The 57671-nt window shown below is 51.4% G+C and carries 12 protein-coding genes (1 of these 12 running past the window's edge); 3 read left to right on the top strand and 9 right to left on the bottom strand.

Features of this window, described 5'->3' with window-relative positions; all coding sequences use genetic code 11:
* The 3 genes from LG003_RS11185 to LG003_RS11175 form a co-directional block, all read left to right on the top strand.
* Positions 1-11232: the 3' portion of a non-ribosomal peptide synthetase gene (locus tag LG003_RS11185; RefSeq protein ID WP_262980736.1), read on the top strand. 5139 nt of this gene lie to the left of the window's left edge; the window shows 11232 of its 16371 coding nt (coding positions 5140-16371); its start codon lies off the left edge, out of view; its stop codon occupies positions 11230-11232.
* 1206 nt (positions 11233-12438) lie between these two features.
* Complete coding sequence (locus LG003_RS11180) at positions 12439-48837, top strand: non-ribosomal peptide synthase/polyketide synthase (protein ID WP_262980735.1); 36399 nt, start codon at positions 12439-12441, stop codon at positions 48835-48837.
* Positions 48838-48969: 132 nt separating this feature from the next.
* A complete protein-coding gene (locus LG003_RS11175; protein ID WP_240000799.1) occupies positions 48970-49050 on the top strand; it encodes a type I toxin-antitoxin system SymE family toxin in 81 nt (26 codons plus the stop codon).
* 144 nt (positions 49051-49194) lie between these two features.
* On the opposite strand, the gene LG003_RS11170 is transcribed toward LG003_RS11175, so the two are convergent.
* From LG003_RS11170 to LG003_RS11130, 9 genes are all read right to left on the bottom strand, one after another.
* Positions 49195-49371, bottom strand: coding sequence for a hypothetical protein (locus tag LG003_RS11170; protein WP_262980734.1), 177 nt, complete (start codon positions 49369-49371; stop codon positions 49195-49197).
* 163 nt (positions 49372-49534) lie between these two features.
* The gene (locus tag LG003_RS11165; protein WP_262980733.1) at positions 49535-49900 is read right to left on the bottom strand and encodes a hypothetical protein; all 366 of its coding nucleotides are present in this window, start codon (positions 49898-49900) and stop codon (positions 49535-49537) included.
* A gap of 139 nt (positions 49901-50039) precedes the next feature.
* Positions 50040-50642 (bottom strand): hypothetical protein, encoded by a 603-nt coding sequence (locus tag LG003_RS11160; RefSeq protein WP_262980732.1) that lies wholly within the window; start codon positions 50640-50642, stop codon positions 50040-50042.
* A 22-nt stretch (positions 50643-50664) separates the two neighbouring features.
* Entirely contained in the window at positions 50665-51303 is a 639-nt protein-coding gene (locus LG003_RS11155) for a hypothetical protein (RefSeq protein ID WP_112878119.1), read from the bottom strand.
* Positions 51293-52114, bottom strand: coding sequence for an HNH/endonuclease VII fold putative polymorphic toxin (locus LG003_RS11150; protein ID WP_262980731.1), 822 nt, complete (start codon positions 52112-52114; stop codon positions 51293-51295). Before LG003_RS11150 ends, LG003_RS11155 begins: the two co-directional genes overlap by 11 nt.
* 212 nt (positions 52115-52326) lie before the next feature.
* Entirely contained in the window at positions 52327-52779 is a 453-nt protein-coding gene (locus LG003_RS11145; RefSeq protein ID WP_262980730.1) for a hypothetical protein, read from the bottom strand.
* Positions 52776-53585 (bottom strand): hypothetical protein, encoded by an 810-nt coding sequence (locus tag LG003_RS11140; RefSeq protein WP_262980729.1) that lies wholly within the window; start codon positions 53583-53585, stop codon positions 52776-52778. Before LG003_RS11140 ends, LG003_RS11145 begins: the two co-directional genes overlap by 4 nt.
* Positions 53586-53820: 235 nt before the next feature.
* Positions 53821-54048, bottom strand: coding sequence for a hypothetical protein (locus LG003_RS11135; RefSeq protein ID WP_112878120.1), 228 nt, complete (start codon positions 54046-54048; stop codon positions 53821-53823).
* Positions 54045-57671, bottom strand: a 3627-nt coding sequence (locus LG003_RS11130; RefSeq protein WP_262980728.1) for a hemagglutinin repeat-containing protein, incomplete at its 5' end; no start/stop codon positions are given. The genes LG003_RS11130 and LG003_RS11135, both read right to left, overlap by 4 nt.

The raw sequence follows: 57671 nt of genomic DNA, 5'->3' as shown, positions 1-57671 counted from the left end.
AATCGCCCTGACCAGACTGCGGAACGTTTCCTGACAGATCCATTTAGTGATCAACCGGATGCGCGTATGTACCGGACCGGGGATTTAGCCCGTTATCTGCCGGACGGTAATCTGGAATTTCTGGGCCGCAATGACCAACAGGTTAAAATCCGCGGCTTCCGCATTGAGCCGGGAGAAATTGAGACGCGTCTGGTGGAGCATTCGGCGGTGCGTGAGGCGGCTGTGTTGGCGCTGGGTGATGGGTCGGACAAACGGCTGGTGGCCTATGTGGCGGCGGAAGCCCATGAGGGGCTGGCGATTACTCTGCGTGATCACCTGAGTGCCATTTTACCTGATTATATGGTGCCGTCAGCTTTTGTGCGTCTGGATGCTTTCCCGTTAACCCCGAACGGTAAGCTGGATCGTCGGGCGTTACCGGCACCGGACGAAGAGGCGTTTGCCCGCCAAGTTTATGTTGCGCCACAAGGCGAAACGGAAATGGCGCTGGCGACGATTTGGCGTGAATTACTGGGGATTGAGCAGGTCAGTCGGTATGACAGCTTTTTTGCGTTGGGCGGCCACTCGTTGCTGGCTGTGCGGATGGTTGAACACCTGCGTCACTTGGGGTTGACGCTGGCAGTGCGTGACCTGTTCCAGTCGCCAGTGTTGTTTGAATTGGCGCAAACATTGGGGCAGCACCCGGTTATGGTGGTGCCATCGAATGTGATTACGTCAGCGACGACGAAAATCACCCCGGAAATGTTGCCGCTAATTGATCTGACTCAGGCTGAGATTGACCGTATCGTCGGGCAGGTGCCGGGTGGGATGACTAATATTCAGGATATCTATGCCCTGTCACCGTTGCAGGACGGTATTTTGTTCCACCATTTATTGGCAAACGAAGGTGATCCGTATCTGGTGGTCAGTCAAATGGCTTTTGCTGACCGGTCTCTGCTAGATCGTTATTTGGCGGCAGTGCAACAGGTGATTGATCGCCACGATATTCTGCGCACTGCCTTTATCTGGCAAGGGTTGTCAGTGCCGGCACAGGTAGTCTGGCGTCAAACGTCCTTATTAGTGACTGAATTGATGCTGGGCCCGGTTGATGGGTCGGTTAGCGATCAACTGGCTCGACGTTTTGATCCCCGTCATTATCGTCTCGATTTGGGTCAGGCACCGCTGTTACGTTTTGTGGTGGCGCAGGAGACCGATGGCCGCTGGTTCTTACTGGAATTGCAACATCACCTGATTGGTGACCATACCACAATGAAAGTGATGAACCGTGAAGTGCGGGCGTACCTTGCCGGGCAAGGGAATAGCCTGCCTGACCCGGCTCCTTTCCGCAATTTGGTGGCTCAAGCCCGGCTAGGGGTGAGTCAGGAAGCGCATATCCGCTTCTTTACTGACATGTTGGCGGAGGTGGATGAGCCTACGCTGCCGTTCGGGCTGGCGGATGTGCATCGTGATGGCTCTCAGGAGATAGCATCCCACCGGCTGCTGACGGCCAGCTTGAATGACCGCCTGCGTAGCCAAGCCCGACGTTTGGGGGTCAGTCTGGCGGCGTTGTGTCATTTGGCTTGGGCACAGGTGCTGTCGTGTACCAGTGGTCAGGAGAAAGTGGTGTTTGGCACCGTGCTGTTTGGGCGCATGACTGCGGGAGAAGGGGCTGACAATGGTATGGGGCTGTTTATCAATACTCTGCCGTTACGGCTGGATATGGATGATACGCCGGTACGCGATAGTGTACAGGCCGTACATACCCGGCTGGCGGGATTGTTGGAACATGAGCATGCTTCACTGGCGTTGGCTCAGAGATGCAGCAGGGTTGCCAGCGGTACGCCGCTTTTTAGTGCCTTAATGAACTACCGACATAATGATCAGCTTGATCCTTTGGATGAAACGATAGAGGGGATTGAATTCCTAGGCGAACAGGAGAGCACTAACTATCCCTTTGGAATGTCGGTGGAGGACGATGGCGCCACGCTGGGGCTGATCGCTCATGTGGTGCAACCGTTTGATCCAGAAAGCTTGTGCAGTTATATGCAGCAGGCGCTGGAGAGTTTGGTAGAGGCCCTTGAGCAGGCTCCAGAGGTACCGGTACGAACACTGAACATCCTGCCTGAAACGGAACGCACGTTGTTACTGGAAACTTGGAACGCCACGGAGACCCCGTATCCTGACGCGTTATGTATTCATCAGTTGTTTGAACAACAGGTGGAGAAAACCCCTGATGCGACGGCGTTGGTGTATCAAGAGCAGACGCTGAGTTATGCCGAATTAAATACCTGCGCCAACCGGTTGGCCCATCAACTGATTGCATGTGGCGTAACACCGGAACAACAGGTGGCGATTTGCGTGGCACGCTCACCGACGATGGTGGTGGCATTGTTGGCGGTACTGAAAGCGGGTGGGGCCTATGTGCCGCTGGACCCAACTTACCCGGGGGAGCGTCTGACGTATATCCTGAATGATACTGCCCCATCAGTGGTATTGGCGGATGCGACCGGACAGGCCGCACTGGGTGACGAAGCGCTGGCTGGGCTGACGGTAATTGACCCGAATATCCAGCCTGACCAACCGGACAGCAATCCATTAGTGACTGCATTAACGCCACAGCATCTGGCTTATGTGATTTACACCTCTGGTTCAACCGGGCAGCCGAAAGGGGTGATGGTAGAACATCAGGCGGTGTATCAACGTTATCTGGGTGTTAATGAACTCTATGCCGTCACCGAGCAAGACCGGGTGTTGCAATTTGCCGCTTTTGCGTTTGATGTTTCAGTGGAAGAGTGCTTCTCGTCATTATGCAACGGAGCCACGCTGGTAATTCGTGATGATAGCTGGCTGGCTTCAATGGCGGAATTTATTGCCTTAGCCCGGCAAAACCGTATCACGGTGATGTTTCTGCCGACTTTGTTCTGGTCTGAACTGGCGGCCAGAGATAACGGATTGCCGTTGCCGGATGGTCTCAGGCTCATCATTATTGGCAGTGAGGCGGTCAAAAAGAGCGCCATTCAGGATTGGTTTAAGCAGGAAACCTACCAACTCCGGCTATTGAACGCTTATGGCCCGACGGAAAATACCGTGACGGCGACCTGTAAAGAAATATTATCCCCGGCAGATGATCGTTCTATCGGTCGGCCGATTAGGAATACTCGTGTCTACTTACTGGATAGAAACAGGCAACCTGTGCCATTGGGCTGCGTTGGAGAAATATATATTGGTGGCGTGGGGGTGGCACGGGGTTATCTGAACCGGCTGGCATTGAGCGAGGAACGTTTTATACCGGATCCCTTTAATCCGATGTCCGATGCGCGGATGTATCGCACCGGAGATTTGGCCCGCTACCTGCCGGACGGTGAATTGGAATTCCTGGGGCGTAACGACCAACAGGTTAAAATTCGCGGCTTCCGGGTTGAGCTAGGGGAAATTGAAGCCCGGCTGGTGGAACACCCGGCGGTGCAAGAGGCGGCGGTGCTGGTGCTGGATGACGGGCAAGACAAACGGCTGGTCGCCTATGTGGCGGCGGAAGCGAATGAGGGTTTGGCTGCCCGTTTGCGTGAACACCTGAGTGCAGTTTTACCTGACTATATGATACCGGCGGCCTTTGTACGTCTGGATAGCTTCCCGCAGACGCCGAATGGCAAGTTAGATCGCCGAGCATTGCCGGCACCGGGGGAAGCGGCGTTTGCCCGTCAGGTTTATGAAGCCCCGCAAGGGAAGATAGAAACGATGCTAGCGGCTGTCTGGTGTGAATTGTTGGGTGTTGAGCAGATTAGTCGATATGACAGCTTCTTTGCGTTGGGCGGCCATTCACTGCTCGCCGTGCGCATGATTGAACGATTGCGGCGTATCGGTCTGGGGATATCGGTACAAACGCTATTTCAACATCCAACACTCTGTGTTCTGGCGCAGTCTCTGGTTCAGCATGATGAAATCCAGGTGCCTGACAACGGTATTACACCGGATACGACGGTACTGACACCGGCGATGTTGCCGCTGATCGATTTAACTCAGGCTGACATTGACTGCATCGTCGGACAGGTACCGGGCGGGATGGCGAATATTCAGGATATCTATGCGCTGTCACCGTTGCAGGATGGCATTTTGTTCCACCATCTGCTGGAGAATGAAGGTGATACCTATCTGTTAATTAGCCAGATGGTTTTTGCTGACCGGGCGCTGTTGGATCGTTATTTGATGGCGATTCAACGGATAATTGATCGGCACGATATTCTGCGTACCGCCTTTATTTGGCAAGGATTGTCAGTGCCGACGCAGGTGGTCTGGCGTCAGGCCCCATTGTCAGTGACGGAACTGACAATGAACCCGGCTGACGGCTCAGTCAGTGACCAGTTAACCCGGTGTTTTGATCCCGCTCACTATCGTCTTGACCTGAGTCAAGCCCCATTATTGCGTTTTGTTATCGCGCAGGAAACGGATAGTCGTTGGTTGTTACTGGAATTACATCATCACTTGATCGGTGACCATGAAACGATGGAAGTGATGCACCGCGAAGTTCAGGCGTATCTGACGGGTGAGGAGGAGAGTTTACCGGTGCCGGTTCCTTTCCGCAATTTGGTGGCGCAGGCCCGGTTGGGTGTCAGTCAGGAAGAGCATACCCGCTTCTTTACCGAGATGCTGGCGGAGGTGGATGAACCTACGTTGCCGTTTGGATTGACGGAGGTACATCGTGACGGTTCGCAGGTGACGGAATTCCACCGGATGTTGGTTCCTGAGCTAAATGACCGTCTGCGCAGTCAAGCCCGACGTTTGGGGGTCAGTCTGGCGGCGCTGTGTCATCTGGCTTGGGCACAGGTGTTGTCTTGTACCAGCGGTCAGCAGAGTGTCGTGTTTGGTACGGTGCTGTTTGGGCGTATGCAGGCGGGGGACGGTGCTGACAATGGCATGGGATTGTTTATCAATACCTTGCCGTTGCGGCTGGATATCGATGAGACTCCGGTACGGGACAGCGTGCAGGCCGCCCATACCCGACTCGCCGGATTATTGGCGCATGAGCATGCTTCATTGGCACTGGCTCAGCGTTGCAGTAGGGTTGCCAGCGGTACGCCACTCTTTAGTGCGCTGTTGAATTATCGGCATAATGCTTTGCCGGCAACGTCAGATGAACTGATCAGTGGTATTGAATTTCTTGGTGGACAGGAGCGAACCAACTACCCATTTGTGCTGTCGGTGGAGGATTTTGGTGAATCTCTGGGGCTGACGGCTCAGGTAGTACAACCGTTTGATCCGGAAAGCCTATGCGGTTATATGCAACAGGCGCTGGAGAGTCTGGTAGAAGCTTTGGAGCAAGCGCCGGAGACACCGATACGGGGGTTGAACATCTTGCCTGAAACGGAACGCAGGTTGTTGCTGGAAACTTGGAACGCCACGGAAACCGCCTATCCTGATGCGTTATGTATTCATCAATTGTTTGAGCAGCAAGTGGAGAAAACCCCAGAGGCGACGGCGCTGATAGCGGGCGATAAAACCCTAAGCTATACGGAACTGAATACCTGTGCTAACCGATTGGCTTATCAGTTAATCGAACAGGGGATTCGTCCGGATGACCATATTGCGCTCCTGTTAGAACGTTCGATAGAACTGGTGGTGGCCCAATTGGCTATTCTCAAAGCCGGCGCTGTTTACGTGCCGGTTGATCCCAGTATGCCGGATGAGCGGAAACATTGGCTGATAAGTGATTGTTCCGCCCGGTTGCTGCTCACTGATACACGGGCTGATATTCCGGCTAACTTGACTATTCCGCTGTTGCGTCTCTCTGATAAGAAAAGTACGAACAGAGAGCAAGATCATGTCAACCCTGATTTGCCGCGTTCCAGCGCCGAATTAGCGTATATTATGTACACCTCCGGCTCTACCGGCACACCCAAAGGGGTTTTGGTACAGCATCGTGCTATGGTCCGGCTGGTCATCAATAATGGCTATGCTAACATCGGACCGGAGGATCGGGTTGCCTTTACAGCTAATCCAGCTTTCGATGCCAGCACGTTTGAAGTTTGGGCACCGTTGCTTAATGGTGGTGCTTTAGTGGTTATCGACCGCGCCACCTTATTGACACCGCAGGAGTTAGTGCTGACTTTACAGGAGCACCGCATCACAGTTCTGTGGCTGACTATCGGGTTGTTTAACCGGCTGGCGGCAGAGTTATCTCCCATTCTTCCGCAAATTAAAATTCTGATTTTCGGGGGAGATATACCCGATTTACAGGTGATTGCTCAGGTTCTGGATAATCGTCCACCACAACAACTCTTGCAAGCCTATGGTCCGAGTGAAGGCACCACCTTTACCACCATGTATCCTATCGAGGTGTTACCGCAAGGAGCGAGCCGGATACCTATAGGTCGGCCAATAGCGAATACGCGTGTTTATCTGCTGGATGCTTACGGTCAGCCGGTACCGCCAGGTGTGATCGGTGAGATTTATGTCGGTGGTGATGGGGTCGCCCAAGGTTATCTCAATCGTCCTGAGTTAACCGCCGAACGTTTTCTTGTCGATCCGTTCAGTGATAACCCGGATGCCCGCATGTACCGAACTGGGGATTTGGCTCGCTATTTGCCGGACGGTAATCTGGAGTTCATGGGCCGTAATGACCAGCAGGTTAAAATCCGGGGCTTCCGAATTGAACCGGGGGAAATTGAGGCGCGTTTAGTAGAGCACCCGGCGGTGCGTGAAGCGGCTGTGTTGGTGTTAGGTGATGGACCCGACAAACGGCTGGTGGCTTATGTGGTGGCACTCGCGGATGACGGGCTGGTGAATAGCTTGCGTACTCACCTGAGTAAAATTCTGCCTGATTATATGGTGCCGTCAGCCTTTGTGCGTCTGGATGCGTTTCCGTTGACGCCGAACGGTAAGCTGGATCGTCGGGCGTTACCGGCACCGGACAGTAAAGCCGTTGCCCGTCAGGTTTACGTAGCGCCACAAGGCGAAACGGAAATGACGCTAGCGGCGATTTGGCGTGAATTACTGGGGATTGAACAGGTTAGTCGATATGACAGCTTCTTTGCGTTGGGCGGCCATTCACTGCTCGCTGTACGCATGATTGAACGCTTGCGTCATTTGGGGTTGACATTGGCGGCGCGTGATCTGTTCCAGTCGCCGGTGCTGTCAGATTTGGCCCAAACGTTGGGACAGCATCAGGCCATAATCGTGCCGGCTAACGTCATCACCCCGGCAACCGCGGCGTTGACACCGGAAATGTTGCCACTGATTGATCTAACTCAGTCAGAGATTGACCGTATCGTCGGGCAAATGCCGGGCGGAGTTGCCAATATTCAGGATATCTATGCCTTATCGCCGTTGCAGGACGGTATTTTGTTCCATCACTTATTGGCAAACAAAGGGGACCCCTATTTATTAACCGGTCAGATGGTCTTTACTGAGCGGACTTTGCTGGACCGTTATCTGGCGGCGGTGCAACAGGTGGTAAATAGACACGATATCTTGCGTACCGCTTTTATCTGGCAAGGGCTTTCAGTGCCTGCCCAAGTGGTTTGGCGTCAGGCATCCTTGTCGGTGACTGAGTTGACATTGAACCCAGGCGATGGACCGGTTAGCGGGCAATTGGCTGAGCATTTTGATCCCCGTCACCATCGTCTGGACCTGAGCGAAGCACCGTTATTGCGCTTTGTGGTAGCACAGGAGACTGATGGCCGTTGGATTGTACTGCAATTGCTGCATCATCTGATTGGCGACCATACCACGCTGGACGTGATGAACCGTGAAGTACAAGCTTATCTGGACGGACTGGAGGAGAGCCTGCCAACACCGACGCCTTTCCGCAATTTGGTAGCGCAGGCCCGGCTGGGGGTGAGTCAGGAAGCGCATATCCGCTTCTTTACCGAAATGCTGGCGGAGGTGGATGAACCTACATTGCCGTTCGGATTGACGGAGGTGCATCGTGATGGCTCCCAAGTGACGGAATCGCAGCAGATGTTGGCACCTGAGCTGAATGACCGTTTACGCAGTCAAGCCCGGCGTTTGGGGGTAAGTTTGGCGGCTTTATGTCATTTGGCTTGGGCGCAGGTGTTGTCGCGTACCAGCGGACAGGAACAGGTGGTGTTCGGTACCGTAATATTTGGACGCATGGCGGTGGGGAAAGGGGTTGACAGCGGCATGGGGCTGTTTATCAATACATTACCATTGCGGTTGGACATGGATGATACGCCGGTGCGTGATAGTGTTCGGGCGGCGCATAATCGGTTGGCGGGATTGTTGGAACATGAGCATGCCTCACTGGCGCTGGCCCAGCGTTGCAGTGGTGTGCAGGATGGCATTCCACTGTTTAGCGCCCTGTTGAACTACCGACATAATGAGCAACCAGATCCTTTGGATGAAACGATGGACGGCGTTGAATTCCTTGGTGCGCAGGAATTTACCAACTATCCGTTTGCCTTGTCGGTGGAAGATTTTGGTGATGCGCTAGGGCTGACTGCTCAAGTGATCCAGCCGTTTGAGCCTGAACGGGTATGTGGCTATATGCAACAGGCACTGGAAAGCTTGGTGGAGGCATTGGAACAGACCCCGGAAACGCCGGTACGGACATTGAACATCCTACCTGAAATTGAAAGTACGTTGATGCTGAGAACTTGGAATGCGACGGAAACCTCGTATCTTGAACTGTTATGTATTCATCAATTGTTTGAACAACAGGTGGAGCAAACCCCGGACGCGACCGCGTTAGTGTATGAGGAGCAAACTTTCAGCTATGCCGAATTAAATGCCCGCGCTAACCGGCTAGCCCATCAGCTAATTGCGCTAGGTGTAGAACCGGACCAGCGGGTGGCGATTTGCGTGGCACGTTCACCGGCGATGGTGGTGGGATTATTGGCGGTGCTGAAAGCTGGCGCGGCTTATGTGCCGTTAGATCCGGATTATCCAGGTGAACGTCTATCGCATATTTTGGCTGATGTCTCACCGGTTATTTTACTGGCCGATGCCGTCGGGCGTACAGTGTTGGGCGAAAACGTGCTTACCGGGCTGACAGTACTTGATCCGAATACATTGCCTGACCTGCCAGACAGCAATCCACAGATACCTGAATTGACCTCACGACATCTGGCGTATGTGATTTACACCTCCGGCTCTACTGGCACACCAAAGGGCGTGATGGTTGAACATAGGCAACTGGTCAGTCAAATTACTTCGCTGAACATGAAGTGGTCGCTCAACGTATCTGACCGTATATTACAATTTTGCAACCCCTCTTTTGACGTTTGTGCATCAGAAATATTTTGCGCAATAACACAGGGGGCACAATTAGTCTTAAGGACAAATCAGTGGCTCTTGAGTGCGCAGGCGTTCTGGCGTCTGTGCGAGTCTTATAAAATTACCTACATGGCGATACCGGCCCAATTCTGGCGGATAATATCAAATGTTAATAAAGGCGATATCTATCAGGGCCTAAGGATTATTTGCATTGGTGGGGAAGCGATACCTGATCATGAGTTACAACGTTGGCTATCGACTCACGGTGAATACCCTGTTCTGGCGAATTGTTATGGTCCTACAGAAGCCACGATTACTACAACGACATCCTGCCTAAACGAGGGGGTAGGGCAAGCCAATATCATTGGCCGTCCGCTGCCGAATACACGGGTTTACCTGCTCGACGTTCAGGGGCAGCCAGTACCGTTAGGCGTTGTGGGGGAATTGTATATTGGGGGCGCTGGTGTCGCACGGGGTTATTTCAACCGTGCTGAACTGACTGCGGAATACTTCCTGACTGATCCGTTTAGCGATAATCCAAATGCACGGATGTATCGAACCGGAGATTTGGTTCGCTACTTGCCGGATGGCAATCTGGAATTCCTGGGACGTCATGATCAACAGGTGAAAATTCGAGGATTCCGGGTTGAACCGGGTGAAATTGAGGCCCGGTTGGTGGAACATCCTGCGGTAAGTCAATCTGTGGTGCTGGCGTTGGGTGAAGGGCAGGACAAACGCTTAATTGCTTATGTGGTGGCTCAAGTGGATGAGAGGTTGGCGAATAGCCTGCGTACCCACTTGAGTGCCATTTTGCCTGACTATATGGTGCCGTCAGCCTTTGTGCGTCTTGACGCTTTTCCATTGACACCGAACGGTAAATTAGATCGTCGTGCGCTACCGGAGCCGGACAATGAAGCGTTTGCTCGTCAGGCTTATGAAGCGCCACAAGGCGAAACGGAGACCGTATTAGCGGCGATTTGGTGTGAATTGCTAGGGATTGATCAGGTTAGCCGGTATGACAATTTCTTCGCGTTGGGTGGTCACTCGTTGCTTGCTATGCGAATGATGAATCTTGCCGCCGGTCGGGGTTTGATTTTTACACTGAATGTCTTGTTCCAATTTCCGGTGTTGTCCGAATTGGCATCGAAAATTACCTCGGATTTGCTGTCTCAGCCGCAAAACAGTGCTATATCGGTGCGGCCTGATGGAGCAGGATTGCCACTATTCTTTGTTCCCAGTGGCATGGGTGATTATTCCTATGTCTTCGGATTGGCTCAACATATCCCGTTGGGCTATCCGATTTATGCGCTGCCTTGGCCATCCATCAGTGAAGAACCGATGGTAACGATGGAAGAGCAGGCAGCCAGAATGATCGCCTTGATGAAAGCCGTTCAACCGGCGGACCCATACCGGATAAGTGGCTACTCTTCTGGTGGGATATTGGCTTATGCCATTGCTCAGCGGCTTTTGAGTGCTGGTGAGCGAGTCAGTTTCTTGGGGTTGATTGATACACCTGCACCTCATTATTTTGGCAAAGAGGCCATGCAGTCCAAACATCATTTCTTCACTGAACTGGCCCGGCAGGCAGGGGAGGCGTACAAAGAAGAGGTTGCGGCGCTATACCAGCGAATTGATGAGTTGAATTTGGTTCAGTTTATTGCTGCGGCGCAAGAGTTGACGTTATATCCCGCAAACCTGCGTGCTGATGTGATTGCAAAATGTTGGGAACAGATCGAACGTTACACACAAATCGTTGCCGATTATGAGCCGTCAGCATTAGCAATAACGCTGCATCAGTTCTATGCGGTAGAACCTTCTCCTGCTGTTTTTTTTGCGGCGGATGAAAAACCAGAGTCCGTGAACATAGAACCGTCGTTAGGTTGGGAGCGAGTAATGCCTGATACTTCACTTCAGTTGATTGCTACTCCGGGTAACCATTTTAGTTTATTGGCGGATGATAAAAATAAAACCGCCTTAGCTCGGATTTTGAACAGGGTGCTGGCAATCAGCTATGACGAGGAGGCGTAATACTGATATATTAAGGAAGTACTCAATTATTTAGTTCTGGTGTGATAATCCGGTATGTATTTATTATACCGGATTTTTTATGCATTAAAATAGAATAAGAGAAGTTATCATTCCCATATAAGTTATTTTTTAGGTTTCTTTGTTATTATTGTTGCTATTTTATATTGTGTGATCTCAAACGGATTTTATTGTTGATTTTATTTTGTTTTGTTGATTGCCTTGGTATCAAAATTATATCTTTAATTGTGGCGTTATTGTTGGGAATATTTATTGTAATAGATAATTATGAGAAGATAATTGAAGGTGTGAGTGGTAATGTGTTTTTTGATGGTGATATAGGCTGATTTAATTGTCCTTAATTTCATCAGCTCGCTTTGGGATATATTAGGTTTATTTTAAATACCCGTGATAATTAAAAGCCTACTTATTAGGAGTAATTGCTTTTAGCTGTTCTTATAAATGAACAGCCAGCATGGAAAGCGTGGAGAATCCGGTGTATACGCGTAGTATTTGAAGGGTGATTCTCTTCATTCTTTATGGCAAAAAATAGCAAATAAAATAATCTATACCCTATGGATTTCAAGATGCATCGCGACGGCAAGGGAGCGAATCCCCAGGAGAATAGCTAACTATGTGACTGGGGTGAGTGAGTGCAGCCAACAAAGAGGCAACTTGAAAGATGACGGGTATATATGATAGGCAATAAATGTATATGTTGTGAGAGGTATATAATTGAATAATATTAAATTTTATCCTATATTTCCCCGCGTGCTGGTAAATGTTACTGGGCGTCAGAAAAATAACGTCACAAAGCGATCTAATTGCAATACATCTCGTTACAATCAATATTTTATTATATCTATCATATTGTTTTATTGTTGTGAAATAATATGTAGTGAAATTAATTGTAATTTGTAATGTTTCTTTATGGTATTGAATATAATAATGTCCTTATAGGAACAAGAATAAAATTTTTTATTTGTGTAATTAAGATGGGTTATTTGTTTGGTTATTAGTGGAATTTGTATCAAAAAATGACCGATTGGATGTTATTAATTGAGTGATGGCACAGTGTCTGAATATCTTGCATTGATATCGGATGTGTCCGTTTTTATTTCTTGGGGGCAAGAAGTAAGAAAGAAATATTGGTGATGGCTGTCAGGTATGACAGTTTTCAAATTTCTAACAGATTCGTTGAGGTAATAGATGAAAGGTAACATTGCTACAGCGGGAAATGTTCTTAAAGATGAAGCTCTCTCTCAGATGTCATGTGAAAATATAATTCATAATACGTATGATACATCGATTCCATCACGAATATGTGTTGTGGTAGGGGGAACGACCCTTGCAGTGTTCTGCGCCGAGAAAATTCTGGCGGCAGGGCATACCATACAAGCAGTGCTACCTACTGATACGGTTCTACAAACGTGGGCTGCCCGGCAAGGGATTGCTTGTGTGAACTCGGTTGATGCATTACAAGAACAAATCACGTCACAGCCTGTCGATTGGCTTTTCTCAATCGTCAACCCAATCATCCTGCCGGGGTCGCTCATTGAACAAATTCGTGGCAGTGCTTTTAATTATCATAATAGTCCTCTGCCACGCTATGCGGGCAGTCATGCAACCTCCTGGGCGTTGTTAGCTCGGGAGACTCATTACGCTATTTCTTGGCACTGCATTGAAGGTGGTGTAGATACTGGCGATATTGCTGTGCAATGGCCGGTATCGATTGAAGAACAGGATAACGCTTTCTCGTTGAATCTGAAGTGTTATCAGGCGGCTCAGAAAGGATTTGTTGAACTACTGAAAAATCTGGGGCGCGACGCACTGGTGACTTATCCTCAAGATCTCTCGCAACGGAGTTTTTATGCTCAGTCGCGTCGCCCCGATGGGGGGGGATATTTGTGTTGGGAGCAGTCGGCAGAAGTCCTGTCAGCTTTAGTGCGAGCATTGGATTTTGGGGAAAATTATTTAAATCCATTGGGTTGCCCGAAACTGTTACTGAGGCATGGCCCGGTACAAATTTCTTGGCTTGAGCGGTTGAACACAGGCTCTGAGGGGATACCCGGTACGTTGATTAGTGTGGAGGAGGATGCCTGGCAGGTGACGACTGGCAGTGAGGATGTGCGGATCGGGGGATTCGCTACCCTTGAAGGTGATTTGCTGTCTGCCAGAGAGCTTGCCGATATATCGGAACTTAGGCCGGGCAAACAGCTTCCTTTACTCTCCTCACAACAAGCGCAGAATGTAAAAGATACCCTGCAAACACTCGCACCCAGTGAACCATTTTGGTATAAGCGTCTTGCCTCGCTGCAACCACTCCAGTTGCCTTTTGAAATGATTGGGAAACAGGCAGAACCCCGATGGGGAATGAGTCCCTGGCAGCCTCCATTGCTAAAAAACGCTGGAGAAGATCCATTACAGGCGTTGTTGCAGGTATTCGTTATCTATCTTGCGCGTTTGACTCAGCAGACTGAACTGCAAATCGGTTGGTGTGTGGATGAGGCAAACGATAAACCAGATATATTGGCTGGGTTGTCATCGGTGGTGCCGATGGTTGTTGAGGTGGCGTTTGATAAGCCGTGGTCTGTGGTAGCTGACTGGATTGATAACGAGCTTGTCCGATTGGCGCGGCACCGCACATTTAGTCGTGATCTTCTTTCCCGTTCTCCTTCACTGCGGTCTATCCCGGAATTAAGAACAAGCCGACCATGGCAGATCGCCGTTTCTGTAATACAGGATGACAAATCGTGTGATCAGACGGTCTCTGGCGAATTGCTGACGTTCCAAATGAATGCGCAGGGCGGTTTTCGCTGGATCTATGATGAAAATCGCTTGAGTCCGGAAGTTATTCTGCGGATGAGTGAGCATTTGCAGGTACTGGCATCATCAAAAAGGATGAGTGATGAAATCCCCATTGGGCAGCTTAATTTGTTACCTGAGGCTGAACGCAAGTTGTTATTGGAAACTTGGAACGCCACGGAAACCGTCTATCCTGAGGCGTTATGTATCCATCAGTTGTTTGAACAACAAGTAGAGAAAAAACCGGAGGCAACGGCACTGATAGCTGGAGATAGAATCTTCAGTTATATGGAACTGAATACCCGCGCCAATCGGTTAGCTCGTCAACTCATCGCACAAGGGGTGTGCCCCGGTGATCATGTTGCGTTTCTGCTTGCGCGCTCTATGGAGCTGGTGGTAGCCCAATTGGCGATTCTCAAAGCCGGTGCCGTTTATGTGCCGATTGATCTCAGTGTGCCGGATGAGCGGAAAAACTGGCTGATAAATGATTGTTCCGCCAGATTATTGCTCACTGATACACAGGTGGATATTCCGGCTAACTTGGCTGTGCCGCTGTTTTGTCTCTCGGATGAGACAGACACGAGCTGTGAAGAAGATCGCATCAATCCTGACTTACCGCGTTCCAGCACTGAGTTAGCGTATATCATGTACACCTCCGGTTCTACCGGGACACCTAAAGGGGTTTTGGTGCCGCATCGTGCGGTAGTCCGGCTGGTTATCAATAATGGTTATGCTGAAATTGGACCGGATGATCGAGTGGCTTTTGCCGCTAATCCGGCTTTTGATGCCAGCACGTTTGAAGTCTGGGCGCCGTTGCTTAATGGTGGCGCATTAGTGGTTGTTGATCATGCCACTTTGCTGACGCCGCAGGCGTTTGTACAGGCTTTACAGATTCAGCGAATGACGGTTCTGTGGTTGAGTGTCGGGTTGTTTAACCGGCTGGCAGCGGAACTGTCTCCGGTTTTGCCGCAGATAAAGCTTTTGATTGTCGGCGGAGATGCCCTTGATCCCCATGTTGTCGGTCAGGTACTGCGCACCAGCCCGCCACAACAGCTATTAAATGGCTATGGGCCAAGTGAAGGCACCACCTTTACGGCAACATATCGAATCAATGCAGTCGCACCGGGAGCGACCAATATCCCGATCGGCCGACCGGTAGCCAACACGCGGGTTTATCTGTTGGATACTTGTGGTCAGCCGGTGCCGTTAGGGGGAGTCGGGGAGATTTATGTGGGTGGAGATGGGGTGGCCTGTGGTTATCTTAATCGGCCTGAATTGACCGCCGAGCGTTTCCTTACCGATCCGTTCAGTGATAACCCGGATGCTCACCTGTACCGCACCGGGGATTTGGCCCGCTATCTGCCGGACGGCAATCTGGAATTCTTGGGCCGAAACGATCAGCAGGTTAAAATCCGCGGCTTCCGCGTTGAACTCGGGGAAATTGAAGCCCGGTTAGCAGAGCACTCAACGGTGCGTGAAGCGGCGGTGTTGGCTCGGGGGGACGGGCAGGATAAACGGCTGGTGGCCTATGTGGTGGCGGAAGCCCATGACGGGCTGGCGAACAGTCTGCGTGCTCATCTGCAAGCTATTTTGCCTGACTATATGGTGCCGTCAGCCTTTGTGCGGCTGGATGCGTTTCCGCTAACGCCGAACGGTAAATTGGATCGTCGTGCACTACCGGCACCTGACAGTGAAGCCTTTGCCCGTCAGACTTACGAAGCGCCTCAGGGAGAAACAGAAATTGCGCTGGCGGCGATTTGGCGTGAATTACTGGGAATTGAGCAGATAAGCCGGTATGACAGCTTTTTTGCTCTGGGTGGTCATTCGCTACTCGCGATACGGGTGGTTGAACGCCTGCGTCACTTGGGATTGACACTGACGGCGCGTGATCTGTTCCAATCGCCGGTGCTGTCAGATCTGGCTCAAACGTTGGGACAGCATCAGGCTGTGATCGTACCGCCTAACGTTATTACGCCAGCAACTACGGCGCTGACGCCGGCGATGTTGCCGCTGATTGATTTGACTCAGGCTGACATTGACCGCATCGTCGGGCAGGTGCCGGGCGGGATCGCTAATATTCAGGATATCTATGCTCTGTCGCCGTTGCAGGACGGTATTTTGTTCCACCACTTACTGGCAAACGAAGGTGATCCGTATCTGTTGACGGGGCAAATGGCTTTTGCTGATCGGGTTCTGTTGGATCGTTATCTGGCGGTGGTGCAACGGGTGGTTGATCGCCACGATATCTTACGTACTGCTTTTATCTGGCAAGGATTGTCAGTACCGGCGCAGGTAGTCTGGCGTCAGGCCACTTTATCGGTGACTGAACTGACATTAAACCTGGTTGATGGTCCGGTCAGTGAGCAGTTAATCCGGCAGTTTGATCCGCGTCATCATCGTCTCGACCTGAACGAAGCGCCGTTATTGCGTTTTGTGGTGGCGCAGGAAACCGATGGCCGTTGGATACTGCTGCAATTGCTGCATCACCTGATTGGCGACCATGAAACGATGGAAGTGATGCACCGCGAAGTCCAGACGTATCTAATGGGTCAGGAGGAGAGCCTGCCTGTTCCGGTACCTTTCCGCAATCTGGTGGCTCAGGCCCGACTGGGGGTAAGTCAGGAAGAACATACCCGTTTCTTTACCGAAATGCTGGCGGAGGTGGATGAACCGACGCTGCCATTCGGGTTGACAGAGGTGCACCGCGACGGCTCACAGGTGACGGAATCCCACCGGATGTTGGCGCCTGAGTTGAATGATCGTCTGCGCGGTCAGGCTCGGCGTTTAGGGGTCAGTCTGGCGGCATTGTGTCATTTGGCTTGGGCACAGGTGTTGTCGCGTACCAGTGGTCAGGAACAAGTGGTGTTCGGCACCGTGCTGTTTGGGCGTATGCAGGCAGCGGATGGCGCCGACAACGGCATGGGGTTGTTTATTAATACCTTGCCATTGCGGTTGGATATCGATGAAACCCCGGTACGGGAAAGTGTACAGGCTGCCCAGGCCCGATTGGCTGGATTATTAGCGCATGAGCATGCGTCACTGGCGCTGGCTCAGCGGTGCAGTGGGGTTGCCAGCGGTACGCCGCTTTTTAGTGCCTTGCTGAACTATCGGCATAATGCCTTATCGGCAGCATCAGATGAACTGATTGGCGGTATTGAATTCCTTGGCATACAGGAGCGAACTAACTACCCGTTAGTGCTGTCAGTGGAGGATTTTGGCGATGCTCTGGGACTGACCGCTCAGGTAGTGCAACCGTTTGAGTCAGAACGGATATGCGGCTATATGCAACGGACGCTAGAAAGTCTGGTGGAGGCTCTTGAGCAAGCCCCGGATATGGCTGTTCGGGCATTGGAAATTCTGCCAGAAGCGGAACAGACGTTGCTGTTAAAAAGCTGGAACGCCACGGAAACCGCCTATCCTGATCAGTTATGTATCCATCAGTTGTTTGAACAACAGGTGGAGAAAACGCCTGACGCGATAGCATTAGTGTATGAAGATCAGACCCTTAGTTATGCCGAATTAAATGCCCGCGCTAACCGGTTGGCTCGTCAGCTCATCGAACAAGGGGTGTGTCCCGGTGAGCATGTTGCGCTTTTGCTCGCTCGCTCGGTGGAACTGGTGATAGCCCAATTGGCAATTCTCAAAGCTGGCGCTGTTTACGTGCCGATAGATCCCAATGTGCCGGATGAGCGGAAAAACTGGCTAATAAGTGATTGTGCAGCCAAGTTACTGCTCACCGATACGCGGGTGGATATTCCGGCGGATCTGGCTGTGCCGCTGTTTCGTCTCTCGGATGAGACAGATACAGACAACGAGGAAGATCGCCTTAACCTTGACTTACCGCGTTCCAGCACTGAGTTAGCGTATATCATGTACACCTCTGGCTCTACCGGGATACCTAAAGGCGTATTGGTGCCGCATCGTGCGGTGGTCCGGCTGGTGATCAACAATGGCTATGCTGAAATCGAACCAGATGACCGAGTGGCCTTTGCCGCTAACCCTGCTTTCGATGCCAGCACGTTTGAAGTCTGGACTCCATTGCTTAATGGTGGCGCGTTAGTGGTCGTTGATCACGCCACTTTGCTGACGCCGTTAGAGTTTGTACAGGTTCTACAGATTCAACAAATTACTGTTCTGTGGTTGAGTGTCGGATTGTTTAACCAGCTAGTAGAAGAATTGTCTCCGGTTTTGCCGCAGATAAGGTTCTTGATTGTTGGGGGAGATGCCCTTGATCCGCATGTCATCGGTCAGGTACTGCGCACGAGTCCGCCACAGCAGCTATTAAATGGTTATGGGCCGAGTGAAGGCACCACCTTTACGACCACATACCGTATCAATGCAGTAGCACCGGAAGCGACCAACATCCCGATTGGCCGACCGGTAGCCAACACGCGGGTTTATCTGTTGGATATCTATGGTCAGCCGGTGCCGCTGGGGGTGGTCGGAGAGATTTATGTGGGGGGAGATGGGGTGGCCTGTGGTTACCTTAATCGTCCTGAATTGACCGCTGAGTGTTTCCTTGTCGATCCATTCAGTGATAACCCGGATGCCCGGATGTACCGCACTGGGGATTTGGCGCGTTATCTGCCAGACGGCAATCTGGAATTTCTGGGCCGTAACGATCAGCAGGTTAAAATCCGCGGTTTCCGCATTGAACCAAAGGAAATTGAGGCCCGGTTAGCCGAGCATCCAACGGTGCGTGAAGTGGCGGTGTTGGTACAGGGGGAAGGTCAGAATAAACGGCTGGTGGCCTATGTGGTGGAATCAGAGGATGACGGGCTGGTGGACAGCCTGCATACTCACCTGAGCACTATTTTACCTGACTATATGGTGCCAACGGCCTTTGTGCGGCTGGATGCTTTTCCGTTGACGCCAAACGGTAAGTTGGATCATCGGGCGTTATCGGCACCGGACAATGAAATTGTTGCCCGTCAGGTTTACGCTGAGCCCCAGGGAGAAACAGAAATAGCGCTGGCGGCAATTTGGCGTGAATTATTGGGCATTGAGCAAATAAGTCGGTATGACAGCTTTTTTGCCTTGGGTGGTCATTCGTTGCTCGCTGTACGTATGATTGGACGCTTGCGTCACTTGGGATTGACACTGACGGCGCGTGATCTGTTCCAGTCGCCGGTGCTGTCAGATCTGGCGCAAACATTAGGACAGCATCAGGCTGTGAAAGTGCCGCCTAACGTCATTATGCCAGCAACCACAGAGTTGACGCCGGCAATGTTGCCGCTGATTGATTTGACTCAGGCTGATATTGACTGCATCGTCGGGCAGGTGCCGGGAGGGGTAACCAATATTCAGGATATCTATGCCCTGTCGCCATTGCAGGATGGCATTTTGTTCCACCATTTGCTGGAGAATGAAGGTGATCCCTATCTATTGTTCAGTCAGATGGCCTTTGCTGACCGGGCGCTGTTGGATCGTTATCTGGCAGCGGTTCAGCGGGTGGTTGATCGCCACGATATCCTGCGTACCGCTTTTATCTGGCAAGGATTGTCAGTCCCGGCGCAGGTAGTCTGGCGTCAGGCCACCTTATCGGTGACGGAACTAACACTAAACCCGATTGATGGTCCGGTCAGTGAGCAGTTAACCCAGCGTTTTGATCCGCGTCAGCATCGTATTGATTTGAGGGAAGCACCGCTATTACGTTTTGTGGTGGCACAAGAAACTGATGGCCGTTGGGTTCTTTTGCAACTGCTGCATCACCTGATTGGCGACCATGAAACGATGGAAGTGATGCACCGTGAAGTGCAGGCGTATCTGGCAGGTCAGGAGGAGAGCCTGCCTACACCGGCACCTTTCCGTAATCTGGTAGCGCAGGCCCGGTTGGGGATGAGTCAGGAGGAACATACCCGTTTCTTTACTGGCATGTTAGCCGGGGTGGATGAACCCACGTTACCGTTCGGGTTGACGGAAGTGCATCGTGATGGCTCGCAGGTGGCTGAATCTCACCGGATGTTAGCGCCTGAGCTAAATAACCGTTTGCGCAGTCAGGCCCGACGTTTGAGTGTTAGTCTGGCGACCTTGTGTCATCTGGCTTGGGCACAGGTGTTGTCGCGTACCAGCGGGCAAGATCAAGTGGTGTTCGGCACGGTGCTGTTTGGGCGTATGGCGGCGGGAGATGGGGCTGACAATGGCATGGGGCTGTTTATTAATACTTTGCCGTTACGGTTGGATATGGATGAGACCCCGGTACGGGAGAGTGTGCAGGTTGCCCATACCCGATTGGCCGGATTATTGGCGCATGAACATGCATCACTGGCGCTGGCCCAGCGTTGCAGCGGCGTACAGGGTGAGATCCCCCTCTTTAACAGCTTGCTGAACTATCGGCACAATACTTTGCCGGTAACGTCAGATGATTTGATGAACGGTATTGAGTTTCTTGGCGCACAGGAGCGGACCAACTATCCGTTAATGCTATCGGTAGAAGATTTTGGTGATGCTCTGGGGCTGACGGCTCAAGTAGTGCGGCCGTTTGAGCCGGAAAGCTTGTGCGGTTATATGCAGCAAGCGCTGGAGAGTTTGGTGACAGCGCTGGAACAGGCCCCGCAAATGCCGGTACGACAGTTGGAAATTCTGCCGGAAGCGGAGCGTACCTTGTTGTTAACAACTTGGAATGCCACGGAAGCCGCTTATCCTGACCAGTTGTGCATTCATCAATTATTTGAACAACAGGTGGAGCAAACCCCTGACGCGACAGCGTTAGTGTATCAAGAGCAAACGCTCAGTTATGCTGAATTAAATGCCCGTGCCAACCGCCTGGCCCATCAACTTATCGCACTGGGCGTCGTACCTGACCAACGGGTAGCGATTTGTGTGACGCGTTCACCGGCCATGGTGGTGGGATTGTTGGCGGTGATGAAAGCGGGCGGGGCTTATGTGCCGCTAGACCCGGCTTATCCTGGCGCGCGTCTGGCTCATATTCTAACCGATGCTGCTCCGGCCGTGGTGCTGGCAGATGAAGCTGGCTGGGTTGCACTGGGTGAGGAAGCGCTGACCAGACTGACAGTACTTAACCCAAATACTTTGCCTGATCAACCGGATTGTAATCCACAGGTACCTGCGCTGACTTCCCGGCATTTGGCCTATGTGATTTATACCTCCGGCTCCACGGGGGTGCCCAAAGGGGTGATGATTGAGCACCGTAATACGGTTAACTTCCTGCATTGGGCACAGCAGGCTTTTGAAACGGAAGCGATCCGTGAGGTGCTTTTCTCAACGTCGATGAATTTCGACCTGTCCATTTTTGAATGTTTTATGCCGTTATCTCGCGGTGCGGCGATTTATCTGGTGGATGATGCGCTGTCATTGATGCAGCATACCCTGCCGGTGACCTTGATCAACTCAGTCCCGTCTGCGATGAAACCGTTATTGCAGGCTAGGGCGCTGATGGCGTCGGTCCATACTGTCAATCTGGCGGGGGAACCGCTGAAAGGCGCCTTAATTGAGCAGATTTTCGAAGACACGCAAATAGAGCGGTTGTGTAATCTCTATGGACCTTCTGAAACAACAACCTATTCTGCCTGGTTGCCGATACAGCGGGGTGACAGGATCATTGAAAGTATCGGCCGTCCGATAGCCAACACCTACCTTTACTTACTGGACGAATATGGTCAACCGGTGCCGTTGGGGGTGGTGGGGGAAATTTATATTGGGGGAGCGGGCGTGGCGCGTGGCTACCTCAATCGCCCTGACTTGACGGCAGAACGGTTCCTGATTGATCCATTTAGTGATGTGCCGGATGCCCGGATGTACCGCACCGGGGATTTAGCCCGTTATTTGCCGGACGGTAATCTGGGATTCCTGGGCCGTAACGATCAGCAGGTTAAAATCCGTGGCTTCCGCATTGAACCGGGGGAAATTGAATCTCGGTTGGTGGAACATCCGGCGGTGAGTGAATCGGTGGTATTGGCACAGGGGGAAGGGCAGGAAAAACGGCTGGTGGCCTATGTGGTGGCGGAAGCTCACGAGGGGTTGATTAACAGTTTACGCGAACATCTGAGCATTCAGTTGCCTGATTACATGGTGCCGTCGGCCTTTGTACGGCTGGATGCGTTTCCGTTAACGCCGAACGGTAAATTGGATCGTCAAGCGCTGCCGGCGCCAGACAATGAAGCCGTGGCCCGTCAGGTTTATGAGGCGGCACAGGGAGAAATGGAAATGGCTCTGGCGGCGATTTGGCGTGAAGTTCTGGGCGTTGAACAGATCAGCCGGTATGACAATTTCTTTGCCTTGGGCGGCCATTCGTTGCTGGCGGTACGGGTGATGAATCGGGTAGCCGCTTTGGGTATTGAATTGCCGCTAACCACCCTGTTTAAATTCCCTTCGTTAAGGGCATTTGCTGAGGCTATGCAGACCCGAAAGGAGCAACCGGATACTATCCTGCCAGCCATTGTGCCGATATCCCGTGAAGGGGAATTATCGTTGTCATTTGCGCAACAGCGCTTGTGGTTCTTGGCACAACTTGAGGGCGTCAGTGAAACTTATCATATTCCGATGGCCCTGCGCTTGTGTGGTGAGTTGGATGTCATGGCCTGGCAAAAGGCGTTGGATACCTTGTTTGCCCGTCATGAAGCGTTACGTTCTATCTTTGTCTCTGTAGATGGTCAGCCGCAAGTACGGCTGTTGGAACCGGATAGCGGCTTACTGTTATCTCAATATGACCTGCGCGGAGTTTCGGATGCTGATGAAGTTCTTGAGCGCCTGAGTACGGAGGAGGCCCACGCGTCATTTGACCTCGAAAGCGGCCCGCTTATCCGTTCGGCTCTCATCCGGATCACTGATGACGAATATCAGTTTTTGCTGACTTTGCACCACATTATTTCCGATGGCTGGTCTGCCAATGTGCTGATACAGGAATTGAATGCGCTCTATACGGCGTTTATGGCCGGACAATCCGATCCCTTGCCGCCATTGGCGATTCAATACCCGGATTACGCCGCCTGGCAGCGTCAGTGGCTGTCGGCTGAACGTATTCAGGTTCAGTCTGACTATTGGCGTGCAATGCTGGCTGACGCGCCGGTTCTGTTGGATTTGCCTACTGATCGGCCTCGTCCACTGGAGCAGTCGTTTGCCGGAGATGCCGTGCTGGTTGATCTGGATGTGGAATTAACAACGGCCCTTAAGCGCCTGAGTGAACAGCAGGGCGTCACCTTATTTATGACGTTGTTGTCAGCCTGGGGGATAGTCTTGTCGCGCCTGTCAGGTCAGGAAGATGTGGTGATTGGAACGCCGAGCGCGGGCCGTAGTCGTCGGGAAGTGGAGCCGTTGATTGGCTTCTTTGTCAATACGCTGGCGTTGCGCATGGATTTATCGGGTGAACTGTCTGTGACGGAATTACTGGCGCGAGTCCGGCAAACCGCATTGTCGGCACAGGAGTATCAGGATTTACCGTTTGAGCAGGTGGTGGAAATCGTGCAACCGCCGCGCCGACTGGCGCATACCCCGTTATTCCAGGTGATGTTTGCCTGGCAAAACAATGAAAGCACGGAATGGGGATTACCGGGGCTGGCGGTGTCGCCGGTCGATCAAGCCGTTGATGCTGTCAAGTTTGATCTTGAGCTCAACCTGTTAGAAGAGGAAGGCAGGATTGTTGGGGCGTTGAGTTATGCCACGGCTCTGTTTGATCTATCGACAATGGAACGGCAAGTGGGATATCTGCATGCGGTGCTGCAAGCGATGGTGGCTAACCCTCAAAAGCCGGTCGGAGAAATTGATATTCTATCTCCGGCAGAGCGCAGGTTGTTGCTGGAAACTTGGAATGCCACGGCAACCGTCTATCCTGAGACGTTATGTGTTCATCAATTGTTTGAACAACAGGTGGAGAAAACGCCAGAGGCGGTGGCCTTGGTGTGTGAAGGGCAGACCCTCAGTTATGCCGAATTAAATGCTCATGCTAACCGGTTGGCCCATCAGCTTATTACATTAGGGGTAGAGCCGGATCAGCGGGTGGCGATTTGCGTGTCGCGTTCACCGGCAATGGTAGTGGGATTGTTAGCGGTGATGAAAGCGGGCGGGGCTTATGTGCCGCTAGACCCGACTTATCCTGGCGGGCGGCTGGCGCATATTTTGACCGATGCTGCCCCTACCGTGGTGCTGGCGGATAAGGCAGGCTGGTCTGCATTGGGCGAGGAAGCGCTGATCGGACTCGTAGTGCTGGACCCGAATACCTTGTCTGAACAGCCGGACAGTAACCCACAGGTACCTGCGCTGACTTCGCGGCATCTGGCCTATGTGATTTATACCTCCGGTTCCACTGGGGTGCCCAAAGGGGTGATGATTGAGCACCGCAATACGGTTAACTTCCTATACTGGGCGCAGCAGGCTTTTGAAACGGAAGCGATCCGCGAGGTGCTTTTCTCAACGTCGATGAATTTCGACCTGTCCATTTTTGAATGTTTTATGCCGTTGTCCCGTGGCGCGGCGATTTATCTGGTGGAAGATGCGCTGTCATTGATGCAGCATGCCTTGCCGGTAACCTTGATCAACTCAGTTCCGTCAGCGATGAAACCGTTATTGCAGGCTGAGGCGCTGATGGAATCGGTTCATACTGTCAATCTGGCGGGGGAACCGCTTAAGGGCGCCTTAATTGAGCAGATTTTTGCAGAAACACAAATACAGCGGTTATGTAATCTCTATGGACCTTCTGAAACGACAACCTATTCTGCCTGGTTGCCGATACAGCGGGGTGACCGGATTATTGAAAGTATTGGCCGTCCGATAGCCAACACCTGTCTTTACTTACTGGACGAGTATGGTCAACCGGCCCCGTTGGGCACGGTGGGGGAAATGTATATCGGGGGCGTGGGAGTGGCGCGTGGCTACCTTAATCGCCCAGACTTGACGGCGGAACGTTTCCTGATTGATCCGTTTAGTGAGGTGCCGGATGCCCGGATGTATCGCACCGGAGATTTAGCCCGTTATTTGCCGGATGGTAATCTGGAGTTCCTGGGCCGTAACGACCAGCAGGTTAAAATTCGCGGTTTCCGCATTGAACCGGGGGAAATTGAATCCCGATTAGTGGAACACCCGGCGGTGAGTGAATCGGTGGTATTGGCACAGGGGGAAGGGCAGGAAAAACGGCTGGTGGCCTATGTGGTGGCAGAAGCTCACGAGGGGTTGATTAACAGTGTACGTGAACATCTGAGTATTCAATTGCCCGATTACATGGTGCCATCGGCCTTTGTGCGGCTGGATGCGTTTCCGTTAACACCTAACGGTAAGCTGGATCGCCAATCGTTGCCAACGCCGGACAATGAAGCCGTGGCCCGTCAGGTTTATGAAGCGCCTCAGGGAGAAATGGAAATCGCGCTGGCGGCGATTTGGCGTGAAGTCTTGGGCGTTGAACAGATCAGCCAGCATGACAATTTCTTTGCTCTGGGCGGCCATTCATTGCTGGCGGTGCGGGTAATGAACCGGGTAGCCGCTTTGGGTATTGAACTGCCATTAACCACCCTGTTTAAGTCTCCTTCGTTAAAGGCATTTGCTGAGGTTATGCAGGCCCGGAAGGGACAACCGGGTACTATCCTGCCCGCCATCGTGCCGATATCCCGTGAAGGAGAATTACCATTATCATTTGCTCAACAGCGCTTGTGGTTCTTGGCGCAGCTTGAGGGCGTCAGTGAGACATATCATATCCCAATGGCCCTGCGCTTGTGTGGTCAATTGGATATCATGGCTTGGCAGAAGGCATTGGATACCTTATTTGCCCGTCATGAAGCGTTACGTTCTGTCTTTGTCTCTATTGATGGTCAACCGCAAGTGCGGTTGTTGGCACCAAATAGTGGCTTACTGTTATCTCAATATGACCTGCGCGGGATACCGGATGCTGATGTTATTCTTGAGCGTCTGAGCGTAGAGGAAGCCCACGCATCATTTGATCTTGAAAGTGGCCCACTTATTCGTGCGGCTCTCATCCGGCTCACCGATGATGAATATCAGTTTTTGCTGACTTTGCATCACATTATTTCCGATGGCTGGTCTGCCAATGTGCTGATACAGGAACTGAACACGCTCTATACGGCATTTATGGACGGGCAATCCGATCCATTGCCGCCGTTGGCGATCCAATACCCAGATTACGCCGCCTGGCAGCGTCAGTGGTTGTCGGCTGAGCGTATTCAGGTTCAGTCTGACTATTGGCGTGCAATGCTGGCTGACGCACCGGTTCTGTTGGATTTGCCTACTGATCGGCCTCGTCCACTGGAGCAGTCGTTTGCCGGAGATGCCGTGCTGGTTGATCTGGATGTGGAATTAACAACGGCCCTGAAACGTCTGAGTGAGCAGCAGGGCGTCACCTTATTCATGACGTTGTTGTCAGCTTGGGTGGTGGTTCTGTCACGTTTGTCAGATCAGGACGATGTGGTGATTGGCACACCGAGCGCGGGCCGTAGTCGTCAGGAAGTGGAGCCGTTGATTGGCTTCTTTGTCAATACGCTGTCATTGCGCATGGATTTATCGGGTGAGTTGGCCGTGAGTGAGTTGCTGGCGCGAGTTCGACAAACCGCATTGGCGGCACAGGAGCATCAGGATTTACCGTTTGAACAGGTGGTGGAAATTGTACAGCCGCCGCGCCGGTTGGCGCATACGCCGTTGTTCCAGGTGATATTTGCCTGGCAGAACAATGAGAGCACGGACTGGGAACTGCCGAAGCTGGCCGTCTCACCGGTCGATCAAGCCGTTGATGTTGTCAAGTTTGATCTTGAACTGGGCTTGTCAGAAGAGGAGGGCAGGATTGTTGGGGCGTTGAATTATGCCACCGCCCTGTTTGATTCGGCGACGATGGAACGACAGGTGGAATATCTGCATGCGGTGCTGCAAGCGATGGCGGCTAACCCTCAACAGCTCATCGGAGAAATTGATATCTTGTCCCCTGCGGAGCGCAGGTTGTTGCTGGAAACTTGGAATGCCACGGAAACCGCCTATCCTGAGACATTGTGTATTCATCAATTGTTTGAACAACAGGTAGAGCAAACCCCTGACGCGATAGCATTAGTGTATGAAGAGCAGACCCTCAGTTATGCCGAATTAAATACCCGTGCTAACCAGTTGGCCCATCAGCTTATCGCACTGGGCGTTGTACCCGATCAGCCAGTAGCGATTTGTGTGTCGCGCTCACCGGCAATGGTGGTAGGAGTATTGGCAATACTGAAAGCCGGTGGTGCCTATGTGCCGTTGGACCCGGTTTATACCGGGGAGCGTTTGGCACATATTCTGACTGATGCCGCTCCGATTATTGTGCTGGCGGATGATACCGGACGTAGTGCGCTGGATGAAAAGACGCTTGCTGCGCTAACTGTGCTCGATCCTAATATTTTGCCTGATCAGCCGGATGGTAACCCACAGGTACCGGCATTAACCGCACAGCATCTGGCTTATATAATTTATACCTCGGGTTCGACCGGGACGCCGAAGGGGGTGATGGTCGAGCATCGTAATATCCAGCGTTTGTTTGACGCGACGGAATCCTGGTATCACTTTACCCGGCAAGATGTTTGGTGTCTGTTCCATTCCATCGCGTTTGACTTCTCGGTATGGGAATTATGGGGAGCGTTACGCTATGGCGCTAAACTGGTTCTGGTGCCGCACGCGATCGCTCGCTCCCCTCAAGAGCTACATCAATTCGTGTGTCAGCACGGTATCACCGTATTGAATCAGACGCCGAGCGCTTTCAAAGCCTTTATTGCCAGTTATGTTGACAACCCATTGTCAGACCAGTTGCGTTATATCATCTTTGGGGGAGAAGCCCTCGATCCGGGTATGTTGCGACCGTGGTATCACCTGCGTGAAGAGACGTCACCAAGGTTAGTGAATATGTACGGCATCACGGAGACAACGGTTCATGTGACTTATCGGGAGCTGAATCCACATGATGTGGAACAGATAACCAGCCCTATTGGTGCACGTATTCCAGATTTAACTCTCTATCTGTTGGATAAATACGGTCAGCCGGTGCCGTTGGGGACAATAGGAGAGTTGTATGTTGGGGGGGCCGGTGTAGCACGAGGTTATCTGAATCGCTCTGAACTGACGGCGGAACGTTTCCTGATTGATCCGTTTAGTGATCAATCGGGTGCCCGCATGTACCGTACCGGAGATTTGGCCCGTTACCTGCCGGAGGGGGATTTAGTGTTTGTGGGTCGCAACGACCAACAAGTTAAAATCCGCGGTTTCCGCATTGAACCGGGGGAAATTGAGGCCCGACTGCTGGAACACCCGGCAGTGAGTGAATCGGTGGTGTTGGCATTGGGGCAAGGGCAAGATAAGCGTCTGGTTGCTTATGTCGTGGCGCCGGCGGATGATGGGCTGGCGAATAGCCTGCGTACCCATTTGAGCGCCATTTTACCGGATTATATGGTGCCAACAGCCTTTGTGCGGCTGGATGCGTTTCCATTAACGCCGAACGGTAAATTGGATCGTCGAGCCTTGCCGGCACCGGATGGTGAAGCTTTTGCTCGTCAGGTTTATGCGGCACCGCAAGGGGAAACGGAAATTGCATTAGCGGCCATTTGGTGTGAGTTGTTAGATATTGAACAGGTCAGTCGGCACGATAGTTTCTTCGCACTGGGTGGTCATTCTCTGCTAGCGGTACGGATGATTGAACGTTTGCGTCATCTGGGGCTGACACTGGCGGTCCGTGATCTATTTCAGTCTCCGGTGTTGTCTGAACTGGCGCAAACGTTGGGACAGCACCGGGCTGTGGTGGTGCCGCCGAATGTGATTACGCCAGCGACGACGACACTTACTCCGGGGATGTTGCCGCTGATAGATCTGACTCAGGCTGACATTGACTGCCTCGTCGAGCAAGTGCCGGATGGAATAACCAATATTCAGGATATCTATGCCCTGTCGCCGTTGCAGGACGGTATTTTGTTCCACCACTTACTGGCAAACGAAGGCGATCCGTATCTAGTGGTCAGTCAGATGGTCTTTGCTGATCGCTCTTTGTTAGACCGTTATTTAGCGGCAGTGCAACAGGTGGTTGAACGTCACGATATCCTGCGTACCGCCTTTATTTGGCAAGGATTATCTGTGCCGGTTCAGGTGGTCTGGCGTCAGGCGCCTTTATCGATCACTGAATTGACGCTGGACCCGGCGGATGGGCCAATTTGTGAACAACTGACTCAACGTTTTAATCCGCGTCATTATCGTCTTGATCTGAATCAAGCGCCGTTGTTGCGGTTTGTGGTGGCACAGGATGATGGTCGTTGGATGGTACTGCAATTGCTGCATCATTTGATTGGCGACCATACCACACTGGACGTGATGAACCGTGAAGTTCAGGTTTATCTGGACGGACAGGAGGAGAACCTGCCTGTGCCAACACCTTTCCGCAATTTGGTCGCACAGGCTCGGTTGGGTATCAGTCAGACGGAACATATTCGCTTCTTTAGCGAAATGTTGGCGGAGGTAGATGAACCAACGTTGCCGTTTGGTTTGGCGGAAGTGCATCGTGATGGTTCGCAAGTGGCGGAATTCCACCGGATGCTGGCGCCTGAACTGAATGACCGTTTGCGCGGTCAGGCTCGTCGTTTGGGCGTCAGTCTGGCGGCGTTGTGTCATTTGGCTTGGGCTCAGGTGTTGTCGCATACCAGCGATCAGGAGCAAGTGGTGTTCGGCACGGTGCTGTTTGGGCGTATGGCGGCAGGAGGGGGTACCGACAATGGCATGGGGCTGTTTATCAATACCTTGCCGTTACGGCTGGACATCGATGATACGCCGGTACGGGACAGTGTGCAGGCTGCCCATACCCGACTAGCCGGATTATTAGAACATGAACATGCTTCACTAGCGCTGGCCCAGCGTTGCAGTGGTGTACAGGGCGAGATCCCGCTCTTTAGCAGCTTGCTGAACTATCGACATAATGCCTTATCGGCAACGTCAAATGGACAGATAGACGGTATTGAGTTTCTTGGTGGACAGGAGAGAACTAACTACCCGTTAGTGCTGTCGGTGGAGGATTTTGGCGAATCACTGGGATTGACTGCTCAGGTTGTCCAGCCGTTGGAGCCAGAACGGATATGTAGCTATATGCAGCAGGCACTGGAGAGTCTGGTAGAAGCATTGGAACAGGCCTCGAAAACTCCGGTACGTCAATTGAAAATTCTGCCGGAAACGGAGAGTACGTTGCTGTTAAAAACCTGGAACGCAACGGAAACCGCGTATCCTGAGGCACTGTGTATTCATCAGTTGTTTGAACAACAGGTAGAGCAAACTCCTGATGCGATAGCATTAGTGTATGAAGATCAAACTCTCAGTTATGCCGAATTAAATACCCGCGCTAACCGGTTGGCCCATCAGCTTATCGCACTGGGTGTCGTACCCGATCAGCCAGTGGCGATTTGTGTGTCACGTTCGCTGGCAATGGTAGTGGGATTGTTGGCAGTATTGAAAGCCGGGGGAGCTTATGTACCGCTGGACCCAACCTATCCGGGGGAGCGTCTGGCGTATGTTCTGACTGATGCCGCGCCAGCTATTTTGCTGGCGGATAAGGCCGGACGTGCTGCGTTGGGTAAGCAGGTACTGGCAGAACTCACTGTACTTGACCCAGATGCACGGCTTGACCTGCCGGACTACAACCCGCAAATACCGGAATTAACCTCACGACATCTGGCGTATGTCATTTATACCTCGGGTTCGACGGGGACACCGAAAGGGGTGATGCTGGAACATCGGGGTGTCTGCAACTATCTGCTATGGGCGTTGAGTGATTACCTGACTGAAAGGCAATTCGATAGTATCGTTTCGTCACCGCTAGCCTTTGATGCCACCGTCACCAGTCTTTACCTGCCCTTACTGTGTGGTGGCAAGATCCGCTTGCTCCGTGACGGGCAGGAGCTGGTTGAACTGCTCCCCGCGTTGCTGTCAATGGAATCGGGTGCTCTGGTTAAAATTACCCCTAGCCACCTTTCAGCAATGGGTCAGGAATTAAAAACAGCGGGACAAGAATGCCCTGCGCACTGCTTTATCGTGGGCGGAGAGGCTTTACCCGGTTCTACTGTTGCACTCTGGCGAACATTATCGCCTAGATCACGCATCATTAACGAGTATGGCCCAACTGAAACCGTCGTGGGTTGTACTGTGTTCGATACCAATCACTCGAGCCGTTTTGTTGATAACGTACCGATTGGTCGGCCAATATCCAATACCCAAATCTATATTCTTGATGCTCGTGGGGAACCTGTTCCAATGGGTGTTACTGGTGAGCTTTATATTGGGGGAATCGCCGTTGCCCGTGGCTACCTGAACCGGCCAGAATTAACGACTGAGCGTTTCTTGCCTGACCCGTTTAGTGATAGACCTGATGCGCGGATGTATCGAACCGGGGATTTGGTCCGTTACTGGCCAAATGGCAATCTGGTATTTGTTGGTCGTAATGACCAGCAGGTTAAAATCCGTGGCTTCCGAATTGAACCGGGGGAGATTGAAGCTCGGCTGACAGAGTATCCTGCGGTACGCGAAGCGCTGGTATTGGCGCTGGATGACGGGCAGGGCCAACGGCTGGTGGCCTATGTGGCGGCGGAAGCAGATGATGAATTGGTTAATAGCTTACGTATCCATTTGAGTGCTATTTTGCCTGGCTATATGATACCGGCAGCTTTTGTGCGTCTGGATGCTTTCCCGCAGACCCCGAATGGTAAGCTGGACCGCCGGGCATTGCCAGCACCGGGAGAGGAAGCGTTTGCTCGTCAGGTCTATGAAGCCCCGCAAGGGAAGATAGAAACGATGCTGGCGGCTGTCTGGCGTGAGTTGCTAGGCATTGAGCAGATTAGCCGACATGACAACTTCTTTGCGCTGGGCGGCCATTCATTGCTCGTTGTACGGATGATTGAACGATTGCGGCGTATCGGTCTGGGGATATCGGTACAAACGCTATTCCAGAATCCAACACTTCGTGTTCTGGCGCAGTCTCTGGCTGAGCATAATGAAATCCCGGTGCCTGAAAACCGTATTACACCGGATACGGTGGCGTTGACACCGGATCTGCTGCCGTTAATTGATCTGACTCAAACTGAGATTGACCTTATCGTTGAGCAAATACCGGGCGGGCTCAAAAATATTCAGGATATCTACGCGCTATCGCCGTTGCAGGATGGCATTTTATTCCACCATTTACTGGCGAATGAAGGTGATCCCTATTTGTTAGCCGGTCAGATGGCTTTTGCTGACCGGCTGCTGTTGGATCGTTATCTGGCAGCGGTTCAACGGGCCATTGATCGACACGATATTTTACGTACTGCCTTTATTTGGCAAGGATTGTCAGTTCCGGTTCAGGTGGTCTGGCGTCAGGCCCCATTATCAGTGACTGAACTGGTTCTGGATCCGGCTGACGGTCCGGTCAGTGAGCAGTTAACCCGGCGTTTTGATCCGCGTCGGCATCGTCTCGATTTGAGACAAGCACCATTGCTGCACTTTGTCATCGCTCAGGAAACGGATGGTCGTTGGGTGTTGCTGGGATTGCAGCATCACTTGATCGGCGACCATGAAACGATGGAAGTGATGCACCGCGAAGTCCAAGCCTATCTGACGGATCAAGAGGACAACTTGCCTACGCCGACGCCTTTCCGCAATCTGGTGGCCCAGGTCCGGCTGGGGGTGAGTCAGGAAGAACACTCTCGCTTCTTTACTGACATGCTGGCGGAGGTCGATGAACCGACCCTGCCGTTTGGGCTGACGGAAGTGCATCGTGATGGCTCGCTGGTGGTCGAATCCCATCGGACGTTGCCGGCCGAGTTAAATGACCGTTTGCGTCATCAGGCGAGACATTTGGGCGTCAGTCTGGCGGCGTTGTGTCATTTAGCTTGGGCTCAGGTGTTGTCGCATACGAGTGGTCAGAAGAAAGTCGTGTTCGGCACTGTACTGTTTGGACGTATGCAGGCGGGAGACGGTGCCGACAGTGGTATGGGGCTGTTTATTAATACCTTGCCGCTGCGGCTGGATATCGATGATACCCCGGTACGAGACAGCGTACAGACAACACATATCCGGCTGGCTGGATTGCTGGTGCATGAGCATGCGTCGCTGGTATTGGCCCAGCGTTGCAGTCGTGTACAGGGTGATATTCCGCTCTTTAGTACCCTGTTGAACTACCGGCATAATGCGAACCCGATGGCCCCGCATGAGGCCGTGCAGGGCATTGAGTTCTTGGGAGGGCAAGAGCGCACTAACTATCCGTTTGTGCTGTCGGTGGAGGATGGTGGTTCTACTTTGGGATTGACTGCTCAGGTCGTGCAGCCATTTGAGCCGGAGAGACTATGCGGTTATATGCAGCAGGCATTGGAAAGTTTGGTAGAGGTGCTTGAACAGGTGCCGGAAACGCCGGTACGGATACTGAATATTCTGCCTGAAACGGAACGGAGGCTGTTGCTGGAAACGTGGAACGAGACTGAAACCGTCTATCCTGAGCAGTTATGCGTTCATCAGTTATTCGAGTGTCAGGCAGAGAAAAATCCTGATGCCACGGCACTGGTTTATGAAGAACAGACCCTCAGTTATGAGGAACTGAATGCCCGAGCTAACCGGCTGGCTCACCAATTGATTGCATTGGGTGTCGTCCCCGATCAGCGGGTAGTAATTTGCGTGGCACGCTCACCGGCAATGGTGGTGGGAGTGTTGGCCGTATTGAAAGCGGGGGGAGCTTATGTACCGCTGGACCCAACCTATCCGGCGGAGCGTCTGGCGTATGTTCTGACTGATGCCGCGCCAACTATTTTGCTGGCGGATAAAGCCGGACGCGCTGCGTTGGGTGAGCTGGCATTGGCAGAACTCACCGTACTTGACCCAAATGCGCGGCTTAACCAGCCGGACTACAACCCGCAACTACCTGAATTAACCTCACGACATCTGGCGTATATCATTTATACCTCGGGTTCGACGGGGACACCGAAAGGGGTGATGTTGGAACATCGAGGGGTCTGCAACTACCTGCGATGGGCGCTGAGTGATTACCTCACAGAAAGGCAATTCGATAGTATCGTTTCGTCACCGCTAGCCTTTGATGCCACCGTCACCAGTCTTTACCTGCCTTTACTGTGTGGCGGCAAGATCCGCTTGATCCGTGACGGGCAGGAGCTGGTTGAACTGCTCCCTGCGTTGCTGTCAATGGAATCGGGTGCTCTGGTTAAAATTACCCCTAGCCATCTTTCAGCAATGGGTCAGGAATTAAAAACAGCGGGACAAGAATGCCCTGCGCACTGCTTTATCGTGGGCGGAGAGGCGCTACCCGGTTCCACGGTTGCACTCTGGCGAACATTATCGTCTGGATCACGCATCATTAACGAGTATGGCCCAACCGAAACCGTCGTGGGTTGTACTGTGTTTGATACTAATCACCCGAGCCGTTTTGTTGATAACGTACCGATTGGTCGGCCAATATCCAATACCCAAATCTATATTCTCGATACCCGAGGGGAACCTGTTCCAATCGGTGTCACTGGTGAGCTTTATATTGGGGGAATCGCCGTCGCCCGTGGCTACCTGAACCGGCCGGAATTGACGGCTGAGCGTTTCCTGCCTGATCCGTTTAGCGATAGACCTGATGCGCGGATGTATCGAACCGGGGATTTGGTCCGTTACTTGCCAAACGGCAATCTGGTATTTGTTGGCCGTAATGACCAGCAAGTTAAAATCCGCGGCTTCCGTATTGAACCGGGGGAAATTGAAGCCCGACTGACAGAACACCCGGAGGTACGCGGCGCATTGGTACTCGCTCTGGATGATGGGCAGGATAAACGGTTGGTTGCCTATGTAGAAGCGCAGGCAAATGACGAGTTGGTGAATAGTCTGCGTACTCATTTGAGCGCCCTATTGCCGGGTTATATGGTGCCGGCGGCTTTTGTGCGGCTGGATGCATTCCCATTACTGCCGAATGGTAAGCTGGATCGTCGGGCGTTACCGGCACCGGACAGTGAAGCTGTTGCTCGTCAAGTTTATGAAGCGCCACAAGGGGAAACGGAAATGGTGCTGGCGGCGATTTGGCGTGAAGTTTTGGGGGTTGAACAGATCAGCCGACATGACAATTTCTTTGCCTTGGGCGGTCACTCGTTACTGGCAATGCGAGTGATGAATCGGGTAACCGCTTTAGGGATTGAACTGCCGCTGACTACCCTGTTTAAATCCCCATCATTAAGGGATTTTGCTGAGATCATGCAGGCTCGGATGGGTCAGTCGGACACGCTCTTGCCGTCCATCCTGCCGATATCCCGAAAAGGGGAATTACCGTTGTCGTTTGCTCAACAGCGCCTGTGGTTCCTGACGCAGCTTGAGGGCGTCAGTGAAACTTATCATATCCCGATGGCCCTGCGCTTATCTGGTCAACTGGATATCGCGGCTTGGCAAAAGGCGCTGGATACCTTGTTTGCCCGTCATGAAGCATTGCGTTCTGTCTTTGTCTCTATTGATGGTCAGCCACAAGTGCGGCTGTTGGAGCCGGATAGCGGCTTACTGTTATCTCAATATGACCTGCGCGGCGTTCCGGATGCTGATGAGGTCCTTGAGCGTCTGAGTACAGAGGAGGCCCACGCGTCATTTGACCTCGAAAGTGGCCCGCTTATCCGTGCTGCTCTCATCCGGCTCACCGATGACGAATATCAATTTTTGCTGACTTTGCATCACATTATTTCCGATGGCTGGTCTGCCAATATATTGATGCAGGAACTGAACGCGCTCTATACCGCGTTTATAGCCGGGCAACCGGCTTCGTTGCCGCCATTGGCGATTCAATACCCGGATTATGCCGCCTGGCAGCGTCAGTGGTTGTCGGCTGAACGGGTTCAGGTTCAATCCGACTATTGGCGTGCAATGTTGGCTGACGCGCCGGTTCTGTTGGATCTGCCGACAGATCGACCTCGTCCGCCGGAGCAGTCGTTTGCCGGAGATGCCGTGCCGGTTAACTTAGGCGTGGAATTAACGGCAGCCCTTAAGCGCCTGAGTGAGCAGCAGGGCGTCACCTTATTCATGACGCTGTTGTCAGCTTGGGCAGTGGTTCTGTCACGTTTGTCAGGTCAGGACGATGTGGTGATTGGCACGCCGAGTGCGGGCCGTGGTCGTCAGGAAGTGGAGCCGTTGATTGGCTTCTTTGTCAATACGTTGGCGTTGCGCATGGATTTATCGGGTGAACTGACGGTGAGTGAGTTGCTGGCGCGAGTCCGGCAAACCGCATTGACGGCGCAGGAGCATCAGGATTTACCGTTTGAACAGGTGGTAGAAATCGTGCAACCGCCGCGTCGGTTGGCGCATACCCCATTGTTCCAAGTGATGTTTGCCTGGCAGAACAATGAGAACTCAGAATGGGGATTACCGGGGCTGGCAGTCTCACCGGTCTATCAACCCTTTGATATTGTCAAGTTTGATCTTGAACTAGGCTTGTTAGAGGAGGAGGGCAGGATTATAGGGGCATTGAGTTATGCCACTACCCTGTTTAATCCCGCGACAATGGAACGGCAGGTGGGATATCTGCATGCGGTGCTGCAAGCGATGGTGGTTAACCCCCAACAGCCGATCGGGGAAATTGATATCTTGGCCTCGGCGGAGCGCAAGCTATTGCTGGAAACTTGGAACGCAGCGGAAACCGCCTATCCTGAGGCGTTATGCATTCACCAACTGTTTGAACAACAGGTGGAGAAAACCCCGGAAGCCACGGCATTGGTATATCAACAGCAAACCCTCAGTTATGCCGAATTAAATGCTCGCGCTAACCGGTTGGCCCATCAGCTTATCGCATTGGGTGTCGTACCTGACCAGCCGGTGGCGATTTGTGTGTCGCGTTCACCGGTCATGGTGGTAGCGCTGTTGGCGGTATTGAAAGCCGGTGGTGCCTATGTGCCGCTGGACCCAACCTATCCGTTAGAACGTTTGGCGTATATCCTGAATGATACAACGCCGTCAGTGGTGTTGGCTGATGCGACTGGACGGGCGGCATTAGGTGATGAGGCGTTGAGCAGGCTGACGGTATTTGATCCGAATACCTTGCCAGACCAGTCGGACCACAATCCGCAGGTAGCTGCGTTGACGCCACAACACCTGATTTACATCATCTATACCTCCGGCTCAACCGGGCAGCCGAAAGGGGTGATGGTGGAACATCAGGCGGTGTATCAGCGTCATTTGGGCTTTAATGAGACCTATGCGGTGACGGCGCAAGATCGGCTGTTGCAATTTGCTTCTTTTGCATTTGACGTTTCAGTGGAGGAATGTTTCTCGACATTATGCAATGGTGCCACGTTGGTCATGCGTGATGACAGTTGGCTGGCGTCGATGTCGGCGTTTATTGGCTTAGCCTGGCAGCACCGTATCACAGTGATGTCTCTGCCAGCGTTATTCTGGTCTGAACTGATTGCCAGAGACAATAATGCATTACCGCTACCGGATTGTCTCCGACTCATTATCATTGGTGGTGAGGCGGTCAAAAAGAGCGCTATTCAGGATTGGTTTGTGCGGGAAGTCCACCGGCCCCGACTGTTGAACGCCTATGGGCCGACGGAAAATACCGTAACGGCGACTTGTAAGGAGGTTTTATCCCCAGCCGATGATTGCTCTATCGGCCGACCGCTTAAAAATACCCGCGTTTACCTGTTGGATAAATACGGTCAGTTAGTCCCGTTAGGCGGCGTTGGCGAAATGTATATTGGCGGCGTGGGTGTGGCACGAGGCTACCTTAACCTGCCAGAATTGAGCGCGGAACGTTTTATACCAGATCCTTTTAGTTCAGTACCCGGCGCACGGATGTATGTTACTGGGGATTTGGCCCGCTATTTGCCGGATGGCAACTTGGAGTTTCTGGGTCGTAACGACCAGCAGGTCAAAATTCGCGGCTTCCGGGTTGAGCTAGGGGAAATTGAAACCCGGCTGGAAGAACACCCGGCGGTGCAAGAGGCGGCAGTGCTGGTATGGGAAGATGAGCAGAGCAAACGGCTGGTAGCCTATGTGGCGGCAGAAGCGAATGAAGGGTTGGCAACCCGTTTGCGTGAATATTTGAGTGCAGTTTTACCTGACTATATGGTCCCGGCAGCCTTTGTGCGGCTGGAGACTTTACCGCAGACCCCAAATGGCAAGTTGGATCGTCGGGCGTTGCCGGCGCTGGGGGAAGAGGCGTTTGCCCGTCAGATCTATGAAGCCCCGCAAGGGAGGATAGAAACGATGCTGGCGGCTGTCTGGTGTGAGTTGCTGGGCATTGAACAGATTAGCCGGCATGACAGCTTCTTTTCGTTGGGTGGTCATTCTCTGCTTGCTGTGCGCATGATTGAACGATTGCGGCATATTGGTCTGAGTGTATCGGTAAAAACGTTATTCCAGCATCCAACACTCTGTATTTTGGCGCAGTCTCTGGTTCAGCATAATGAAATTCAGGTGCCTGACAACCGTATTACACCGGATACCACGGCGCTGACGCCGGCGATGTTGCCGCTGATTGATTTGACCCAAGCTGACATTGACCACATCATCGGGCAGGTGCCGAGCGGGATCGCCAATATTCAGGATATCTATGCGCTATCGCCGTTGCAGGATGGCATTTTGTTCCACCATCTGTTGGCAAATGAAGGTGATCCGTATTTGTTGACGGGGCAAATGGCTTTTGCTGACCGAGCGCTGTTAGATCGTTATCTGGCGGCGGTTCAATGGATAATTGATCGGCACGATATTCTGCGAACCGCTTTCCTCTGGCAAGGATTATCAGTGCCGGCGCAGGTGGTCTGGCGTCAGGCCCCATTGTCAGTGACGGAGCTGACATTAAATCCGGCTGACGGCCCGATCAGTGAGCAGTTAACCCGGCGTTTTGATCCGCGTCATCATCGTCTCGACCTGAGCGAAGCACCGCTGTTGCGTTTTGTCATCGCTCAGGACACTGATGGTCGTTGGTTGTTACTGGAATTGCATCATCACTTAATCGGCGACCATGAAGCGCTGGAAGTGATGCACCGTGAAGTGCAGGCGTATCTGACAGGTCAGGAAGAGAGCCTGCCTGTGCCGACACCTTTCCGCAATCTGGTGGCTCAGGTCCGGTTGGGCGTGAGTCAGGAAGAGTACAGCCGTTTCTTTACCGACATGCTGGCGGAGGTCGATGAACCGACTCTGCCGTTTGGTTTGACGGAAGTGCATTGTGATGGTTCGCAGGTGACGGAAGTTCACCGGATGTTGCCAGCCGGGTTAAATGACCGTTTGCGCCATCAGGCGAGACATCTGGGTGTCAGTCTGGCGGCCTTGTGTCATCTGGCTTGGGCGCAGGTGTTGGCGCGTACCAGTGGTCAGAAGAATGTCGTGTTTGGCACGGTGTTGTTTGGGCGTATGCAGGCAGGGGAAGGGGCAGACAACAGTATGGGGCTATTTATTAATACCTTGCCGTTGCGGCTGGATATCGATGAGACCCCAGTACGGAGCAGCGTGCAGGCTGCCCATGCTCGACTTGCCGGATTATTAGAACATGAGCACGCGTCACTGGCATTGGCTCAGCGTTGCAGCGGCGTGCAGGGTGAGATCCCTCTCTTTAATAGCTTGCTGAACTATCGGCACAATACCTTGCTGGCAGCGTCGGATGACATCATCAGCGGTATTGAATTTATCGGTGGACAGGAGCGGACCAACTATCCGTTAATGCTGTCGGTGGAAGATTTTGGCGAATCCTTGGGGCTGACGGCGCAGGTCGTGCAGCCGCTTGATCCGGAAAGTCTATGCGGTTATATGCAACGAGCACTGGAAAGTCTGGTGGATGCGCTTGAGCAAGTGCCGGACATGCCTGTTAGGGCATTGGAAATCTTGCCGAAAGCGGAACGTACGCTGTTGCTGGAAACTTGGAACGCGACGGAAAGCGCTTATCCTGAGACGTTATGTGTTCATCAACTGTTTGAACAACAGGTAGAGCAAACTCCTGACGCGACAGCGTTAGTGTATGAAGAGCAGACCTTCAGTTATGCCGAATTAAATGCCCACGCTAACCGGCTGGCTCATCAGCTTATTGCACTCGGTGTTGTCCCTGACCAGCGAGTGGCGATTTGCGTGTCACGTTCACCGGCGATGGTGGTGGGATTGCTGGCGGTAATGAAAGCGGGCGGGGCTTATGTGCCGCTAGACCCGACTTATCCTGGCGGGCGGCTGGCGCATATTTTGACCGATGCTGCCCCTACCGTGGTGCTGGCGGATAAGGCAGGCTGGTCTGCATTGGGCGAGGAAGCGCTGACCGGACTCGTGGTGCTGGACCCGAATACCTTGCCTGAACAGCCGGACAGTAACCCACAGGTACCTGCGTTGACTTCGCGGCATCTGGCCTATGTGATTTATACCTCCGGTTCCACGGGAGTACCCAAAGGGGTGATGATTGAGCACCGCAATACGGTTAACTTCCTGCACTGGGCGCAGCAGGCTTTTGAAACGGAAGCGATCCGCGAGGTGCTTTTCTCAACGTCGATGAATTTCGACCTGTCCATTTTTGAATGTTTTATGCCGTTGTCCCGTGGCGCGGCGATTTATCTGGTGGAAGATGCGCTGTCATTGATGCAGCATGCCCTGCCGGTGACCTTGATCAACTCAGTCCCGTCTGCGATGAAACCGTTATTGCAGGCTCGGGCACTGATGGCGTCGGTTCATACTGTCAATCTGGCGGGAGAGCCGCTTAAAGGCGCTTTAATTAAACAGATTTTCCAGGAAACACAAATAGAGCGGTTATGCAATCTCTATGGGCCTTCTGAAACGACAACCTATTCTGCCTGGTTACCGATACAGCGGGGTGACCGGATTATTGAAAGTATCGGGCGTCCGATAGCCAACACCGGCCTTTACTTGCTGGATGAGTATGGTCAACCGGCGCCGTTGGGCGTGGTGGGAGAAATTTATATTGGGGGCGCGGGAGTGGCGCGTGGCTACCTCAATCGCCCAGACTTGACAGCGGAACGTTTCCTTATTGATCCGTTTAGTAGTGTGCCGGATGCCCGGATGTACCGCACCGGGGATTTAGCCCGTTATTTGCCGGACGGTAATCTGGAATTTCTGGGTCGTAACGACCAGCAGGTTAAAATTCGCGGTTTTCGCATTGAACCGGGAGAGATTGAGGCCCGGTTGGTGGAACACCCGGCGGTGAGTGAATCTGTGGTATTGGCACAAGGGGAAGGGCAGGAAAAACGGCTGGTGGCTTATGTGGCGGCCGAAGCCCATGAAGGGTTGGTGACTAGCCTGCGTGCTTACCTGCAAGCTATTTTGCTGGATTACATGGTTCCGACGGCCTTTGTGCGGCTGGATGCACTACCATTGACGCCGAACGGTAAATTGGATCGTCAAGCGTTGCCAGCGCCGGACGGTGAAGCCATTGCCCGTCAGGTTTACCAAGCGCCACGGGGAGAAATGGAAATGGCTCTGGCGGCGATTTGGCGTGAGGTCCTTGGGATTGAACAGATCAGCCGGTATGACAATTTCTTTGCCTTGGGCGGTCACTCATTGTTGGCGGTGCGGGTGATGAACCGGGTAGCCGCTTTGGGTATTGAGCTGCCGCTAACGGCCCTATTTAAGTCTCCTTCGTTAAGAGCGTTTGCTGAGGTTATGCAGGCTCGGCCAGGTCAACCGGATAATATCTTGCCGATATCCCGTGATGGGGCGTTACCGTTGTCATTTGCTCAACAGCGCTTGTGGTTTTTGGCCCAGCTTGAGGGTGTCAGCGAAACGTATCATATCCCAATGGCCCTGCGTTTATCTGGACAGTTGGATATTATGGCGTGGCAAAAGGCGCTGGATACCTTATTTGCCCGTCATGAAGCATTACGTTCTGTCTTTGTTTCTGTAGATGGTCAGCCACAAGTGCGGTTGTTGGAGCCGGATAGCGGCTTACTGTTATCTCAATATGACCTGCGTGGGATACCAGATGCTGATGTTGTTCTTGAGCGTCTGAGCGTGGAGGAAGCCCATGCGTCATTTGATCTTGAAAGCGGCCCACTTATCCGTGCTGCTTTCATCCGGATCACCGATGACGAATATCAGTTTTTGCTGACTTTGCATCACATTATTTCCGATGGCTGGTCTGCCAATGTGCTGATACAGGAACTGAACACACTCTATACGGCGTTTATGGACGGACAATCAGATCCGTTGCCGCCGTTGGCGATTCAATACCCGGATTACGCCGCCTGGCAGCGTCAGTGGTTGTCGGCTGAACGTATTCAGGTTCAATCTGACTATTGGCATGCAATGTTGGCTGATGCGCCGGTCTTGCTGGATTTGCCGACAGATCGGCTCCGTCCGCCGGAGCAGTCGTTTGCCGGGCAGGCCGTGCCGATTAATCTGGATGTGGCGTTAACGACCTCCCTTAAACGCCTGAGTGAACAGCACGGTACCACCTTATTTATGACGTTGTTGTCAGCCTGGTCAGTGGTTCTGTCACGTTTGTCAGGTCAGGAAGAGGTGGTGATTGGCACCCCGAGTGCAGGCCGTAGTCGTCAGGAAGTAGAACCGTTGATTGGCTTCTTTGTCAATACGCTGGCGTTGCGCATGGATTTATCGGATGAATTGACGGTGACGGAATTACTGGCGCGAGTTCGGCAAACCGCATTGGCGGCCCAAGAGCATCAGGATTTACCGTTTGAACAGGTGGTGGAAATCGTGCAACCGCCACGCCGACTAGCGCATACCCCGTTATTCCAGGTGATGTTTGTCTGGCAGAACAATGAGAACACGGAATGGGGATTACCGGGATTGGCAGTTTCACCGGTCGATCAAGCCGTTGATGTTGTCAAGTTTGATCTTGAACTGAGCTTGTCAGAGGCGGAGGGCCGGATTGTTGGCGCATTGAGTTATGCCACGGCCCTGTTTGATCCAGAGACAATGGAACGACAGGTGGGATATCTGCACACAGTGCTGCAAGCGATGGCGGCTGACTCTCAACAGCCGGTTGGAGAAATTGATATCTTGTCTGCGGCGGAGCGTAGGTTGTTGTTGGAAACCTGGAACGCCACGGAAACCGCCTATCCTGATGCGTTATGTATCCATCAATTGTTTGAACGGCAGGTGGAGAAAACGCCTAATGCGATAGCATTAATGTATGAAGAGCAAACGCTCAGTTATGCCGAATTAAATACCCGTGCTAACCGGCTGGCTCGTCAATTGATCGAACAAGGAGTTTGTCCTGGTGATCATATTGCGCTCCTGCTAGCGCGTTCGATGGAACTGGTGGTAGCCCAATTAGCGATTCTTAAAGCTGGTGCCGTTTACGTGCCGATTGATCCTAGTGTACCGGATGAGCGGAAAAACTGGCTGATAAGTGATTGTTCCGCCAGATTGCTGCTCACTGATACACGGGCGGATATTCCGGTGAACCTGGCTGTGCCGCTGCTTCGTCTCTCGGATGAGACGGACATGGGCTGTGAAGAAGAAGATCGCTTTAACCTTAACTTAGCGCATTCCAGCACCGAGTTAGCGTATATCATGTACACCTCCGGTTCTACCGGGACACCTAAAGGGGTTTTAGTGCCGCATCGTGCGGTGGTCCGGCTGGTTATCAATAATGGTTATGCTGAAATCGGACCGGATGATCGGGTGGCTTTTGCCGCTAATCCGGCTTTCGATGCCAGTACGTTTGAAGTCTGGGCGCCATTGCTCAATGGTGGCGCGTTAGTGGTTATCGATCATGACACTTTGTTGACGCCGCAGGCGTTTGTACAAGAGCTACAGGTTCAGCGAATCACTGTTCTGTGGTTGAGTGTCGGATTGTTTAACCAGTTAGCGACGGAGCTGTCTCCGGTTCTGCCACAAATCAAGCTGCTGATTGTCGGCGGAGATGCCCTTGATCCCCATGTTATCGGCCAGGTACTGAACACCAATTCGCCACAACAGCTATTAAATGGCTATGGACCGAGTGAAGGCACCACCTTTACAGCAACATACCGTATCACTGAATTAGCGCCGGGAGCTGCTCGCGTCCCTATCGGTCGACCGGTAGCCAATACGCGGGTTTATCTGTTGGATGCGTATGGTCAGCCGGTACCGTTAGGTGTGGTCGGTGAGATTTATATCGGGGGAGATGGCGTGGCCTGTGGTTATCTTAATCGGCCAGAATTGACCGCTGAACGTTTCCTTATTGATCCGTTCAGCGATAACCCTGATGCTCGCCTGTACCGCACCGGGGATTTGGCTCGTTATCTACCGGATGGCAATCTGGAATTCTTGGGCCGCAATGATCAGCAGGTTAAAATCCGTGGTTTCCGTATTGAACCGGAGGAAATTGAGGCTCGGTTAGCAGAGTACCCAACGGTGCGTGAGGCGGCGGTGTTGGCACGAGGTGAAGGGCAGGAAAAACGGCTGGTGGCCTATGTGGCGGCGGAAGCTCGTGACGGACTGGTAAGCAGCTTGTGTGCCCATCTAAGTGCTATTTTGCCTGACTATATGGTGCCGGCGGCCTTTGTACGGCTGGATGCGTTTCCGCTAACGCCGAACGGTAAATTGGATCATCAAGCATTGCCGGAACCGGACGATGAAGCCTTTGTGCACCAAGTTTACGCTGCGCCTCAGGGAGAAACAGAAATAGCGCTGGCGGCTATCTGGCGTGAATTACTGGGGATTGAGCAGGTCAGCCGGTACGACAGCTTTTTTGCCTTGGGTGGTCATTCGTTGCTTGCGATACGGATGGTTGAACGCCTGCGTCATCTGGGATTGACGCTAACGGCGCGTGATCTGTTCCAATCGCCGGTGCTGTCAAACCTGGCCCAAACGTTGGGACAGCACCAGGCTGTGATAGTGCCGCCTAACGTCATTACTCCGGCAACTACAGCCCTGACGCCGGCGATGTTGCCGCTGATTGATTTGACTCAGGCCGACATTGACCGCATCGTCAGGCAGGTGCCGGGCGGGGTGAGCAACATTCAGGATATCTATGCCCTGTCGCCGTTACAGGACGGTATTTTGTTCCACCACCTACTGGCAAACGAAGGCGATCCCTATTTGTTAGCCGGGCAGATGGCCTTCGCTGATCGGACTCTGCTAGATCGTTACCTGGCGGCGGTACAGCAAGTTGTTGATCGTCACGATATTCTGCGTACTGCTTTTGTCTGGCAAGAGTTGTCTGTGCCGGCTCAGGTCGTCTGGCGTCAGGCGCCTTTATCAGTCACTGAATTGACGCTAGACCCGGCGGATGGGCCGATTTGTGAACAACTGATTCAACGCTTTAATCCCCGTCATTATCGTCTTGAACTGGATCAAGCGCCATTGTTACGGTTTGTGGTGGCGCAGGAGACGGATGGTCGTTGGGTGGTACTGCAATTGCTGCATCACCTGATTGGCGACCATACCACGCTGGACGTGATGAACAGTGAGGTTCAGGCGTATCTTACTGAACGGGAGGAGAGTCTGACTTCTCCAGTCTCTTTCCGTAATTTAGTGGCTGAGGCCCGGTTGGGAATGAGTCAGGAGGAACACACCCGTTTCTTTACCGAGATGTTGGCGGAGGTGGACGAACCTACGCTGCCATTTGGATTGACGGAGGTGCATCGTGATGGTTCACAGGTGATGGAATCCTACTGGATGCTGGCGCCTGAACTGAATGACCGCCTGCGTGGTCAGGCCCGGCGTTTGGGGGTCAGTCTGGCGGCATTGTGTCATTTGGCTTGGGCACAGGTGTTGTCACATACCAGCGATCAGGAGCAAGTGGTGTTCGGTACCGTGTTGTTTGGACGGATGCAGGCAGGTGAAGGCGCCGACAATGGCATGGGGCTGTTTATCAATACTTTGCCGCTGCGGCTGGACATCGATGATACGCCGGTACGGGAGAGTGTGCTGGCCGCCCATACCCGGTTGGCCGGATTATTAGAGCATGAACATGCGTCACTGGCGTTGGCCCAGCGTTGCAGTGGTGTGCAGGGTGAGATCCCCCTCTTTAGCAGCTTGCTGAACTATCGACATAATGTGTCTTCGACAACGTTGGATGAACTTGTAAACGGTATCGAATTCCTTGATATGCAGGAGCGAACTAATTATCCGTTAGTGCTGTCGGTGGAGGATTTTGGCGAATCCTTGGGGATAACCGTTCAAGTTGCCCAGCCGTTTGAACCGGAACGGGTATGTGGCTATATGCAGCAGGCATTGGAGAGCTTGGCAGAGGCATTGGAACAAACCCCGGAAACGCCGGTACGGACGTTGAATATTCTGCCGGAAGCGGAGCGTACACTGTTGCTGAAAACCTGGAACGCGACGGAAACCGCGTATCCTGATGCATTGTGTATTCATCAATTGTTTGAACATCAGGTGGAGCAAACCCCGGGTGCGTTAGCATTAGTGCATGAAGAACAAACCCTCAGTTATGCGGAATTAAATGCCCGTGCTAACCGGTTGGCTCATCAGCTAATTGAACTGGGCGTAGCGCCGGATCAACGAGTGGCGATTTGCGTGTCGCGTTCATCGGCAATGGTGGTAGGAATATTGGCAATACTGAAAGCCGGTGGCGCTTATGTGCCGTTGGACCCGGTTTATACTGGGGAGCGTCTGGCGCATATTCTGACTGATGCCGCTCCGGTTATTTTGCTGGCGGATAAAGCCGGACGCGCTGCATTGGGTGAGCAGGCACTGGCGGAGCTCACGGTAATTGACCCGAATGTATTGTTCAGCCAGCGGGACGACAACCCGCAGATACCGGCACTCACTTCACGACATCTGGCGTATGTCATTTATACCTCGGGTTCGACCGGGACACCGAAAGGCGTGATGCTGGAACATCGTGGTGTCTGCAACTACCTGCTATGGGCGCGGAGTGATTACCTCACTGAAAGGCAATTCGATAGTATCGTTTCATCATCGATAGCCTTTGATGCCACGGTTACTAGCCTTTACCTGCCTTTACTGTGCGGCGGCAAGATCCATTTGCTCGGTGACGGGCAGGAGCTGGTTGAATTGCTCCCTGCATTGTTGTCAATGGAATCAGGCGCTTTGGTTAAAATTACGCCTGGTCATCTTTCGGCAATAGGGCAGAAATTGAAAACTATGGGACGAACATGCCCGGCTCACTGTTTTATCGTGGGTGGAGAGGCGCTGCCCAGTTCCACTATTGCACTTTGGCGAACATTATCGCCTGGATCACGCATCATCAACGAGTACGGCCCAACCGAAACCGTCGTGGGTTGTACGGTGTTTGATATCAATCACTCGGGCTGTTTTGGCGATAACGTACCGATTGGCCGCCCAATATCCAATCTCCAAATTTACATTCTCGATACCCACGGGAAACCTGTCCCAATAGGTGTCACGGGTGAACTTTACATTGGAGGAGTCGCTGTCGCTCGTGGCTACCTGAATCGGCCAGAATTGACGGCTGAACGTTTCCTGATAGATCCGTTTAGTGATCGACCGGGTGCTCGTATGTACCGTACCGGGGATTTAGCTCGTTACCTGCTGGATGGCAACCTGGAATTCCTGGGCCGCAACGACCAGCAGGTTAAAATCCGTGGTTTCCGCATTGAACCGGGGGAAATTGAGACACGTCTGATAGAGCACCCAGCGGTGCGTGAGGCAACTGTGCTGGCGCTGGGGGATGGACAGGACAAACGGCTGGTCGCCTATGTCGTGGTGCCAGCGGATGAGGGGCTGGCCAATAACCTGCGTACCTACTTGAGTGTAACTTTACCTGACTATATGGTGCCGTCAGCTTTTGTGCGTTTGGATGCGTTTCCCCTGACCTCGAACGGTAAATTGGATCGTCGGGCCTTGCCGGCCCCGGACAATGAAGCGTTTGTCCGTCAGATTTATGAAGCGCCGCAAGGGGAAACGGAAATTGCATTGGCGGCTATCTGGTGTGAGTTGATAGGGGTTGAGCAAATAAGTCGGCATGATAACTTCTTCACGTTGGGGGGGCATTCACTGCTTGCCATGCGAATGATAAATCTTGCCGCCGGTCGGGGTTTGGTTTGCACATTGAATGCTGTGTTCCAATTCCCGGTGTTGGCTGAACTGGCTGCGAAAATCACCTCAGATTTGCTGTCTCAACCGCAAAACAGTGCTATATCGGTGCGACTGGATGGGACAGGGTTGCCGCTATTTTTTGTTCCTAGTGGCATGGGTGATTACTCCTATGTCTTCGGGTTGGCTCGACATATCCCATCGGGCCATCCGATTTATGCGTTGCCTTGGCCGTCAATTAATGAAGAGCCGATGGTAACGATGGAGCAGCAGGCGGCGAGAATGATCACCTTGATGAAGGCTGTTCAACCGGAAGGCCCTTATCGGCTATGTGGTTACTCTTCCGGTGGGATATTGGCTTATGCTATTGCCCAGCAGCTTTTGAATGCGGGTGAAATGGTCAATTTCCTGGGGTTGATTGATGCGCCTGCGCCTCATTATTTAGGGGAACAGATCATGCAACCTAAATATCGGTTCTTTATTGAACTAGCTCGACAGTCGGAGGAGGAATATTCGGAAGAGATTGCGGAGTTATACCGTCGAATTGATGAGTTGAATTTTGTGCAGTTTATTGAGGTAGCACAAGAATTGGCATTATATCCGGCAAATCTGCGTGCTGATGTGATTGCAAAACGTTGGGGGCAGATCGAGCGTTACGCGCAAATAGTTGTGGATTATGAACCGCCGGCATTAGCAATAACGCTGCATCAGTTCTATGCGGTAGAACCTTCCCCCGCTATTTCTTTTATGACGGATGAAAAACCGGAGTCAGTGAACATGGAACCGTCGTTGGGTTGGGCGAAGATAATGTCTGATACTTCGCTTGAGCTGATTGCGATACCGGGTGATCATTTTAGTTTATTGGAGGATGATGAGAATAAAACCGCTTTAGCTCAGGCTTTGAATAGGGCGCTGGCAATCAGTTGTGATGAGGAGACATCGTAATACTGATATAGTCAGAAGTTTTGAATAATTTAACCTTGATATGATAATCCGGTATATAGTGTTTATACCGGATTTTTTCTTATTTTTGGTAAGGTTCCTTGTCTTTCTCTTCTGCATCTTAAGGGCAACTGGTTGGAAGAGGCGGGCTTTATGACCGGGCAGTCGGTGCAGATCAGCATTGAGCACGGGTTGTTTGGTTATCCGGCTTATTGAGAACAGTTGATGGCTAAAGGGAAGATCCCAGCGTTGGCTGGGATCTTCACGTCGTTTATACAATTTTAATTAGCAAAGTCTCACATTTTACTCTGCTTCCTGTTCTATTTTATAACGGGCTGATTCTTCCTTTGCTAATTCTAGCTACTCATCAAAATTATTAAGATTCCTTCTATCTTCCCATCCAGTTGACGCAAAAGCATGGATAAAAAATATTTTTGGATCACCAGAGATATCAGAACTATCAAAGCAAGCAATATCATCAGAATAAGATACTTTTGCAAATGGCACGAGTTGTCTCTCTGGATATTGCGCTTTCATTTCAGACAACCAGTATTTAGCGAATTTTTCAAATTCGCATAAAAACTACCAAGGTTCTAAATCCAAAATAGATTCTTTATTTACTATTTCCAAATAAAGAAGATGGAAAACTAAATCCTTCTGGTAGTTCTTCTATTGAATATAAGTAACATGTCATAATGGATTAATCCTTTGATTTTCCAGTAATTCTAGGAAGCTCATCGGAACCATCGGGGTTACTCTTACTAAACCCGCCAGTTTGTTTATTTATCCTTCCGGTGATTGCCTCTCCCCATGTTTTAGGCTCAAGTCCCCTCCTAGGATCAGAGAATCTGATTTCATTAGGGTTAAATGTCGATATATTACCTGTTGTTCCTTTCGCTGCATTCCCAGTTTGGCTATGTGATGTTTTCGTGGCTTCCGCTTGGGCACCTTTATCAGCATTAGCCTGCTGGCTTTGGTCTGAATTGATAACTTTTGCATCTGCTTTACTAATTCCGTCTGCAACTCCGGACGCTGCCGCAATTCCTGCCCGCCCCATAATCTTCACGATTTCCTGGGTCGTCTCTTCTGATCTGCCGGTGACGTGGGCACGATGAAGCACTAAATTGCGGGATGCATCAATAAAGTAAGGTTGTAATAAATAACGATGCAATAGTGGATAGAGTCAGGAAAAACAATTGTAGATTTCATTTCTTACTCCAGTTTTTGTTTAACTTATCTTCTATTGTACTGCCCGCAACTTCAGAGCTTATTGCACCAGAACCTGCACCAATGACTTCAGCAACAGTTCCTGATACTACAGGTTTAAATTTATCAGTAACTACTTTACTGGTCCTTGCATCTATTACGTTACCAATACCTGCACCAATTGCAGGGGACAAAGGATCTTTCCCTTGCAATTTAGCACCTGCATACGCACCAGTAATACTCGCCACTTCTGTAAACCAAAACCCTTTGCCCTGCGTTACCGCCCCCGTTCCAGTAGCTATCAGTGCATCAGTAATGTTCACTGGACCATTTGTAAGCTGATTACTAATGTTGGCCTTTCCACTAATTACACCTCCAGCAAAAATACTTCCTACAGTTGCTCCTGATGGTAGCAACAGTGGTGGTGCTACTGTGGACATTCCAGCCCCCCAAGCGACTAACAATCCTCTTACCGGATCTTGTCCTTCCGGGTGATCCCCTTTGGCATGTTTTGACAATGCCGCTGAAATCTCTTGAGGGGATTTACCTTCATTTAACATAGCGATAGCCAGATTTGATGCTGACCGACCGTAATCCGCCATCCCTTTGGGTAAGCTAAGTGCATTATTGTCCGTAGTAATTTTTTGTTAGAGAAGAAATAGTTTCATGCTTTCCCAGTGCAATAATCTCACAGCCAGGATCATCAAACGCACCTAATATCATTAAAACGATACCACCATGTTGCCAAATAAAACTGGCCCAATCTGAAACATGTTGAATCTGCGTTATATCTAACTTTTCATAAACATCTTCGTTAGGAATAAGTGCCAAATATGTTTTCTTTTCAGTTAATACTAACTTTGCGGCTGCTTTTAAATCGGAAAGATAAAAATAGCATAATCCTGATAAACTTAAGCCTTGTGAGGACTGAACCATAACATTCTGTTTTTTTAACGCAAACTCTATATCATTGCTTCTTGATTTTAATAACCCCCAAGTTTGTTTATATCGAATAATAGATGTATCCGGTTGAACGCCAGATAGTTCTATATATAAATAAATAGAACTTCTATCATTATAAAACTCCAACATTTTTACCATTTTCGTAAAAAGTGGTACAAAACCTTCTTCACGATTTACATTTAGTAGCTCCCAGCTTACTGCTTCAATATCCTCTGTTGTAATAAATAAGGAATTAAAATCAGTAATATCATTATCTTTACGGATATCAGCAGCATATCTAACTATCATATTAATAGTCATAGTGATTCCCTTTTTCATCATTAAAGTGAGGTCCTCTATTTTGAGGATCATTTACTCCAAAATCATGTCCTTTAGCATCGTCCCTAATTTGTATTGTTTGAGTTCCGCCTCCTGCTTTAGGAACATCAAATTCATATATTTTTCCAGGTTGGAGCTTCCCACGCTTATCAATATTTGGCAATACTCTATCAGGATGTTTTCCAACAGGAATTCCTGAGCGACGTTTTGCTTCATTAAGTGCACCAGACCTACCAGCTCCTACAGGAGAATAGTTTTCTGGTTTTTCTCCTTTGGTCTGATAAATAAAATCATCTTTCGTTGGCCCATCAGGAATTGGTGTCACTGTCGTATTACCACCTACATCCGGCTTACCTTCCGTATTGCCGGTATGATTTGGCGTAATACCAGACCGATTCTCCTCATTGCCTGTATGGTTCGGTATACTACCCGGCTCTAACTGTTGGTTTCCACCTGTATGATTAGGGTATTTCCTGATATCACCGGACTGATCACCGCCAGTATGTGTTGGCAGATCAGTTGGATTAGCAACTTGAATGTATTTATTCTGAAGTGTATTTAGGTAACTCTGTGTAATTTCATCATTTCCCATCATCTGAAGCATGATCAGATGGTCTAAGTCTTCTGAAGAAATCTTATCAGCAATTTCCTTTGCCACTATTCCGGTTATACCCGCCTTAACACCTATCTCCAGGACTTTCTCCGCTACTTTGGCTTGGCATGGGGCAGCTATTGCACACCCTTCCGTTACCAGTTTACCTAAGAAATTATTGTCAGCAACAACGCATTCCATTGCGAAGTTGACCGCCCGCCGAACACCGATTTTTCCCGTGTACTCAGTCAGTTATAACCTATTTTTCCCAGCGCGGTTTGACGCCCGGTCAACAACGCCCTGACGCGACTTTTTAGCCTGTAAGCCACTTTTCTCAGACGTAATAAACTACCCCTTTAAATGCCGGATGATTGTCTAACATTTGGGGACAGTTCACAAATCCGGGATCTTTATTAGTGTAGTATATGGGTGAAAAGATCATCAATATCAATCAAGTATCGCCATTCTCCCTTATTTGTATATAAGGATAATTCATAATTTTCACCTGATTTTCCAATATATATTTCAGGGAAATTAACACCTCGTGCAGCGAATTTAAAACAATGGCTTGCTCGATACTCGAACATCATATCTATAAGACTTTCATTATCCACATCTATTTTTTCGTAAAATTCATGTATGTAATAAGCAATAGAGTCAATACTACAATTATGATCAGGTAGATCAACATAGCGGATATTAGATTCATTATCTTTCATCCATAAAATAAACTCAGACACGTTGACTTTCCCATGAAAAATAGAAAATCTTTCTTTATCTTTATATAAAAAAAGGCTAATAAGCTTACCTTCATCATATGATGATATTTCATCCAATAATACAATTCTTAATTTATACATCATCATTTTCCTTTAATCATTTTATTATACTCAGATTTACTGATAGCACCTCTAGAGAGAAATTCTCGTAGTACTTTCGGAGGGGCTTCGTTGCCAGGTATTGGATAACCATGCCAACCACCGGCATTGTCTGGCTGAAACTCATATAATTTTCCGTCAGCTATACCATAACGTTGCTTTCCACCTTGAATAGAATTATTCAAAACTTCTTGGGCTTTTGAATTAGTTAAGTCCATTGGTGTGCTCCAACCTCCAAGAGCATGTTTAGGGCTAGGGACGTATTCATTACTATCAGATAAATAGATTAGCTCATCTTTCGTTGGCCCATCAGGAATTGGTGTCACTGTCGTATTACCACCTACATCCGGCTTACCTTCCGTATTGCCGGTATGATTTGGCGTAATACCAGGCCGATTCTCCTCATTGCCTGTATGGTTCGGTATACTACCCGGCTCTAACTGTTGGTTTCCACCTGTATGATTAGGGTATTTCCTGATATCACCGGACTGATCACCGCCAGTATGTGTTGGCAGATCAGTTGGATTAGCAACTTGAGTGTATTTATTCTGAAGTGTATTTAGGTAACTCTGTGTAATTTCATCATTTCCCATCATCTGAAGCATGATCAGATGGTCTAAGTCTTCTGAAGAAATCTTATCAGCAATTTCCTTTGCCACTATTCCGGTTATACCCGCCTTAACACCTATCTCCAGGACTTTCTCCGTTACTTTGGCTCGGCATGGGGCAGCTATTGCACACCCTTCCGTTACCAATTTACCCAAGAAATTATTGTCAGCAACAACGCATTCCATTGCGAAGTTGAGCGCCAGATACCGATTTTTCTAAGGCATCCAGTCAGTTATCATCAAGCTTTTCCTTGTACGCTTCAATACCCGGTCAACAGCGCCCCGACGCGACTTTTTACTTTATAAGTCACTTTCTTAATTAGCACGATCGCTGATAACTAATTATCAGGCCGGAAGATCACTCCCTGAGCTAACGATTAACAGTAAGATCTCTCCCGGTTCAGCGGGTCGGGATTTACATCTATGATAACCACTTTTTAAACTGTTCCAGAATAAAATCATACGCTTCTTCTTCTGTTAAAAACGAAGAAAGAATAGAAGGTTGATCTCTTTCAACATAATAAACAGTCCATTGCCCCTTTTCTTTAACGACACAAGTACAATCGTTATTTTTCAATGTACCTAAAGAATAGCTACTGGGATGAATGTTCAGTATATTTAACTGAGCTATAAGTTCTTCACTTGTCATTTATTATTTACCTTCTGTATGTATTCGTTATCCAAGTACCATTGAACCGATTTAGGTAATTCATATTGCGTTCCTTTTCCTTTTTGACCAAACCAAGGCAATATATTTGACTTTGGTACATCAGGTATCGGTTTAACAACTTTATATTGGAAGTATGGTTTTGTAGTTTCATAAGACGGAGGTAATGCTCTGTTCTCAAATGGTACACCAACTGGTGACACAAAGTTACCTCCAGGATGTCCATATCTATCAACAATTGTTCCTGCTGGTAACGTCACTTTTTCAACCGGTCCATAAGCGCCTCGATTTGGCGGCCAAATTCCAAGCGATTCCTGAACTGTCCCTTCCGCTTTACTAAATTTACCAAAATTAGAAGACTTGTTTGATTTTTGACTTGCTATAACATTCCCTTTGACATGTTCAGCTAACAAATCTCCGTTTCCATTAACCACTTCTGTCGACTGATATTTACTCAAAGACAGATACGCCTTTGCTGCCGCAAACTGTATTAACTTCGCTTCACTGTTAGGTATCCCACCGGCAACAATTTCCGCCGCTTTCTGTGGCGTCATCTGCTCATTTGACAACACGACATCCAATGGAACGCCAAAGAAGTTGCCCCATGCAATGATCAAACCTTTTGCCGGGTCCTGACCATCAGGGACTTGTCCTTTTAAGTAGTGAGTTAAGGCTGCGTTTATTTCTTCGGGTGTTGCCCCGGATTGGGCCATTTTTTGAGCCAGTGAACCTGCGCCTTCAAAATGTTTAGCACCTTCGGAACCAAACAGACGTCCCATGCTAAGGGCATTATTGTCAGCCGCATTCTTCCCGGCTTGGGCCCCGGTAACGGCGCTCCCGGTAGAGTCACCGGCAATGCCGCCTGCCAGCCCGGCCGCCAGGGTAGAAAGGGTGCTGATAGTCTGTTTCTGCTCCTCCGTTAACTCACTGACTTTTGCCCCGTCGCCGTAAAGCTGCTTAATCAGTACCTGAGCGGCCAGCTCACCGGACGTGGCACCGGCTGCTCCTGACAAGGCATTGTTACCACTCACCTCCGCCGCCACCGCGCCTAAAATCGCATGGGCCAGCGTGTTGGTGGCGATATCCACCTGATGGGTTTGCGGGTCAGTAGTCAGTTCTTTAATCACCCCGGCCAGATACGGCGATGCGCCGCCGGCCAGCGCCTGACCAAGATTGTTCCCCGCCAGCCCCTGAATCGCTGCCGTAGCCGCCTGTAACGCTTTTTGATATTTGCCGCCGGTCCCCAGGCCGGAGTCATTCAGCGCCTGCGTGTAAGCGGTGTCATAAATTTGTTTATTGATATCCTCCAGAGTCGGGTGTTGATTGCCTGCGTTGATCAATTTTTCTTTGGCATCAGCTTGGTCCTGTTCACTGATATGATTGAGTTTCGCTTTCGCCGCTTGGGTAGCGATAATTTTCCCTTCCGTCCCGGCTATCTCGGTCATCTGGGCGCTGAGTTCGCCAATCAGTTGCGCCTGTTTCAGCCGCTGCTGTTCTTTTTCCTTATCAAATATCGGACTCAAGACATTGGCCGCATTATCGGTATCACGGCTTAAGTTCGCGATATCCTGCGTTTGGTGCGCTTTGTCCCGAATAATCAGGTTGCCGTCACTGACCGCGGCATGCGTGATACTGCTGTCATGGCCCTGATTATTTGAGCCTGTCAGCGCATTGACCGCCAGATTATTCAGCACCTGACCGGTGGTTGGTTGACCGAGGCTGACGCCCGCACTCTGCTGTTCGACAGTAAAGTCCGCTTTATTTTGAATATCTTTAAAACCCAGAGTTCCGGTGTTGAGGGTGTTTTTGGCTTTGTCAGCTTGACTCGCTATCACCGCACCGTCCAGTTGGGTGTGGTCGCCGACGTTAACCTGATAGCCGCCTTTACCGGCAAACAGCCCGGTCTGCTCCTGCACCGAATCGTAATTGCTGTGCAGTTTGTTGCGGCTGGCACTGAGGCTTGCTGTACCGTTGGTGAGGGGCCCTACGGTGGTACTGACGCCCGCGCTGGCGTTGTGTTGCTGGCTGTCATAGCGGTTACTGTCCTGCTCGCTACTTAATGCCAGGTTACGCTTCACCGTCGTCGTAATCTGTTCGCCGCTGACTTGTGCCCCTTTCAGCGTGGTATCCCGGCCACTGTTGAGGGTAATGGTCTGTCCTGCGTCTAACGTGGTGTTATGGTGGCTGACACCGTTGCCGTTTTCACGGCCGTTGCCCCGACTGACATTGGCCGAGACGTTCAGACCGGTGCCTCCGGGGCCGGCGGTCAGGCCCACGCCTAGCGAGCTGCCGTGGCTGCTGTTTTTGCCAGTAGTCTGTTCGGTGTTCTGGCTGGACGAGAGCGTAATATCCCGATTCGCGTTGAGTTTCAGGTCTTTGCCCGCCTGTAATTGGCTGCCCTGAATGTGGATATCGCCGTTCGGGCCGGATGTCCCTTTATCGTCACCGTGCGCCGTTATCGTGAGGTTATCCCCGGCAGTGAGATGGCTGCCCTGTTGGGTGGTCTGACGATACTGCTGTTCTGAACGAGAAGACTGGCGACCGTAGGACAGGCTAACCCCGGCCAGGGTGTTATTGCCTTTGTCATCACTGCCCTGAGCCTCCGCCAGTCGGCCAGCCTGCACCGCTTGCACTCCGCTGAGGGCCGCTTTGGTGTTTTGCAGGGCTTTCACTCGCGGGTCATTTTCATTGCGGGCGGTTCTGGCTGTTTGCACCGCACTGTTGACGGCCCCGCCAGCGGCACCACTCAGCGCCACCGTTAAGCCGCTCTGTTTTTGTTCGGTTTTTGTCGTGGTGTGATGGCGGTTTTCCGCACTGGTGACCGCGACCTGTTGACCGGTCAGCGTCAGGTCTTTACCGGCAATCACTTCACTGCCGTGAACCCGGAGCTGTTCCCCTGCGTTGAGCGTCACATTGCCCTGACTGCTGCCGACCGTGCTGCCTTGGTTAAGCTGGCTGTCACTGTCGGTGGTGACTTTCTGGCTGGCTTTGCCAACGGTAAAACCAATCCCGCCCGTGCCCATCAGGCCGGATTTTTTCTCCTGCCGTAAATGGGTTTCATTGTGCGCTTCCGCGGCGGTGGTGACGGTGAGTTGCTGACCGGCGCTCAGGCTGACATCCTGCGTGCCCGCGACATGGCTGCCGCTGATATGCAGGTCTTTTCCGGCCTGTAGATTGACCTTATCGCCGCTGAATGTGGTACTGAGCGCCTGCCGGTCATGCACTTCGTCGTGGGTTTCCACTGACGACTTGGACAGCCAGCCTTTACTGGTTTGTTTACTGTGCTCCACTAAATCGGATGAGGCGGTACCGGTGGTCAACGTCAGGTTATTTCCGGCCTGCGCCGTCAATTGTTGACCGGCATTGACGTGGGCGGCGGTGGCGGTCAAATCTTGCCCGGCTTGCAGGGTCACATCACCGGCGCCGGTTATCTGGCTGCCGATATCCTGTTGTTGGGTCAGATGGCGGTAGTTCTCTTTTCCCCAGTCGCCCTGCTCTGTGCGGTGTGTACTTAAGGTATCCAGCGTCAGGTTACGGCCTGCGGTTATCTCGGTGCGACCGTCTTTACCGGCGTTTTTGACGTCACTGGCGGTTAATTGCACATT

It is taken from the genome of Photorhabdus kleinii (genome assembly GCF_025384885.1).
Lineage (GTDB): Bacteria > Pseudomonadota > Gammaproteobacteria > Enterobacterales > Enterobacteriaceae > Photorhabdus > Photorhabdus kayaii.
This window is presented reverse-complemented; position numbering and strand designations above follow the sequence as displayed.

What these genes read in the sequence shown, in the direction of transcription:
- LG003_RS11180 (WP_262980735.1), top strand. Translation starts at nt 12,439, where the DNA reads ATGAAAGGTAACATTGCTACAGCGGGAAATGTTCTTAAAGATGAAGCT.
- LG003_RS11170 (WP_262980734.1), bottom strand. Translation starts at nt 49,371, where the DNA reads ATGAAAGCGCAATATCCAGAGAGACAACTCGTGCCATTTGCAAAAGTA.
- LG003_RS11160 (WP_262980732.1), bottom strand. Translation starts at nt 50,642, where the DNA reads ATGGCGGATTACGGTCGGTCAGCATCAAATCTGGCTATCGCTATGTTA.
- LG003_RS11155 (WP_112878119.1), bottom strand. Translation starts at nt 51,303, where the DNA reads ATGACTATTAATATGATAGTTAGATATGCTGCTGATATCCGTAAAGAT.
- LG003_RS11150 (WP_262980731.1), bottom strand. Translation starts at nt 52,114, where the DNA reads ATGGAATGCGTTGTTGCTGACAATAATTTCTTAGGTAAACTGGTAACG.
- LG003_RS11145 (WP_262980730.1), bottom strand. Translation starts at nt 52,779, where the DNA reads ATGATGATGTATAAATTAAGAATTGTATTATTGGATGAAATATCATCA.
- LG003_RS11140 (WP_262980729.1), bottom strand. Translation starts at nt 53,585, where the DNA reads ATGGAATGCGTTGTTGCTGACAATAATTTCTTGGGTAAATTGGTAACG.
- LG003_RS11135 (WP_112878120.1), bottom strand. Translation starts at nt 54,048, where the DNA reads ATGACAAGTGAAGAACTTATAGCTCAGTTAAATATACTGAACATTCAT.